52 protein-coding genes and 1 riboswitch (1 of these 53 running past the window's edge) are annotated in these 57,671 nt (G+C 34.6%); of the genes, 41 read left to right on the top strand and 11 right to left on the bottom strand.

Features of this window, described 5'->3' with window-relative positions; genetic code table 11:
- Positions 1-7: 7 nt before the first annotated feature.
- The 3 genes from BR43_RS02785 (at position 8) to BR43_RS02790 (ending at position 3,250) form a co-directional block, all read left to right on the top strand.
- Positions 8-1,774, top strand: a complete 1,767-nt coding sequence (locus BR43_RS02785; protein WP_034559999.1) for an ABC transporter ATP-binding protein — start codon at positions 8-10, stop codon at positions 1,772-1,774.
- A gap of 430 nt (positions 1,775-2,204) precedes the next feature.
- Positions 2,205-2,381: a hypothetical protein gene (locus BR43_RS20105; protein WP_169741009.1), complete on the top strand. Its 177-nt coding sequence runs from the start codon at positions 2,205-2,207 to the stop codon at positions 2,379-2,381.
- An 89-nt stretch (positions 2,382-2,470) separates the two neighbouring features.
- Entirely contained in the window at positions 2,471-3,250 is a 780-nt protein-coding gene (locus tag BR43_RS02790; RefSeq protein ID WP_034559260.1) for a Cof-type HAD-IIB family hydrolase, read from the top strand.
- A gap of 71 nt (positions 3,251-3,321) precedes the next feature.
- Here the strand turns inward: BR43_RS02790 and BR43_RS02795 are convergent, their stop codons facing one another.
- Both BR43_RS02795 and BR43_RS02800 read right to left on the bottom strand, forming a co-directional pair.
- Positions 3,322-4,431, bottom strand: a complete 1,110-nt coding sequence (locus BR43_RS02795; RefSeq protein WP_034559262.1) for a GDSL-type esterase/lipase family protein — start codon at positions 4,429-4,431, stop codon at positions 3,322-3,324.
- A gap of 16 nt (positions 4,432-4,447) precedes the next feature.
- Positions 4,448-5,857, bottom strand: a complete 1,410-nt coding sequence (locus tag BR43_RS02800; RefSeq protein WP_034559265.1) for a PTS transporter subunit EIIC — start codon at positions 5,855-5,857, stop codon at positions 4,448-4,450.
- Between the two features lie 188 nt (positions 5,858-6,045).
- Between BR43_RS02800 and BR43_RS02805 the strand changes: the two genes are divergently transcribed.
- Entirely contained in the window at positions 6,046-6,762 is a 717-nt protein-coding gene (locus BR43_RS02805; RefSeq protein WP_034559267.1) for a GntR family transcriptional regulator, read from the top strand.
- Positions 6,763-6,845: 83 nt separating this feature from the next.
- Positions 6,846-7,286, top strand: a complete 441-nt coding sequence (locus BR43_RS02810) for a universal stress protein (RefSeq protein WP_034559269.1) — start codon at positions 6,846-6,848, stop codon at positions 7,284-7,286.
- Between the two features lie 133 nt (positions 7,287-7,419).
- On the opposite strand, the gene BR43_RS20110 is transcribed toward BR43_RS02810, so the two are convergent.
- Both BR43_RS20110 and BR43_RS19810 read right to left on the bottom strand, forming a co-directional pair.
- Positions 7,420-7,572 carry a hypothetical protein gene (locus BR43_RS20110; protein WP_169741010.1) on the bottom strand — a complete coding sequence of 51 codons (153 nt, stop codon included), beginning with the start codon at positions 7,570-7,572 and terminating at the stop codon, positions 7,420-7,422.
- A 391-nt stretch (positions 7,573-7,963) separates the two neighbouring features.
- Positions 7,964-8,107 carry a hypothetical protein gene (locus tag BR43_RS19810; protein ID WP_157463925.1) on the bottom strand — a complete coding sequence of 48 codons (144 nt, stop codon included), beginning with the start codon at positions 8,105-8,107 and terminating at the stop codon, positions 7,964-7,966.
- 622 nt (positions 8,108-8,729) lie between these two features.
- On the opposite strand from BR43_RS19810, the gene BR43_RS20115 reads away from it, so the two are divergent.
- Together BR43_RS20115 and BR43_RS20560 are read left to right on the top strand one after the other, a co-directional pair.
- Positions 8,730-8,876 (top strand): hypothetical protein, encoded by a 147-nt coding sequence (locus tag BR43_RS20115; RefSeq protein ID WP_169741011.1) that lies wholly within the window; start codon positions 8,730-8,732, stop codon positions 8,874-8,876.
- A 101-nt stretch (positions 8,877-8,977) separates the two neighbouring features.
- The gene (locus BR43_RS20560; protein WP_281173948.1) at positions 8,978-9,106 is read left to right on the top strand and encodes a hypothetical protein; all 129 of its coding nucleotides are present in this window, start codon (positions 8,978-8,980) and stop codon (positions 9,104-9,106) included.
- A 688-nt stretch (positions 9,107-9,794) separates the two neighbouring features.
- Here BR43_RS20560 and BR43_RS02820 read toward each other — a convergent pair.
- Together BR43_RS02820 and BR43_RS02825 are read right to left on the bottom strand one after the other, a co-directional pair.
- Positions 9,795-10,274 (bottom strand): ImmA/IrrE family metallo-endopeptidase, encoded by a 480-nt coding sequence (locus BR43_RS02820; protein WP_034559280.1) that lies wholly within the window; start codon positions 10,272-10,274, stop codon positions 9,795-9,797.
- 11 nt (positions 10,275-10,285) lie between these two features.
- The gene (locus BR43_RS02825; protein ID WP_034559282.1) at positions 10,286-10,642 is read right to left on the bottom strand and encodes a helix-turn-helix domain-containing protein; all 357 of its coding nucleotides are present in this window, start codon (positions 10,640-10,642) and stop codon (positions 10,286-10,288) included.
- Positions 10,643-10,821: 179 nt separating this feature from the next.
- Here BR43_RS02825 and BR43_RS02830 point away from each other — a divergent pair, with 179 nt between their 5' ends.
- The 4 genes from BR43_RS02830 (at position 10,822) to BR43_RS02840 (ending at position 13,511) form a co-directional block, all read left to right on the top strand.
- Positions 10,822-11,232, top strand: a complete 411-nt coding sequence (locus BR43_RS02830) for an ArpU family phage packaging/lysis transcriptional regulator (RefSeq protein ID WP_034559284.1) — start codon at positions 10,822-10,824, stop codon at positions 11,230-11,232.
- 363 nt (positions 11,233-11,595) lie between these two features.
- On the top strand, positions 11,596-11,736 hold the full coding sequence (locus BR43_RS19815; RefSeq protein WP_157463927.1) for a hypothetical protein: 141 nt from the start codon (positions 11,596-11,598) through the stop codon (positions 11,734-11,736).
- A 385-nt stretch (positions 11,737-12,121) separates the two neighbouring features.
- The gene (locus BR43_RS02835) at positions 12,122-12,526 is read left to right on the top strand and encodes a phage holin family protein (RefSeq protein WP_034559287.1); all 405 of its coding nucleotides are present in this window, start codon (positions 12,122-12,124) and stop codon (positions 12,524-12,526) included.
- Entirely contained in the window at positions 12,519-13,511 is a 993-nt protein-coding gene (locus tag BR43_RS02840) for a GH25 family lysozyme (RefSeq protein WP_034559295.1), read from the top strand. The genes BR43_RS02835 and BR43_RS02840 overlap by 8 nt, the downstream gene beginning before the upstream one ends.
- Positions 13,512-13,601: 90 nt before the next feature.
- Here BR43_RS02840 and BR43_RS02845 read toward each other — a convergent pair whose 3' ends face one another.
- Together BR43_RS02845 and def are read right to left on the bottom strand one after the other, a co-directional pair.
- Positions 13,602-14,012 (bottom strand): VOC family protein, encoded by a 411-nt coding sequence (locus BR43_RS02845; protein ID WP_034559297.1) that lies wholly within the window; start codon positions 14,010-14,012, stop codon positions 13,602-13,604.
- Positions 14,013-14,153: 141 nt separating this feature from the next.
- Positions 14,154-14,714 (bottom strand): peptide deformylase, encoded by a 561-nt coding sequence (def, locus tag BR43_RS02850; protein ID WP_034559299.1) that lies wholly within the window; start codon positions 14,712-14,714, stop codon positions 14,154-14,156.
- 249 nt (positions 14,715-14,963) lie between these two features.
- Between def and gdhA the strand changes: the two genes are divergently transcribed.
- Positions 14,964-16,310 carry an NADP-specific glutamate dehydrogenase gene (gene gdhA / locus BR43_RS02855; RefSeq protein WP_034559301.1) on the top strand — a complete coding sequence of 449 codons (1,347 nt, stop codon included), beginning with the start codon at positions 14,964-14,966 and terminating at the stop codon, positions 16,308-16,310.
- A 224-nt stretch (positions 16,311-16,534) separates the two neighbouring features.
- Positions 16,535-16,704, top strand: a riboswitch (M-box (ykoK) riboswitch).
- 422 nt (positions 16,705-17,126) lie between these two features.
- Positions 17,127-19,745, top strand: coding sequence for a magnesium-translocating P-type ATPase (gene mgtA / locus BR43_RS02860; protein WP_034559303.1), 2,619 nt, complete (start codon positions 17,127-17,129; stop codon positions 19,743-19,745).
- A 586-nt stretch (positions 19,746-20,331) separates the two neighbouring features.
- On the opposite strand, the gene BR43_RS02865 is transcribed toward mgtA, so the two are convergent.
- Positions 20,332-21,717 carry an ISNCY family transposase gene (locus BR43_RS02865; RefSeq protein WP_034558391.1) on the bottom strand — a complete coding sequence of 462 codons (1,386 nt, stop codon included), beginning with the start codon at positions 21,715-21,717 and terminating at the stop codon, positions 20,332-20,334.
- A 253-nt stretch (positions 21,718-21,970) separates the two neighbouring features.
- Between BR43_RS02865 and pdhA the strand changes: the two genes are divergently transcribed.
- The 20 genes from pdhA to BR43_RS02965 all read left to right on the top strand — a co-directional run bounded on the left by pdhA (position 21,971) and on the right by BR43_RS02965 (position 47,574).
- Positions 21,971-23,083, top strand: a complete 1,113-nt coding sequence (gene pdhA / locus BR43_RS02870; protein WP_034559305.1) for a pyruvate dehydrogenase (acetyl-transferring) E1 component subunit alpha — start codon at positions 21,971-21,973, stop codon at positions 23,081-23,083.
- A gap of 2 nt (positions 23,084-23,085) precedes the next feature.
- Positions 23,086-24,063 (top strand): alpha-ketoacid dehydrogenase subunit beta, encoded by a 978-nt coding sequence (locus BR43_RS02875; protein WP_034559307.1) that lies wholly within the window; start codon positions 23,086-23,088, stop codon positions 24,061-24,063.
- Positions 24,064-24,209: 146 nt separating this feature from the next.
- Complete coding sequence (locus BR43_RS02880) at positions 24,210-25,826, top strand: dihydrolipoyllysine-residue acetyltransferase (RefSeq protein ID WP_034559309.1); 1,617 nt, start codon at positions 24,210-24,212, stop codon at positions 25,824-25,826.
- A gap of 7 nt (positions 25,827-25,833) precedes the next feature.
- On the top strand, positions 25,834-27,240 hold the full coding sequence (gene lpdA, locus BR43_RS02885; protein ID WP_034559311.1) for a dihydrolipoyl dehydrogenase: 1,407 nt from the start codon (positions 25,834-25,836) through the stop codon (positions 27,238-27,240).
- A 334-nt stretch (positions 27,241-27,574) separates the two neighbouring features.
- The gene (locus BR43_RS02890; RefSeq protein WP_034559313.1) at positions 27,575-28,522 is read left to right on the top strand and encodes a lactate/malate family dehydrogenase; all 948 of its coding nucleotides are present in this window, start codon (positions 27,575-27,577) and stop codon (positions 28,520-28,522) included.
- A 22-nt stretch (positions 28,523-28,544) separates the two neighbouring features.
- A complete protein-coding gene (locus BR43_RS02895) occupies positions 28,545-28,817 on the top strand; it encodes a UPF0223 family protein (protein WP_034559315.1) in 273 nt (90 codons plus the stop codon).
- Between the two features lie 125 nt (positions 28,818-28,942).
- Positions 28,943-29,728, top strand: coding sequence for an inositol monophosphatase family protein (locus BR43_RS02900; protein ID WP_051933791.1), 786 nt, complete (start codon positions 28,943-28,945; stop codon positions 29,726-29,728).
- 336 nt (positions 29,729-30,064) lie between these two features.
- Positions 30,065-32,776: an aconitate hydratase AcnA gene (gene acnA / locus BR43_RS02905; protein WP_034559317.1), complete on the top strand. Its 2,712-nt coding sequence runs from the start codon at positions 30,065-30,067 to the stop codon at positions 32,774-32,776.
- Positions 32,777-32,813: 37 nt separating this feature from the next.
- Positions 32,814-33,959: a citrate/2-methylcitrate synthase gene (locus tag BR43_RS02910; RefSeq protein ID WP_034559320.1), complete on the top strand. Its 1,146-nt coding sequence runs from the start codon at positions 32,814-32,816 to the stop codon at positions 33,957-33,959.
- Positions 33,956-35,233: an NADP-dependent isocitrate dehydrogenase gene (gene icd, locus BR43_RS02915; RefSeq protein WP_034559321.1), complete on the top strand. Its 1,278-nt coding sequence runs from the start codon at positions 33,956-33,958 to the stop codon at positions 35,231-35,233. The genes BR43_RS02910 and icd overlap by 4 nt, the downstream gene beginning before the upstream one ends.
- Before the next feature lie 359 nt (positions 35,234-35,592).
- Positions 35,593-37,434, top strand: a complete 1,842-nt coding sequence (typA, locus tag BR43_RS02920) for a translational GTPase TypA (RefSeq protein WP_034559323.1) — start codon at positions 35,593-35,595, stop codon at positions 37,432-37,434.
- 673 nt (positions 37,435-38,107) lie between these two features.
- Positions 38,108-38,395, top strand: a complete 288-nt coding sequence (locus BR43_RS02925; protein WP_034559325.1) for an Fpa/YlaN family protein — start codon at positions 38,108-38,110, stop codon at positions 38,393-38,395.
- Positions 38,396-38,449: 54 nt separating this feature from the next.
- Complete coding sequence (locus BR43_RS02930) at positions 38,450-39,631, top strand: FtsW/RodA/SpoVE family cell cycle protein (RefSeq protein WP_034559328.1); 1,182 nt, start codon at positions 38,450-38,452, stop codon at positions 39,629-39,631.
- Positions 39,632-39,843: 212 nt separating this feature from the next.
- Positions 39,844-43,275: a pyruvate carboxylase gene (locus BR43_RS02935; protein ID WP_034559329.1), complete on the top strand. Its 3,432-nt coding sequence runs from the start codon at positions 39,844-39,846 to the stop codon at positions 43,273-43,275.
- 45 nt (positions 43,276-43,320) lie between these two features.
- On the top strand, positions 43,321-44,373 hold the full coding sequence (locus tag BR43_RS02940; protein WP_034559330.1) for a CAP-associated domain-containing protein: 1,053 nt from the start codon (positions 43,321-43,323) through the stop codon (positions 44,371-44,373).
- A gap of 130 nt (positions 44,374-44,503) precedes the next feature.
- Positions 44,504-44,938 carry a YlbF/YmcA family competence regulator gene (locus tag BR43_RS02945; RefSeq protein ID WP_034559331.1) on the top strand — a complete coding sequence of 145 codons (435 nt, stop codon included), beginning with the start codon at positions 44,504-44,506 and terminating at the stop codon, positions 44,936-44,938.
- 16 nt (positions 44,939-44,954) lie between these two features.
- Positions 44,955-45,293 carry a YlbG family protein gene (locus tag BR43_RS02950; RefSeq protein ID WP_034559332.1) on the top strand — a complete coding sequence of 113 codons (339 nt, stop codon included), beginning with the start codon at positions 44,955-44,957 and terminating at the stop codon, positions 45,291-45,293.
- A gap of 148 nt (positions 45,294-45,441) precedes the next feature.
- The gene (gene rsmD, locus BR43_RS02955; RefSeq protein ID WP_034559334.1) at positions 45,442-45,999 is read left to right on the top strand and encodes a 16S rRNA (guanine(966)-N(2))-methyltransferase RsmD; all 558 of its coding nucleotides are present in this window, start codon (positions 45,442-45,444) and stop codon (positions 45,997-45,999) included.
- Between the two features lie 7 nt (positions 46,000-46,006).
- Positions 46,007-46,498, top strand: a complete 492-nt coding sequence (gene coaD, locus BR43_RS02960) for a pantetheine-phosphate adenylyltransferase (protein WP_034560002.1) — start codon at positions 46,007-46,009, stop codon at positions 46,496-46,498.
- Between the two features lie 32 nt (positions 46,499-46,530).
- On the top strand, positions 46,531-47,574 hold the full coding sequence (locus BR43_RS02965) for a SepM family pheromone-processing serine protease (RefSeq protein WP_034559336.1): 1,044 nt from the start codon (positions 46,531-46,533) through the stop codon (positions 47,572-47,574).
- 93 nt (positions 47,575-47,667) lie between these two features.
- Here BR43_RS02965 and BR43_RS02970 read toward each other — a convergent pair whose 3' ends face one another.
- Together BR43_RS02970 and BR43_RS02975 are read right to left on the bottom strand one after the other, a co-directional pair.
- Positions 47,668-48,231 (bottom strand): TetR/AcrR family transcriptional regulator, encoded by a 564-nt coding sequence (locus BR43_RS02970; RefSeq protein ID WP_034559344.1) that lies wholly within the window; start codon positions 48,229-48,231, stop codon positions 47,668-47,670.
- A complete protein-coding gene (locus BR43_RS02975) occupies positions 48,218-48,934 on the bottom strand; it encodes an MBL fold metallo-hydrolase (protein WP_034559346.1) in 717 nt (238 codons plus the stop codon). Before BR43_RS02975 ends, BR43_RS02970 begins: the two co-directional genes overlap by 14 nt.
- Positions 48,935-49,085: 151 nt before the next feature.
- Here BR43_RS02975 and BR43_RS02980 point away from each other — a divergent pair, with 151 nt between their 5' ends.
- The 8 genes from BR43_RS02980 to ulaG form a co-directional block, all read left to right on the top strand.
- Positions 49,086-49,766, top strand: coding sequence for a helix-hairpin-helix domain-containing protein (locus BR43_RS02980; RefSeq protein WP_034559348.1), 681 nt, complete (start codon positions 49,086-49,088; stop codon positions 49,764-49,766).
- A gap of 78 nt (positions 49,767-49,844) precedes the next feature.
- Positions 49,845-50,315 carry a ComE operon protein 2 gene (locus BR43_RS02985; RefSeq protein WP_034559350.1) on the top strand — a complete coding sequence of 157 codons (471 nt, stop codon included), beginning with the start codon at positions 49,845-49,847 and terminating at the stop codon, positions 50,313-50,315.
- A gap of 11 nt (positions 50,316-50,326) precedes the next feature.
- Positions 50,327-52,648 carry a DNA internalization-related competence protein ComEC/Rec2 gene (locus BR43_RS02990; protein WP_051933792.1) on the top strand — a complete coding sequence of 774 codons (2,322 nt, stop codon included), beginning with the start codon at positions 50,327-50,329 and terminating at the stop codon, positions 52,646-52,648.
- Between the two features lie 89 nt (positions 52,649-52,737).
- The gene (holA, locus tag BR43_RS02995) at positions 52,738-53,766 is read left to right on the top strand and encodes a DNA polymerase III subunit delta (protein WP_034559352.1); all 1,029 of its coding nucleotides are present in this window, start codon (positions 52,738-52,740) and stop codon (positions 53,764-53,766) included.
- A gap of 214 nt (positions 53,767-53,980) precedes the next feature.
- Positions 53,981-54,235 carry a 30S ribosomal protein S20 gene (gene rpsT, locus BR43_RS03000; RefSeq protein WP_034559354.1) on the top strand — a complete coding sequence of 85 codons (255 nt, stop codon included), beginning with the start codon at positions 53,981-53,983 and terminating at the stop codon, positions 54,233-54,235.
- 210 nt (positions 54,236-54,445) lie between these two features.
- Positions 54,446-55,234, top strand: a complete 789-nt coding sequence (gene proC, locus BR43_RS03005) for a pyrroline-5-carboxylate reductase (protein ID WP_034559356.1) — start codon at positions 54,446-54,448, stop codon at positions 55,232-55,234.
- A gap of 42 nt (positions 55,235-55,276) precedes the next feature.
- Entirely contained in the window at positions 55,277-57,262 is a 1,986-nt protein-coding gene (uvrB, locus tag BR43_RS03010; RefSeq protein ID WP_034559358.1) for an excinuclease ABC subunit UvrB, read from the top strand.
- Between the two features lie 301 nt (positions 57,263-57,563).
- Positions 57,564-57,671, top strand: the 5' end (the start) of a protein-coding gene (ulaG, locus tag BR43_RS03015; RefSeq protein ID WP_034559360.1) for an L-ascorbate 6-phosphate lactonase. The gene runs 957 nt beyond the window's last position; 108 of the gene's 1,065 nt are visible here — the first part of the coding sequence; the start codon lies at positions 57,564-57,566; its stop codon lies off the right edge, out of view.

Genomic DNA, 57,671 nt, shown 5'->3' on the forward strand with positions numbered 1-57,671 from the left:
AAATTCAATGGATTCAATTAAACGTTTAGGTTCTTATGTAAAGCCTTATAAAACGGGTTTTATTGTGGCGCTGTTACTAACAGTCGTTTGTATGTTTACAAATGCGTTACAGCCTTTTATCATGGGATTAGTGCTTACTGAAATTGGGCACAATGTTGCAGATATAGCCAATGGTGTGGCTGGTGCTGCGATTAATTTTCCATTTATCTTAAAAATTATTGTATTGATGTTAGTCATTGCATTGATTTATCAAATTACAATGTATTCTTCAGCATGGATTATGACCAATGTAGTTCAAAATACGATGCGGGATTTAAGAGCAGATATTGATAATAAAATTAATCGTTTACCTGTCTCTTATTTTGATAAGAACCAACAAGGCAATATTTTAAGTCGTGTGACAAATGATGTAGATGCAATTAGTAACGCGATGCAACAAAGTTTAATTCAAATTGTAAACTCGGTTTTAGGAATTACATTTGCTATCGGAATGATGCTGTATATCTCTATTCCATTAGCGATTATCTTGATTTTAACTATCCCAGCGTCTATTATTATTTCAAAAATCATTGTAAATCGTTCGCAACCTTATTTTAAAGGTCAACAAAAATCATTAGGTGAGCTAAATGGATATGTTCAAGAAAGTTTTAGCGGATTTTCTGTTATTAAACTGTATGGTAAAGAAGAAGATACGTTAAACGAATTTAAAGAAATTAATCATCGTTTAGCCGGATTTGGTTTTAAAGCGGCTTTTGTTTCAGGGATTATGATGCCGCTAGTTGGATTAGTATCTAATTTTGCTTACATTGGCGTGGCTGTTTTTGGTGGATATGCTGTTATTCAAGGTGCATTAACTTTAGGGAATTTACAGGCTTTCACGCAATACGTATGGCAGATTAATCAACCAATTTCACAAATTACTCAACTTTCAGGTGTCTTACAAAGTGCAGCAGCTGCAACAGGTCGTGTTTTTGAAATTTTAGATGAACCTGAAGAAAAACCCGATCAAATTCAACGTCCTTTACCTGAAAAGGTTGAAGGGAATGTATCGTTTGAACACGTTCGTTTTGGTTATACAAAAGATAAACCATTAATTAAGGACTTAAATGTAGAAGTTAAAAGTGGTCAAATGGTTGCGATTGTTGGACCAACTGGAGCAGGTAAAACAACGTTAATCAACTTATTAATGCGTTTCTATGACGTGGATCAAGGTGCAATTAAAATTGATGGCATTGATACGAAGGAAATGTCTCGTGGGGATGTTCGTTCACAATTTGGAATGGTGTTACAAGATGCGTGGTTATATAATGCAACCATTTCGGACAATATTCGTTTTGGGAAGTTGGATGCAACTGAATATGAAGTTGTTGATGCAGCCAAAACAGCCAATGTGGATCATTTTATTCGGACATTGCCAAATGGCTATGATATGGTTCTAAATCAAGAAGCTTCTAATATTTCATTAGGGCAAAAACAATTACTCACCATTGCACGAGCGATTATTTCTGATCCTAAAATTTTAATCTTAGATGAAGCAACTAGTTCAGTGGATACACGTTTAGAAGCGTTAATCCAAAAAGCCATGAAACGAGTGATGGAAGGGCGCACGAGCTTTGTAATTGCCCATCGTCTATCAACAATTCGGGATGCTGACTTGATTTTGGTAATGGATCAAGGAGAAATTATTGAACAAGGAACTCATGATGGCTTATTAGCTAAAGGCGGATTTTATGAAAAATTGTACAATAGTCAATTTAGCGAAGAAGCTGAATAAATAATAGAAATACAGTGAAATCAAGGAGTATCACTTGATTTCACTGTATTTTTTATGCTAAAAATAATGCGAAGCTTAGATGCGGTGAAACTATTCATCGACATCGTGAAGTAGGAAACTCAAGATTGCCATTGATTCGATCACTGAAACCTATTACCGATCATCAACTAGAAGCTAGAGATAGTGTTCTTTCTAAAGCTGGTGGCAAATAATTTCAAATTTCTACTATTCATCGTCATGTAAATGGTAGGTAACAAAAAATAGTATTTCTGACATTGTCACAGTTATTTTAGACTAGTGCTAGACACTGAAAGCATGCAACAGATCATTATTGAGTGTTTTTTTATTTTACACATAGCTAAACAAATAGTCAGCAGAATATCGTCACTTATAGTAAACTAAAGTTAGTTTATGATAAGGAGGTTTTAAAATGGATACAAAAGAATGGATTGAAACGGAATTAAAAAAATTAGCAACAGATGAAAATAGTCTGTTTATTATAGAAGAGACCCTTAAATACATTGATGAGATTACAACGGATAACAACAGCCTTCAAATTGCTCTTGAGGGTGAAATCTGGAGTCCTAAAAAATGGGGTAAAAACTAGTAGATTCTTCTTTAAGTTAGACTAGAGTTACTGGCGATTTAGTGGTACCCTTTATATGGAGACTAAAAAGCAGATTGGATGGAAGTTAGATGAAAAAAAAGATGATTTTCTTTGATATTGATGGAACGTTGCTAAATGAAGAGAAGCAAGTTTTACCCAGTACAAAAGCGGCTTTAAATCAATTAAAGGCGAATGGGCATGAAGTGGCAATTGCCACAGGGCGTAATTTATTTTTAGCTCGAGATGTGATTGAAGAATTAGATTTTATGAATTACATTGTCTGCAATGGAGCGGCGGGTTATTTTCATCACGAATTAGTTTTTGAAAACAGCCTAAATCCTACTGAGTTTAAACAGCTGCTCGCTACAGCTGATCAGAACGAACATCAACTCGTCTATCAATCACCTGAGTTGTTAAGAAGACGTGATCAACAAGCGGACTATCGTATGGAGGAAGCAATGCGAAGTATTGATTTTGGAGTTCCTGAATTTGACCGTGAATTTTACCAAACAAATACGTTGTATCAAAGCTTACTTTTCTATCCTGTTGAAGATCAAGCAATCTATGAAAATGGACAATTTCCTCAATTTCGTTTTGTTCGTTGGCATGATTTTGCTGTAGATGTACTGCCCCACAATGGCTCTAAGGCAAACACTGCATTAATCATGGCGAAAGAAAAAGGTTTTGCCGTTGAAGATACCCTTGCGTTTGGTGATGGATTGAATGATTTAGAATTATTAACAAGTGTTGGTACAGGTGTTGCGATGGGAAATGCATTAGAAGAAGTCAAATTACGGGCAAACAAAGTTACTGCTAACTGCAATGAAGATGGTATTGCTTTGGCCTTACAAGAGCTTAATTTAATTTAACATTCACAAAATCAAAGCTCTTCAGACTATATTTTCTACATAGTCTGAAGAGCTTTGGTTTTTATTTATCATTAAATCCAATTGGACCAATCAATAGATTCTGCAATCAATTGTCCCGCATATTGATTGAAGTGGAGATGGTCCCCACAATCTGCTTTTTGTGCTAAATGTGTTGGCTGTGTATGAGAAGCCACAAGCTTATCTACATCGATGACATTCTCTTGCTGTAAAATCCACTGATTAACTTCTTGGCGAGTGGTTTCAATTTTAGAATTCCAAACGAGATTTCCTTCGTTAGTATACCCCTTAAAGGGTGGAAGTGTACATATAATGAGTAGACAGTCTTGTTTTTCAGCAATTATTTGAACTTTTTTGATGCCGTCAATTAAGTCCTGACTTGTTGGCAATTCAGTCAGGGGTGATCCGTTACCGGGATGAACTAGGTCATTGGTTCCTTCCAAAAAGAAAATGATATCAGTAGAATGGTCATTAAAAAGATCATCTTGGAAACGATCCAACCCAGCTACTCCAAATGTGGTGGCATATCGGCTCGTAGAATTTGTAGTATGAAGCAACCGATTTCCAGAGATACCAGCATTGCATACACTAATTTTACCAGGATATTGTTTGTAAAGTTGAGTTGCGATAGCACTGGACATAAATCCTTGGTGAGTCAATGAATCTCCAAAGAAGCTGATGGTTTTAGAGTGATTTTCTGTAAGAATATCTACTTGGCAAATTCCTAGAAAAAATGCTGGAGTTGGTAGTGAAGAATCAAAAAAACTTGTGAAAAGGCTAGTATCAATAGTAGTGCCTAATGTATTTAGTGTTTGTTGTTCTTTAATTGAGAGTGAGAGTAGCAATGTTTCACCAACAGCTACTTCATAATCTAATTCATCGGTAAAGAATTCAGTTTGTGGTGGTACAATAATCTGTACTTCTTGATTTTTTGTGATAATTTTAGTGAAGTAGCGTTTTGAATTTTCTGTAGTTGAGAAATAAATTTTATCAATAACAAGGGGCGCGGTACCGAATTTATTTGAAAGTAACAGTCGGACTTTATTTCCAGCAAGATTGTTCTTGATTAATAAATGCTGTGTTGTGTTTTCAAAGGTTTGTTGTTGATTTTCATAATGAATCATTTCGCTAGCCCATGTAGCTTTCCATTTTAGTTGAGACAAAGTGAGTCAATCCTTTTTAGTTAGTTTTTATTGTTTTATTTTTCAATCGTCCAATTAAATAAGTGCTAGTAAATCCAATAACAAAGGCTACTAACATTGCAAAGGCATACTGTACCCACATAGTTTGTGGAATAATAATAAAGGATAGTGGACCAGCTGGACCAAATGAAAATGCATAAATATGGAAATACATTAGAATCATGCCTGCAAATCCAGAACCTATCAGTGAACAAATAAAAGGATATTTTAATTTGATTGTAACTCCAAACATGGAAGGTTCAGTGACACCTAGTAAAGCAGAAGTCATAGCTGTATAGGTTAAGGCACGTTCCTTCTTAGTTTTTGAATTTAAGCCAACAGCTAAGGCGGCAGCTGCTTCAGAAACACAGGTTAACGCAATGATTGACAATAAGAAGCTTTGATTGGTGCTAGCTAATAATTGGACATTGACAGCAATAAAGGCATGATGCATTCCAGTAACAACTAACAATTCCCAGCCAAATCCAAAGACAAAACCGGCGATGATCGGGAAGGTATCAAACAATGAAATAATACTTGATGTAATAAAGTTAGCAACACTTAACATAACAGGTCCGATTACCAAAAATGTTAAAAAGCTAGAAATAAAAATAACTACAGGTGCAACGATAATTAATTGCAGTGTATTGGGTATAATTTTTTTTAATTTGATTTCGAGGAAAGAGAGTAAATAGGAAGCTACAAAAACAGGTAAGACTTGACCTTGGTAGCCAATTTTTGCAATAGATAATCCAAAAATCGTCCATTTTTCAGGTGTTTCCTGACCGATTAAGTTGGCGTTCATTAAATCAGGGTTAATGAGAATCAACCCTAATACAATTCCTAGTACTGGATTTCCACCAAAGCGTTTCGTTGCAGACCAACCAACTAAAACAGGTAAGAAGGTAAAGGCTGTATTGGCAATTAGAGTAATCATATCGGCAATACCAGAGATATTTGGATAGGCTTCTACAATTGAGGAAGCAAAGAAAATGCCTTTATTCGTTAACAAACCGCTTAATCCTAAAAGTAAACCGGCACTGACAATTGCAGGCAAAATGGGAATAAATACATCAGAAAAAGTTTTAATTCCACGTTGCAAGAGATTGCTGTTTTGATTAGCGGTTTCATTTAATTCAGTACTAGTTGCATTAGTTAGTGGATAGTCCTTTAGAATTTCGTCATAGACTTGATCAACTAATCCAGGTCCAATAATTACTTGAAATTGACCATTTGCACTAAATGTTCCTTTTACCAATTCATTTTGAGTTAAACTTTCTATGTTTACAAGTGTTTCATCTTTTAAAATAAAGCGTAAGCGGGTAACGCAATGAGTTAATCCTTGGATATTTGTAGTTGTACCAACAGCTGCTACTATTGAACGAACTTGTTGTTTGGGAATAGCCATTTTATCAATCTCCTCTTTTTTATTTGGCAAGCTATGGATGTTTGCGATTTCATTATAAATTTGTTTAAACAAATTGTCAATGGGGAATTTGATATTTGTTTAAACAACTACTGATTCATTTCTTGTGTTTTATTTGAAAATAGCATACTATTAAAGAAAGAACTTGGTAAGGAGGCTAGTAGAAAAAGATGAATAAATTTTCAGTTATCTATGAGACATTAAAGAAAAAGATAGATCAAGGTGATTATCTCCAAACAATGATGCTGCCAACAGAAGCAGTTTTGGTAGAAGAATATGATTGTAGCCGTAATACCGTTCGGCGTGCCATTTCTCAATTAATTGATGAAGGGCTTGTTTATAGCGTCAAAGGACGTGGAGTTGTTATTCTTGAAAAACAGAATACAGATGAGTTGCTGTTAAATTTAAGCAATTTTAATGGAATTCAAGCTCTTAATTCAAATCAAAAAATTGATTATCAAACAAAAGTCATTAAATTTACTAAGCTAACTATCACAGATGAGTTACATCAATTAACCTCATTCCCAATTGGAACGGAAGTTAGTTATATAGAGCGTGTTAGAATTGTTAATGAAAAAAGAATGGTATTAGATATTAATTATTTTAGAACAGAAATTGTTTCAGGATTAACGGAAGAAATTGCAAAGAAATCAATTTATCATTATATTGAAAAAGATTTAGGTGTGAAAATATCAACCTCAAGAAGGCATTTAAAAGTTGAAGGTGCAACAGAGTTAGACACCTTGTCCTTAGATTTGCAAGAATATAACTGTGTAGGTATCATTAGCAATTGGGCATATACAGATATGGGGAAGTTGTTTGAATACACGGAATCACACTTTATTCCAGATACATTTGCATTCGTAGAACTTTCAACTAAGCGTTAATAGAAATTCTTTGAACTATTGGTTTAATTGTTTTATGATAGATCTATTAAGGTGTTATTTTTAGATGAAAAGGAGCGGAATTTATGACAAATTATAAACGTATTTTAGTAGCAGTTGATGGTTCTGTTGAATCAGATGTAGCCTTGAAGAAAGCCATTGAAACAGCAAAAAGAAACGAGTCTGTTTTAGAAATCTTGCAAGTTATTGATGACGATAAAAATGTTTATGGTCACTTTGGAGGGCAATACGGAGCTTTGATTGATCATGCGAAAGAAGTTGCAGAGCAAGAAATGGTAAAACGTTTGGAATTTGCTACATTTGAAAATGATTTGCATGTTGAAACAACTATTTTAGTTGGCAATCCGAAACGTTTAATTGTTGATTATCGTGAGGAAGAAAAAGATGTGGATTTATTATTAGTTGGTGCAACGGGTAAAGATGCCTTGGAAAAAGTACTGTTAGGCTCAGTCACAAGTTTTATCTTAACTCATGCATACTGTGATGTTTTAGTTGTTAGAAGTTAAAAAAATAAAACAATCAAATCGTTCTGATTTGATTGTTTTTTATGTAATTAAAGAAGATGTCTGAGTTTGGTTTCTCATCAGACATCTTCAAAGGGTACTGGAACTAGAATCGTTCATTAGAATTTGACACTCCTTAGTTTAGCTTGTTTTTTAATTCTACGATTGCTTGTTCAATTGTGATACCGTATGCTACATTTGATTCATCAGTGGCATCAATTGCCATAAAAATATTTTTTGCTGTATCAAAAGCAATACGATACTTTAAGTTGTTGTTATTAAATACCATAATTATGCTCCTTTCTATAAAAAGTTGAAATGAAAGGCAACTATAAACGATAGTTGATAACGAAATTCCAAAATAAATTTACCATATTTTTATTAGAAATGCAATTAAATAATGTCTTAGATTTTCTGAGTTATAAAGATTATTTAGTTTTGATAAATTGAAATAAAAAACCTCGTCTATTGGGGGTAGACGAGGAATTCTGATTCTGTTGGAGGCAGAATCAAGGATATTTTAAAAGGTGAGTTAATTATAACATATAAAACTGTTAATTTCATCTATAAGTTATATATTTTTTGTTTTTTTTTATTTAAATGAATAAAAGTACCGATACTACTAGAGTTGGTGGCGAAAATCTAGTTCTTAAATTAAAGTGAAATTTTTTTATAGGTCACTAAAGTTCTTTGAAGTTTACGTAAAACTCCCATAATTCAAAACCAATCTCGTAATGAATTTCAGCGGCTGTTAAGTTCCACAAATAGTTTTTTAGTTCATGCAAGTTAATTTCAGCATTTTCATACATATCAATATGTCCCATTAAGTATTCGATCTCCCTTCGTAATACGCTAATTGTTACTTTAATGATACGAACATTTGTTCTTTTTGTCAAGAGAATTAGGTGAATAAAAAATATTATTAATTAGTGAATAGATATTGTTCATTAATCGTATAATTGAATGAAATAAAGATACTGTGAAGTGAAGGCCCAATTCATTATAAAAATGTTATTTATATGATGTTCGGTCAATGTACTATTTTTTATGATTGATTCCAGCTTAAGCCAATAGTTCTTAATTATGTTACGATAGTAATGTTATCGTTCTTTTCTATCATGTAAAAAAGATAATAAGAGCAGTAAATCTTCCTAGAATGATTTTGTTATTGCTGTATTTTACAACTAAAAGAATAAAGAAAATCAATTTTGGCAAAGAGGAGTTGACTAAACATACAGATTACTTTAACTGGAGGTCGTTCACTATTAGCTTTTTAGCTAGTTAAAAAAATTTAAAAAATAGATCATAAAGTATTTATATTTGAGCATTTTAGCCCAGCATAGGCCACATATAGTTAGTTTGTTGAAGAAGTAAGAATATTGCCTGCCCCAGCAAACTCGTGACAAGAGTTTAAAGTGGAATTACTTACTTATCTAGAAATAAAAAATGATAGATGTATTAGTGACAATTAATGAAAAATTGTTATATTATGGTAAACTACAAGAGGAAATTCATCAATTAGGTGAGACTTTTCTAATTGGCTCGATATCATTATTAGAGACTGTGCATTTATTGAAGGGTGTGAATCCATAGGTTTAATGGTGCCTGTAACAGAAAGATATTGAGGGCAGGAAGTAGATTTTTAATGTAATTTAATTAAGCCGGAGTATTCACGCTTTGGTCAAAATGTTTTTATGACGAAGAAAGAATTTTTAGATGTGGGGACTGAACAAACCTATATGATTCAAGAAAAGATTCAAGGGCAACAAATTTGTGTGCTATTGATGCTTAAAGAAGGACTGTTAGTTTGTGATTGCGCATAGGATACGAATTTAGGAATTGTATGTTTTGCAAGTTTAACTTATATTCAATTTTCACATATCAAGCTATGTTCTATTTAAATTATTTGGCTAAAAATCTAGGTGAGAAGGGTATAGGCAGTTTTGATTTCTTTTTTGATGGTTCTAATTTTTACTCAATTGAATGCAATCTACGATTCACTTTTGGTGGAGTCTTACAACATGAAATAGGTACTATGAATTTACTAACACGGGAGGTTGTGCTAAAGAATGAAGCTTGGGAATAGGAGGATAATATAGGATTCAGCTGGTGTGGTTATGAAGAATTATAACTAGGAAAAAATGGCGACAATCGTGCTTTCACTATCAAAAAACAAAAGATGTTTTAACAGAATATTTTGATCTGACTACGTGGTTGAGGATACCTTGGGTGCCTCTTTCTTACTATATGAAAGGTCGGTGGAAAAAATGAAGTTTACTGATTTTATTGTCCATGGTACTATTCATCGGCTGAAGTACTAAAAGAGAAGGGGTGCGATGAATATGCTTAAATTGAAATGTTATCAGGAGGTTGTTTAATATATTCTCTCTTTTTTACTTAGATAGAGGTAGTTATGAGGTTCAATCTATTGTATGAATGGGAGGCTTGTGCTGCTTTAAAAACTAACGCTGATGCTAACTAAAAGTAAATAGTCTTTTTCTAGCATCAGTATTAGACAGTTGCTGAATTTTCTTTTAATAATGCAATTTCAATAAATGGTTCAAATGTAATTTTGTAGTCATCGACAATGACTTCTTCGCCATATTGTAATTTATATTGAGCTAAGGCCTCAGAAAGAAAATCTTCTGTAACTTCTAAATAATCAGCTAGTTCAAATAAATTACTGCAACCAAATATTTTGGCTTTAACTAAGTTCTTTAAAGGAATAAGCAGCTCATGGGCATATTTTCTAGCAAGTAGTTCTTGTTTCCGATTTACTGTAATTTGTTGATCTAAGATATTGCCACTATTTTTTTTACCATGACCATATTCTTCAGCTAAAATACACTTTTTTTCAATTTCACTTTGATTTTCTTCGATTAGAATTTTTCCATTAATAAAAAAACCATAGCTTCCAGTTTGCTCAATTAGAGGAACTTCGTATACTTGAAATTCTTCTGAAACATAATTTAGAAGTTGTTCATAATTCAACGAGATCCCCTTCAATCTTTAGAATTTTTTTGACTAATAATAAAATCAATATATTGGTTGATGTTTTCAATATCTTCTTTAGTTAGTTTTTTGTTTGCATTGGCCATATGGGCAGCAACGGTATTAATTTCTTCATGATTCAATGAATTATTTTTCACTGGTAAACCATACATAAGTGTTTCAATATCTACATCAAATAATTCACTCATAATGGCTAAATCTTTTGCTAGAGGAGTATTGGCACCGCTGACCCACTTAGAAACGGCACTTTCGCTTTTACCCAGAATTTCTCCTAAGGTTTTTCGAGTCATTTTTTGTTCTTTTAAATAGTAATCAATCATTTGTCCTACAATCAACTTTTTTTCCATTGGTTTGCCTCTTTTTAATTTAATAATTAAATTATAACAGGGTTGTGATTTAAAATCAAGTTTGTTTAGTTTTTTTAGGACTTTAAATCAAAAAAATGTTGACTATTGATTTAAAATCCGGTATATTGAGTTTGTAGAAAATAATCGGATTTAAAATCAAGTTTATTAGGAGTGGTAAAATGATTGCTTTATTTGATGGAATAAATATTGAAAAAACTAAGGCAGCAGCAGAAATGGTACTAATGGATTATCGTAAATTGAAGATGATTTCTAAGCGAGAGATTCAACAAAAAATGACGAGTAACTATGATTCACTTTCACCTAGTACAGCGGATGTCACGCCGGAATTAGAACGAAAAGTGGTAGCTAAAATTTATGCAGAACAAGAAACTGAACGAATTGAACGAGCAGTAGAATCGATTCCGAATGAAAAACAGCGTATGGTAATTGAAGAACGTTATTTAAAAGGGTATGAAAAATACGATACAGATTGTAGTTTAAACTTAGATATGCCAACAAGCTCTTATTCAAATTATAAATCTGCTGGTTTGATTGCAGTTGCTTGGGCCTTAGGTTGTGAAGAATATTAAATCAATAAAATAAAATTTCTGCGATAAAGTGAATGACTTTATCGTTTTTTTTTGCGTTCAAGTAAGAGTTTCAATTAATTTAGATAAATTTTGAGTGAAGTTTGGAAGGTATTTGTAAAGGGGTGGTAAGCCTTTTAAAGTACGTAGTTGATAGTATTGTAATATCGAAAGGTTAAGGGAATGAGCAAATATAAAACCAACTAATTCAAGTTATTCTATGTTCAAGTTTTTTTCTTTAATCAAATGACTAAATTAGTGGGGGATTTAGTTGTTGTTGGGAGGTGATAGAAATTTTAATAAAAAAGAAATGAGGGAGAAATCTGTTTAAATTGAGATTTAGAGTAGCTTGAACATTATGAAGGAATGATTAAGTTGTTTTATGGGGATGAGCATTTCCATCATATTAGTTTTTGGCTAAGTTTGCAATATCAAGAACTGCTAACAGATTTACCTTTGGTGAATTATGTGACTAGGGTGCAAATGGAATTAGAGATAGTGGGATAATTTTTAATAAGTAATAAAGAAATAATTTATAAGACTTGATACAAATACAGTTAAACTGCAATAGATTTTGGCAGTGATAGAGATTTTTATATGGTTTTAAATTCTGACACTTGATGTATTTGGAGTGAATTTGAAATGACAATAGGGGTGAAAAATAAAGTAAATGTACAGTACAGATAGCGCAAACGGTCATAGTGAGGATAGTGTAGAACAAATTCAAATAAACACAGATGGAGTAGTTTATATTATCTCTAATGACTTTGGTAGTTCTACTTTTTCTTTCTCAAGTGTTATGTATTTAGTTTAAGTAGTAGGTTGGTTTTGTTAAACCAAGAATTCATTTCTTGGTTTAACAGCTTTTTATAAAGAAAGGGATGGGAAGTAAATGGTAATAGAATTTTTTAAAAGTGTCGGTATATTTTTATTTGGAGGGAGTCTTCCAATAATGGGAGTTTATCTATTAGCTGTATTTATTGATTTAATGACAGGATATGTTGTGGCGCTGAAGTCACATAATTGGCATTCAGCAATTAATCTTTGGGGAATTTTAACTAAGTTAACAACGATTTTTGCCATTATCGCTGCAGCAATTTTAGACAATATCGGTCCTTTTTTTGGTATTGTGATTCCAATCAATATTGCACTATGGGCAACAGGTTTTCTAACCCTATACGAGATTAGTAGTATTTTAGAAAATTTTGCAGGATTAGGGATAAAATTAGGGTTTATCAAAAAATATTTAGGCATTTTTAATGAGCAAATGAATGGAAAGGATGATGAAAATGAGTAAAACAATTCTTGATATTTCAGAATGGCAAGTACCTTCATCAATCAACTACGACCAGCTGGCTTCGCAAGTAGAACTAGTTATTATTCGAGTGCAGTATGGTAGTAATTATGTAGATAAACATTATAAAACACATAGTCAAGAATTTAAAAAACGTGGTGTGCCGGTTGCTGTGTATGCTTGGATTCGCGGAGTTAATATAACTGATATGGAACAAGAAGCTACAGATTTTTACAATCGTGCAAAAGAATTCAATCCATCTTTTTGGTGGTTGGATGTAGAAGAGGAATCTATGGCAGACATGCGAACAGGCTGCAGTGCTTATTTGCGTAAATTAAAATCTTTAGGCGCTCAACGTGTAGGTGTTTATATTGCCCATCATTTGTATAAACGTTTTAATTTGAATTTAATGGAAGTGGATGGTGTTTGGATTCCACACTATGGCAGTAACGATGGGAAACCAAATAGTCAACCGGATTTTCTAACAGATCTACATCAATATACGTCTACAGGTCGATTGTCTGGATATGGAGGTGACTTAGATTTGAATCGGTTGCTTGGAGTCAAAAAATTAGCGTGGTTTACTGGTGCTCAACCATCAGCAAACAATAATCTTGAAAAACCAACTGGAAATATTCCAATTGGTTCAAAAGTCAAGATTGAATCTTTTGCAACGGCATATAGTACAGGTGAACGCATTCCTGATTGGGTTAAAGCACCAACATATAGTGTTATAGAAATTCAATATAAAAAACAGTCTAATTCAACTTATCGTTATTTGTTATCAGAGATAAATTCATGGGTTTTAGAACAAGATATTCGAGTTGTAAGTGAAACAAATAGAAAAGTATATCGTATTGAAAAAGGAGATAGTTTATGGGGAATCGCTGAAAAAGTATACGGAACTGGAAGTCGATATATAGAATTAAAACAGTTAAATAATTTAACGACGGATCTAATTCAGCCAGGGCAAACTTTAACCTATTAGAAAACAAAATTGCTTATCAGTAAGTTATTGCTGATGAGCTACATAAAAAAAATACCTTTGAAATGAATCAAAGATACTTTGTGTTTTAATTTATTGAACAGAAGTGGGGTCCATATAAACGACTTCCCAAAGATGATTATCTAAATCTTGAAAACTACGAGAGTACATAAATCCCATGTCTGTAGGATCGTTATAAAACAGAGCGCCAGCTGACATAGCTTGGTCAACGAGTTCGTCAACTTCGTTACGACTATCAACAGATAATGCTACAATCACTTCGGCTGTTTTTTCAGCATCAGCAATTTCTTTTTTGATAAATGATTTAAAGAACGGTTTAACAAGCAACATGACATAGATGGTTTCACTAATCACCATGCATGTTGCATTTTCATCAGTGAATTGTGGATTAAAGGTAAATCCGAGTTTAGTAAAAAAGGCAACAGAGCGATCTAAATCTTCTACGGGTAAGTTTACAAAAATACTAGTTGCTTTGGCTGTCATCAAAAAATCCTCCTCTATGATAAATCTAAGATTAAGGTACCATTCAGATTGAAATATTGTCAAATAGAAGGTCTTGCAAAAGTAGGTAACAAAAAAACTGTGGTCCAAAAAGCTAGATACCTTTTGAACCGCAGTTTTATTTTAAGAAATTAATGTTACGTCTTGAGAAATCTTGTAAGGATCCTCTTGGTTAATATGATCATAGAACATGACACCATTTGTATGATCGATTTCATGTTGAACCACAATAGCAGCATAATTTTTTAAACGAATTTTATGTTGTGTACCATTTGAATCAGCATATTGTACTGTAATTCGTGTGTGACGAACAACATAACCAGGAACTTCACGGTCGACAGATAAGCAACCTTCACCTTCTGCCAAACAAGAATCTTGAATGGAATGGCTGACAACTTTAGGATTAATCATAATTGTACTTAACGCGGGTTCTGGATTTTCTACAGTTCCTGGAATGTGGACAGCGATAATCCGTTTTGGAATATTTAGTTGTGAAGCCGCTAATCCAACACCACCACGCAAGTTATATTTTTCAGCTAATTCAGGATCTTGGCTGTTTTTTAAAAATTCCATCATATCTTTGCAAAGTTGTTCTTCGTCATTTGTTAAAGGAAAGGCAACATTTTTAGCAGTTTCTCTTAATGTTGGGTGACCTTCCCGGATGATATCTTCCATAGTAATCATTTTATTATTCACTCCAGTATTTAGTAATTAAATAAAGCTATTATTCCTATAATAGGATTCAATTTATTCTACCAGTATTTTTAAAAAATTGCACGACTTTAAAAAATATGTCACATTTTTTATAATTTTGACTTTTAATTATTAAAAATTTATGAGATAATAATGAAAATTCAGACTATTTAATTTATCTAGTCCTGTTTTTTTATAAAGGCAATAAAGCAATAAAAATAATTTTTTAGGGGTGGCATAATGGAAAATGCAACAGATTATATCGCAAAAGTGTACAAAAAGGTGGAACAACGTGATCCAAATCAGGTGGAATTTCTACAAGCAGTGAAAGAATTTTTTGACACTATTGAACCAGTTATAGCTCGTCATCCCAAGTTGATTGAAGAAAATATTTTAGAACGAATTGTTGAACCTGAACGTATTTTTCAGTTTAGAGTACCTTGGACAGATGATCAAGGGAATGTTCAAGTGAATCGCGCTTTCCGTGTGCAATTTAGTTCAGCAATTGGACCATATAAAGGTGGCTTGCGTTTCCACCCAAGTGTTAATCAAAGTATTGTGAAGTTCTTAGGTTTTGAACAAATTTTTAAAAACAGCTTAACAGGTCTCCCAATTGGTGGCGGTAAAGGTGGAAGTGATTTTAATCCAAAAGGAAAATCTGATTTTGAAGTGATGCGTTTTTGCCAAAGTTTTATGACAGAATTACAAAAATATATTGGTCCAGATGTTGATGTTCCTGCGGGAGATATTGGTGTTGGTGGACGCGAAATTGGTTATTTATTTGGCCAATATAAAAAGCTTAATGGATTTGGAGCAGGTGTCTTAACTGGAAAACCGATTCCGATGGGTGGTAGTTTAGCAAGGACAGAAGCAACTGGGTATGGTTTAGTGTATTTTACAGATGAAATGTTAAAAGATGCGGGTAAATCATTTGCCGGTGAAAAAGTAGTTGTTTCAGGTAGTGGGAATGTAGCTATCTATGCAATTGAAAAAGTACATCAATTAGGTGGAACAGTCATTGCATGTTCAGATTCAAATGGTTATATTTTAGATCTAGATGGAATTAAAGTGGACACAGTGAAACGTCTAAAAGAAGTTGAGCGTAAACGTATTTCTGAATATGTTACTGAACATCCAACAGCAACATATGTTGAAGGTAGTGTTTGGGAACTTGAAGAGGAATTTCAAATTGCATTACCATCAGCAACTCAAAATGAAATTTCAGGAGCAACAGCTGAAAAATTAGTTAAACAAGGAGTTTATGCAGTCGCTGAGGGGGCAAATATGCCAAGTGATTTAGACGCAATTAAAGTTTATCAAACGAACAAAGTCTTATATGGACCTGCAAAAGCAGCAAATGCAGGTGGTGTTGCGGTTTCAGCATTAGAAATGAGCCAAAACAGCATTCGTTTAAGTTGGACGTTTGAAGAAGTAGATAGTCGTTTGAAAGATATTATGACGGATATTTATGTACAATGTCGTGATGTTGCGAAAGAATATGGCGCAGAAGGTGACTTTGTTACTGGTGCCAATATTGCTGGTTTCTTAAAAGTTTCTGAAGCAATGCTATCTCAAGGTGTGTTATAAAATAGAAAATTGATGGAATAGAGCTGATTTCAGCTCTATTCTTTTTTTGTTATTGAAGATAAAAAGATGGTTTTTTTAGTTAAAGTTTCTGAAGCTTATAGATAATAAATTGAGTGTATTTGTTATTTTATCAATAAATAAAAGTTAGATTTTTTATTTATTTATTTTTTAGGGTTGACTTAAAATCTTGTTTGAGGTAAATTAGGGATGTAAAAGAATTGAATACACGCTTCTGTTAGGTGAGGCTCCTATATGGAAAAATGCTGCTGCCCAAAAATATCGAGAGATGCCAATGGGTCAACAAGTTTGGTCGGATTAAGGCCATTTTTAACGTAGCTGATTTGAACAAAATCTACGCCATATAGTGCTAAAGCTCGACGATGGAGAATAGCTTATTACCCTTATTTTGTTATAAGTTGGTAGTACAATGTGAACTAGTTTATTTATTCTGAACTTTTTAGCATACTTTCTGATCGTTGAATAGAGAGTATGCTTTTTTTGTATGCTAATTAACCGATGAATGATTTAAAGACGGATTCATCAACCAAATCAACCAATAAGAAGTGCTAAAACGAGGGAGTTTTTTTTAAGTTGTGTATTACTGGTCGTAAGTTGACCTGTTTATTAGATAGATAAATTTAGTATAAAAAAGAGAGGTGAGTGTTATGGAAAGAAAAGCAACGAAAGACAGTAGCGATCCTGGAAGTCAGATGCTGCAAGAAAAGTTAAGCCGACTTACCGATGCTCACTTGTCTAAAATAGAGTGATTATAGTAGTAACGTTTCTCTTTTCTTGCTAGAAAGTGAGGAAAAGAAAATGATGAATGTTAGAAGAAATCAAATTAAGACAGAAAAAAAATCAAAAGATGCAGAATTAAAAAAATTAGGCTATTTAAATGAAGAGGAAGTTTTAACTAGTTTAAAAACAAGTTTAGCAGGTATTAGTGAAGTTGAGGCAAAAGAGCGTTTGGAAACAGTGGGACCCAATATTGTGGCTTCGCAAAAGCCTACGCCTTGGTATATTTTATTAATAGACTCTTTTAAAGATCCCTTTGTGTATGTATTGATGCTCTTGTTGGTCGTTTCAGCAGCTACAAATGATATTGAAGCAAGTATTGTAATGGGAATGATGATCCTGTTTAGTGCTGGAATTCGTTTTGTACAAGAATTTCGCTCACAAAAAGCTAGTTTAGCATTAAAAGAATTAATTGAAACTACGTGTGCAGTAACTCGAGATGGATTAACTCGTGAAATTCCAATTGATGAAGTAGTTCCAGGAGATATCGTAGTTCTTTCAACTGGCGATATGATACCAGCAGATGCACGTTTGATTTGGACTAAAGATTTGTTTGTTAATCAATCTTCATTAACAGGTGAATCAATGCCTGTAGAAAAATTTGTTCGAGTTGAAAAACAGATTAATGATGAGAATGAAACAGCTTTGGATTTGTCAAATCTTGCATTTATGGGAACCGATGTGTTAAGTGGTCAAGGCCGGATTGTTATTTTGAAAACTGGGAAAGAAACGTTCTTTGGTGATGTTGCCTCAAATGTTTCAGAAAAACGGGGTGAGACAAGCTTCGATCGTGGTGTGAAAGATATTAGCAAGTTGTTGATTCGATTTATGCTAGTGATGGTACCAATTGTTTTCCTAATTAATGGATTGACAAAAGGTGATTGGAGTCAGGCTTTCTTTTTCTCAATTGCGGTTGCAGTAGGTTTGACACCAGAAATGTTGCCAATGATTATTACAAGCAATCTAGCTAAAGGTGCCATTACAATGTCTAAAAAGAAAGTAATTGTAAAGGAATTAAATGCGATTCAAAATTTAGGAGCAATGGATATTTTATGTACAGATAAAACGGGGACAATTACAGAAGACAAAGTTGTCCTAGTTCGACATGTCAATCCAATTGGAGATGAATGTCAACGTGTTTTAGAGTTGGCTTATCTAAATTCTAATTATCAAACAGGTTGGAAAAATTTAATGGACCATGCAGTCATTCAATATTTTGATGAAAATAAAGAACAAATCATCATTGGTGATGTTGAAAAAATTGACGAGATTCCTTTTGACTTTTCAAGACGTCGTTTAACTGTAGCGGTGAACAATCGTGGACATCAATTAATGGTGACCAAAGGTGCCGTTGAAGAAATGATGAAGATTTGTCAATTTGTTGAATTAGGTGATGAAGTTATTCCGCTAACACCAGAACTTGAACAAAAAATGCTAGATGTTAGTGTGAAAATGAATAAAGAGGGTATGCGTGTACTGGCAGTTGCTTATAAAAAGGATGTCCATACAACGGCAACTTATTCTGTTGAAGATGAAAAAGAGATGATTCTAGTTGGTTTCATGGGATTCTTAGATCCAGCCAAAGCTTCTTCAATTCCAGCAATTCAATCACTTCACAATCATGGTGTAACGGTTAAAGTTTTAACAGGTGACAATGAAGTTGTGTCAATGAAAGTTTGTCGTGACGTTGGGATTGATGTTGGTGAGGTTTTATTGGGAACTCAGGTGGAGCAAATGAGTGATACAGAATTAATGGCTGCTACAGAAAGATCTAATTTGTTTGCTAAATTAAACCCACTTCAAAAAGCTCGAATCATTTCTTTATTACAAGAAAAAGGACATACCGTTGGTTTTATGGGAGATGGAATTAATGATGCTCCAGCATTACGTAAAGCAGATGTAGGTATTTCAGTTGATACAGCAGCAGATATTACGAAAGAAGCAAGTTCCATTATTTTATTAGAAAAGAGTTTAACTGTCTTAGAAGATGGTATTTTGGAAGGCCGTACTGTATTTAGTAATATGATGAAATATATCAAAATGACGATTAGTTCTAACTTTGGGAATGTTTTTAGTGTACTAGTAGCAAGCGCCTTTCTACCATTTTTACCAATGCTTTCAATTCAATTACTTGTGCAAAATCTAATCTATGATGTTGCACAGTTGACGATTCCATGGGATAGAGTGGATGAAGAAGAATTGCGTTTGCCTTCTAAATGGACAACAAGTAATCTAATGAAATTTACTTTAAGTATTGGACCAATTAGTTTAATCTTTGATATTTTAACTTTCTTGTTAATGTGGTTTGTTTTTCAAGCAAATACGATTCAAAGTTCAGGATTGTTCCATTCTGGCTGGTTTGTCATTGGTTTGATTACACAAACTGTTGTCGTTCACATTATTCGGACACAAAAAATTCCGTTTATCCAAAGTCGTGCAAGCTTAGTGGTTACATTGTCAACAGTTGTTGTGATTGGAATTGCTGTTTTATTCCCAAGTAGTATTTTGGGAGGAATGGTTGATTTAGTGGCATTACCAAACACTTACTGGCCATGGATGATTGGAATAGTTCTAGTGTACATTTTAACAGTACAATTAGTTAAAACAATCTATATTAAAATCAATAAAGAATGGCTTTAATAAGAGAAACCCTTTGATTATTCTTGATTAATCAAAGGGTTATTTTTTTATGGATTTTTACTATATAATAGAAGGAATTTTCAAAAACAGAAGATAAATACAGTTAATTTAATTCAGTTAAGAAAAACAATCTTGTTTGAAAAGGAGCAATCAGAGTAAAAAAAGTGTTAAAAATTTTTAAAAAAATGAATTATGAGAAAAAATTAATTTAATTAAAAAACATTGTGAAAAAAATATAATGATTGTTCTGTGTTACTTATTACACAAAAAAATAATACAGTTTTTTAGTACGAGTATAACAGTTCGATGTTGAATCAACGCTTTTTTATAAAATTCTTGTTTTTTTTCCTTTGCTTTTTTTCATTATCATTCTATAAAATTAAACAAGTGAAAGTATTCACTATCCTGACAAGGTCTTTCTGTTTTTTAAGCTCTCAAAGGGTTTTTAATCTTTTTTGCCTAAAAAAAAGAAACTAGAAGACTGTCAAGCGAAAGGTAAAATGTCCTAAACCTTAAGCTCACATTAATGCAAGCTTTTCCTTCGTAAAAACTTGCATTAATGTGACCGTATTTGGTAAAATGAGTGTTAAGCTGCTCGTTCAGCTTCGTATTCTTCGAGTGTTTTTCCGATGCTGCGAAGATATCTTTTGAAAGACTCTAGTTTCCACGGGTGAGATTGTGGGGGAATATACTGGCGTCTTTCTTTTTTTTGCTCTGGAATCGGGTCAAACTCTGTTGAATAGTCGTCATGTTCTTTCAGTCTCCTTGTTGTGTATATTTTTTCAGCGATATTTACATAGATTTCGCCGTTAAAGGATTCGATAACGAGGGCTTTTGATCCGCGTGTAAAGTACTGATCTTCGCTACCCTCCGTCGGTAAATAGTAGTTATTTTGATACCGAATGTGATGCCCACTATCGATTTTTCTATTTGCGACTCGTGCTAATAATAAATTCATCTCTGATTTCGTAGGTGCCTTCTCATAGATTGATTCCTTCGTCTTATTACCAAACTTCCTGTTAAATGATTGAATCCATTTTGTTAAAAAATGATTGGCTTCCACAATAGATTGGATCCCTGCTAATTCTAAATCTACAGGAAGTCGTGATTGAACCGTGCCGTTTAATCGTTCTACACGGCCTTTCGCTTGTGGAATAGAGGAGGTACGAATGTCAATACCGAGTTGATGGCAGGCAAAACCAAATTGCGTGAAGGTATCTTCCTCAACGACTTTCTTGGTTTTGGATTGATAGTCAAAAACGGTTCGTTTATCGGTTAAAAAAGCTAAAGGAATCCCTCGGTTACGGAGGATCTGATGGAGCACATGATAATAGCCATTGAGCGTTTCTTGCGTGTCGAAATACCCACCAACGATATCCCCAGAAGCGTCATCAATCGCTAAGTGAAGATGGGTGACGTCGTTCCCGAACCAATTGTATGAACTGGCATCCATTTGAATCAGCTCTCCTTGGTATTTTTTCCTAGAGCGGCTAGGATGGATTTTTTCGGGTGAAGCCAGTTGATCTTCGGCTCTTGGAAGCAGTGGATTATCAAGCTTTGTCTTTGCTTTCATTGATTGTGCTTTGATTCGAGCTTTTATTTTTTTTCGTGTCTTTCTTTGTGTTTTAGGTGAGATAATATTCGCTAGGTATAAAATATTTCGAATCGTTGTATCGGTGTAACAGATCGCATAATCCTCCTTTAATATTTCAGTAAAGTGCTTCACATTCGGTTTTATATTAAACTGTTGATAAAGCCCAATGATTTGTTTTTTTACATCCTCCGGTACGGCATGCATCTGTTTTTTTCCTCTATTGCCGTGTGAAAAAACAGCCTTTCCTCCTTCTTGATATTTTTGGATTAATCGATTGACTTGTCTGATCGAGAGATCTAGTTCAACACAAGCTCTCTTCTTATCTTTTCTTTTTTCTGTGACAGCTTTTATTACGTTATATTTCTTATCTTCATTCATTGTTAGTATTATCCTTTTCATGGTTTGATTTTATCACGAAGGGACATTTTGTGCTTCGATTACATTAAGACATTATCATGTTCGAACGATATTGCCTAAAAAAAAGAAACTAGAAGACTTGCATCTAACATGAAAGCGTGTTAAATTAAAAGAGTAAAGAGAACACACTAATACAGTTTTAGTGCTCTGTATAAAACAGCATTTTACACAAAAACAAAAAATAGATGGTAAAAGAGAGAGGAATGGGTAAAAAATGGCGACAAAAAAGAATAAACCTATCGATTTCGATGCATTGCTGGACAGCGTAAACGCTGATTTTCCAACAATCCAAATTTTAGATGAGGACGGTAAAGTTGTAAATCCTGACTTAATGCCTGATTTATCTGATGAAGAGCTAGTAGAATTAATGTCTAAAATGGTTTGGTCACGCGTGTTGGATCAACGTTCAACAGCACTTAACCGTCAAGGACGTCTTGGTTTCTTCGCTCCAACAGCTGGACAAGAAGCAAGTCAATTAGCAAGTCACTTCGCAATGGAGAAAGAAGACTTTTTATTACCAGGATATCGTGATGTTCCTCAATTAGTACAACATGGTTTACCATTAAAAGAAGCTTTCTTATGGTCTCGTGGACATGCAGGCGGAAATAAATATGCTGACAACTTAAACGCTTTACCACCACAAATCATTATTGGTGCACAAATCGTTCAAGCTGCGGGTGTAGCATTAGGTATGAAAAAACGTGGTAAGAAAAATGTTGTTTTAACTTATACAGGTGATGGTGGTTCATCTCAAGGAGATTTCTATGAAGGTATGAACTTTGCTGGTTCTTATGATGCACCTGCAATCTTCATTATTCAAAATAATGGTTACGCGATTTCAACACCTCGTGAAGTACAAACTAAAGCGAAAACTTTAGCTCAAAAAGCAGTTGCAGCAGGAATCCCAGGAATCCAAGTTGATGGTATGGATCCATTAGCAGTATACGCAGTAACTAAAGAAGCTAGAGACCGTGCAATTGCTGGAAAAGGACCAACATTAATCGAAACATTAACGTATCGTTATGGTCCACATACACTTTCTGGTGATGATCCAACTCGTTACCGTACAAAAGAAACGGATGACATTTGGGAAAAACGTGATCCATTAACTCGTATGCGTAAATTCTTAGTTGAAAAAGGACTTTGGTCTGAAGAAAAAGAAAACGAAGTAATTGAAGCAACGAAAGAAGAAATTAAAGAAGCTATCAAAGAAGCTGACCAAGAACCAAAACAAAAAGTATCAGACTTCTTAAAAAATATGTTTGAAGAACCAAACCAAACACTTAAAGAGCAAATTGCGATTTTTGAAGCGAAGGAGACGAAATAATCATGGCACAAAAAACAATGATCCAAGCGATTACCGATGCGCTTGCACTTGAACTTGGTAAAGATGAAAACGTCTTGATTTTCGGTGAAGACGTTGGGAATAACGGTGGAGTATTCCGTGCAACTGAAGGCTTACAAGAAAAATATGGCGTAGACCGCGTATTTGATACACCTCTTGCTGAATCAGGAATTGGTGGGTTAGCAATTGGATTGGCATTAGAAGGTTTCCGTCCAGTTCCAGAAATCCAATTCTTTGGATTTGTATTTGAAGTAATGGATTCAATCGTAGGTCAAGCAGCGCGTACTCGTTACCGTATGAGTGGTACTCGTAACTTGCCGATTACATTCCGTGCGCCATTTGGTGGAGGAGTTCATACTCCAGAGCTTCACTCAGATAATTTAGAAGGGTTAATTGCTCAATCACCTGGTATTAAGATTGTCATTCCAAGTAACCCATATGATGCAAAAGGACTTTTAATTTCGTCAATTCGTGACAATGATCCAGTTGTGTTCTTAGAACATATGAAATTATATCGTTCTTTCCGTGACGAAGTTCCAGATGAAGCTTACACAGTTCCTCTAGGTAAAGCAGCTATTTCTAAAGAAGGTACTGACGTTTCAGTTATTACCTATGGTGCGATGGTTCGCGAAGCTCTTAAAACAGCTGAAAAACTTGAAAAAGAAGGCATTTCAGTTGAAGTTGTCGATCTTAGAACGGTTTCTCCATTAGATATTGAAACAATTATTGCTTCAGTTGAAAAAACTGGTCGTGTTGTAGTTGTTCAAGAAGCTCAACGTCAAGCTGGTGTTGGTGCAATGGTTATGTCTGAAATTTCAGAGCGTGCAATTCTTTCGTTAGAAGCGCCAATTGGTCGTGTTGCAGCACCGGATACTGTTTTCCCATTCGGTCAAGCAGAAAACATTTGGTTACCAAATGCAGCAGATATTGAAGCTAAAGTTAAAGAAGTATACAACTTCTAAACAAAATAAATGTTTAACAAATACAATCAATCCTTTCAAATTAGTTATTGATTGATTGTATTTGTTTATAAGTGCAAATTAAAATTGAGCGAAATGATGCTTGTAACTAAAAAATTAGTTAGTTAAAAGAAGGGAAGTTATCAAAAATGGCTTTTAAATTTAAATTACCAGATATTGGTGAAGGAATTCATGAAGGTGAAATCGTTAAGTGGTTCGTAAAAGTTGGCGATACAATTAATGAAGACGATACATTACTAGAAGTTCAAAATGACAAATCAGTAGAAGAAATACCATCTCCAGTAACAGGTACTGTTAAAAGTATCTTAGTTGAAGAAGGGGCAGTTGCTGTAGTCGGAGATGTACTAGTTGAAATTGATGCTCCAGGTCATGAAGATAATGATTCTGAACCAGCAACACCAGCAACAGCTTCTGAACCAGTTGCAGCAGCGCCTGCGGCTAGTGGGAATGTAGCGTTATTCCAATTCAAATTACCAGATATCGGTGAAGGAATTGCAGAAGGCGAAATCGTTAAATGGTTTGTTGCTCCTGGTGACACAATTAATGAAGATGATACATTACTAGAAGTTCAAAATGATAAATCAGTGGAAGAAATTCCTTCTCCTGTAACAGGTACTGTTAAAAATATTCTTGTTTCAGAAGGTACAGTTGCCAATGTTGGTGATGTATTAGTTGAAATTGATGCACCAGATTTTGTAGATCATAGCGCGCCTGCTGTTGAACAAACTCCAGCACAACCAGCTGCAATCCCAACAAGTTCTGCACCAGTAGCAGCAACAAGTACAGATGTAGTAGCCGTTTCTGATCCATCTAAAAATATTTTAGCAATGCCATCTGTTCGTCAATTAGCTCGTGAAAAAGGAATTGATATTAGTGCAGTTGCTCCAACTGGTAAACATGGTCGCATTACAAAAGAAGATATCTTAAACTTCAATGGTTCTGCAGCGCCAGTTGCTCAAGCTACTACAACAGCACCAACTCAAACAGCCGTGGAAAAAGCACCTGCAGCTCCAGCTAAACCATTTGTATCTACACAAGGCGAAGCTGAAACAAGAGAAAAATTAACACCAACTCGTAAAGCAATTGCTAAAGCAATGGTTAATAGCAAACACACAGCACCGCATGTAACTTTGCATGACGAAGTTGAAGTATCTAAATTATGGGATCACCGTAAGAAATTTAAAGACGTTGCTGCAGCAAATGGTACAAAATTAACATTCTTACCATATGTTGTAAAAGCATTAACTGCAACAGTTCAAAAATTCCCAGTAATGAATGCATCTATTGATGATGCAACACAAGAAATTGTTTACAAACATTACTTTAATATCGGTATTGCAACAGATACAGACCACGGTCTATATGTACCAAACATTAAAGCTGCAAATACAAAAGGCATGTTCACAATTGCGGATGAAATTACTGAAAAAGCTGGTTTAGCAATTGAAGGTAAATTAACTGCTCCAGACATGCGTGATGGTACAATCACAATTAGTAACATTGGTTCAGTTGGTGGCGGTTGGTTCACACCAGTTATCAATTACCCTGAAGTAGCTATTTTAGGTGTTGGTACTATTTCACAACAACCAGTTGTTAATGCTGATGGTGAACTTGCAGTGGGACGCGTAATGAAATTATCATTAAGCTTTGACCACCGTATTGTTGATGGCGCAACTGCTCAAAAAGCAATGAACAATATTAAACGTTTGTTAGCTGATCCAGAATTATTATTAATGGAAGGATGATCTTAAAATGGTAGTAGGAGATTTCGCAATAGAATTAGACACAGTTGTAATTGGTTCAGGTCCTGGGGGATATGTAGCAGCAATTCGTGCTGCTCAAATGGGACAAAAAGTTGCTATTGTTGAAAAAGAAAATATCGGTGGAGTTTGTTTAAACGTTGGATGTATTCCTTCAAAAGCTTTAATTAGCGCTGGACATCACTATCAAGAAGCAATGCATTCAGAAGTTTTTGGTGTAACAGCTGAAAACGTGGTTTTAGACTTTGCTAAAACTCAAGAATGGAAAGACAACAAAGTTGTTAAATCGTTAACTTCTGGTGTTGAAATGCTTTTGAAAAAGCATAAAGTTGAAATCTTACGTGGTGAAGCATTCTTCGTTGACGAACATGATTTACGTGTTATGACTGAAACGAACGCACAAAGTTATAGCTTTAATAATGCGATTGTGGCTACTGGTAGTCGTCCGATTGAAATTAAAGGCTTTAAATTTGGTAAACGTATTATTGATTCAACTGGTGGATTGGCACTTAAAGAAGTTCCTAAAAAATTAGTTGTTATCGGTGGCGGTTATATCGGTAGTGAGTTAGCTGGAGCTTATGCTAACTTAGGTGCTGAAGTAACGATTTTAGAAGGTTCACCTTCAATCTTGCCAAATTTTGAAAAAGATATGGTTAAATATGTAACAGATAACTTCAAAAAGAAAAATGTTGCAATTGAAACAGGAGCAATGGCTAAAGAAGCAGTTGAAACTGATAATGGCGTAACAGTTAAGTATGAAGTAAATGGTACAGAAAAATCAATTGATGCTGATTATGTAATGGTAACAGTTGGCCGTCGTCCAAATACAGATGAGCTTGGTTTAGAGCAAGCTGGTGTTGAAGTTGGCGAACGTGGTTTAATCACTGTTGATGCACAAGGTCGCACAAACAAACCAAATATTTATGCTATTGGGGATATTGTTCCTGGTTTAGCGTTAGCTCACAAAGCTAGTTATGAAGCTAAAATTGCTGCTGAAGCAATTTCAGGTAAAAAAGTAGCAGTTGACTATAAAGCAATGCCAGCTGTATGTTTCACAGATCCTGAATTAGCATCTGTTGGATATACAGTAGCAGAAGCAAAAGAAAAAGGATTAGACGTTAAAGCATCTAAATTCCCATTACAAGCAAATGGTCGTGCATTGTCATTAAATGCTACTGAAGGATTCGTTCGTTTAGTAACAACAAAAGAAGATAATCTTCTTGTTGGCGCGCAAGTTGCTGGTGTTGGTGCAAGTGATATTATTGCTGAATTAGGTTTAGCAATTGAATCAGGCATGAATGCTGAAGATATCGCTTTAACAATCCATGCACATCCATCATTAGCAGAAACTGTTATGGATGCTGCTGAATTAGCTTTAGGTTTACCAATCCACATTTAAATAAATTAAAATCTAATTGCATAGACAATTAGTGCTGGAAAAGTGTTCTTTTTTAGTTGCTTATCTGAAAAAAACTTCTTGTTCTTTGGACAAGAAGTTTTTTTATAGTTATTAAACATATGTTTCGTTAAAAAACAATAGATAATTTAAATTTTATTTCTCTTTTTTATAAAATTTATGTATAAAACAACCGCTTTCTTTACGATGAAATGACAAATATATTACTTTGTTACAAAAGTTACTTTATTGTGTTTTTTTAGATATAATATAAGTGGAGTTAAAAGAAACTTAATTATTTCTTTTTTGATTTGGATGAAATACAGGAGGTTGTTAGATGGGTAGAGGTCATCTGAGTAAAGTGATGATTGCAGGTTCCAATGAATCAGCCTATGATTTCGCATTCTTAAGCATGATTAAGATGCAAGTTAAAGAGTTGGTCTTGTTGAATTTGCCAGGATTGGAGAAGGAGGTTTTTGAAGATTTAAGCTATACAGAATCTATTTTTTCCAATGGCGCTTTGAAGATTGGCAACGAGAAAGACTTTCAAGATACGGATCTTTTAGTGATTACCGCCACTGAAGAACCAATTGAAGGAGAAACAGACCATGATTATTTAAAACGAAATATCAAGCTAGTTCGTAAGATCATTAACCAAGCAATGGCTAATAGTTTTGATGGTATGGTGATTGTAGCTAGTGAACCTACAGATATTTTTACGTATTTAATCTGGAAGTTTTCAGGACTACCAAAAGAACGTATTTTTGGAATTGGCACGTATTTTGATACAATCTATTTTCAAAATATGTTAAGTAAGTTTTTCAAAATTTCTGTTCGTGATGTAAAAGGGTATATTGTTGGCGGTAGTGAGAAGAATCAAAAGGTTGCTATTTGGAGCCGAGCGTATGTTGGAGGTACACCGGTGCTTGGTTTAACGGTAAATCCTGATAATGATTTTGATCAAGATGTGATGTTTGATATGGAAGAAAAGATTTTGAAGCGAAGTGAAGCTTTGAAAGAAATGGACTCCGGTTATACGATTGCTGCGATTTTGTCTAAGATCCTTCAGTTGATTAGCAACAATGAAGAAGCCATTGTTCCGTTGGTTCATTTAGTAGATATTGATGATTATAAAGGGATTCCGTTATCATTGCCAATATTATTAGGTGAAAATGGTCTTAGTGCTAGCTACGAGTTGGGTTTTTCAGATAGTGAAAAACAAGAAATTCTACTGGTTGCTAAGGAAGTTCGAGAAAAATTAGATTTTATTGAACAAGGGAAGTAAAAGAAAGCGTTAGGTGTATCGAATGGATAAGAGTTATAGTTACCCAATTGATTTAGATTGGTCACAAGAAGAAATGGTTCAAGTCATTGACCTCTGGCGAATGGTTGAGTTAGCCTATGAAAAAGGGATTAATCGTGAAGAATTTTTGAAAAAGTATCAGACTTTTAAAAAAGTAATTCCAGCTATCGGCGAAGAAAAAAAATGGGGCAGGGAGTTTGAATCAATTTCAGGCTATTCTTTGTATAAAGTTGTAAAGGAAGCTAAAGAAAGCAATTATAAGACGATTAAATTATAAAAAGTTACTCTAGGTATGCACTGGGATTAATTAGTCCATGCATTTCTAGAGTTTTTTCAATTCGCTTCTCTTATTTTTATTTGATACAATGGAATAGAGCGAAACAGATTTGAAGGAGGTATTCTATGATAACGCAACAAGATATGGATAAAATGATAAGGGGTTGGATTCAGGAAGCGGCAGAAGCAATTAAGCAGTCATTTTCAACAGAGTTAATTATTGCTGAAAAATCAGATCGTAATGATTTAGTTACGAATATGGATAAAGCTACTGAGATTTTTTTTATTGAGAAAATTCGTCATTATTTTCCGGAAGATCGCATTTTAGGGGAAGAAGGCAATGGCGACTCTATTGAGGATTTAGCCGGGCGTGTTTGGATTATCGATCCAATTGATGGTACTTTGAATTTCGTGAAGCAACAAGCTGATTTTGCAATTATGATTGGGTTTTATCAAGATGGTGTTGGAAAAATGGGGTACATTTATGATGTCATGGCGGATGAGTTTTATTGGGGAATCAAAGGAGAAGGAGCTTTTCTCAATGGCGAACGGTTACCTAAAGTGAAAGATATTTCTCTAAGAGAGGGATTGATTGCTCTTAGTAGTGGTATGATTGGTTCTTCAAAATATTCTTCGAGAGAAATGGTGATAGCAAGTTCTGGTGTTCGGATGCTAGGTTCTGCTGGGGTAGAAACGGCACGTGTTGTAATGGGACGAATGGCTGCATATATAACCCATCGCTTACAACCTTGGGATATTGCTGCCGGCAAAGTCATCGCAGAGGAAGTTGGGTTAATGTACACTCAACTGAATGGAGAACCGATTGATTTGCTGACTAAAAGTGCAACTTTGGTAGCGACTCCAAGTGCACATCAAGAAATTGTTACTATCTATTTAAAGAATCAAAAGTAAGTAGATTGAAAAGCGCTTTGTCTGAATGGTTGTATTCAGACAAAGCGCTTTTTATTTATAAGTTGAAATTTAGTAACAAATTACAGTGAAATGTTAGAATCGGTATAGAAATGGCTGAAGTAATCTGAAAAGATGAAATAAAATGGCGTTAAAATGTGTGTTTGATGATAAAAAACTCATTTTAAACACTTTTCAAATGAAATTATGTTACATGAACATTACATTGTTTTGTAAGGATGATAGAAGGGTTTTGTGAGTTTAAAGCGAATAATAATTTTACATTTAAGGTCATTGTATGTATAATTACGGAAATCGGTCTTTTGGGGAGGTATAGATGTGAGCATTTATAACAAGGAATCAGAAGCTTTTTTCAAATTAAAGGGAAATAAGTATCATTATTATCAACTAGCATTTTTAGAAGGGGAATTAGGGGTTTCAATTCAAAAGTTACCATTTTCAATTCGTGTTTTACTTGAATCATTGCTTAGACAGGCTGGAGAAAATGGTATTACGCAACAACATATACAAAAATTGGCAACATGGTCGAATAAAGATAAGAATGATGGAGAAGTTCCTTTTAAACCGGCAAGAGTCATTTTACAGGATTTTACAGGAGTTCCGGCGATTGTTGATTTAGCTTCATTACGAAAAACAATTGCTGATTTAGGTGGCGATCCAACAACAATTAATCCTGAAATACCAGTGGATTTAGTCGTGGATCATTCTGTTCAAGTAGATGCAGCAGGTACAAGTAATGCTTTGCAATTAAATATGAAAATGGAATTTCAGAGAAATGAAGAACGTTATCGCTTTTTAAGTTGGGCACAAAAAGCTTTTGATAATTATCGAGTGGTTCCTCCTGCGACTGGAATTGTTCACCAAGTGAATATAGAATATTTGGCGACAGTTGTTACTGCTAAGCAATTAGATGCTGAAAATTATTTGGTTTATCCGGATAGTTTGGTTGGTACAGATTCCCATACAACGATGGTAAACGCTTTAGGTGTTTTAGGTTGGGGCGTAGGCGGAATTGAGGCAGAAGCAAGTATGCTAGGTGAGCCTTCTTACTTTCCAATTCCAGATGTAGTTGGTGTACGATTTATGAATGAATTATCAGATGGAGCAACGGCAACTGATTTAGCGTTGAAAGTAACCCAAGTATTACGAGAGCAAAAGGTAGTTGGAAAATTTGTTGAATTTTTCGGTCCGGGTTTACGTTCATTGACACTGGCTGATCGTGGAACAGTAGCAAATATGGCTCCTGAATATGGTGCAACTTGTGGCTTTTTCCCAGTAGATGAAGAGACATTAAACTACTTACGTTTAACTGGACGGGACCCAGAGCATATTGAAATGACACAGCAGTATTTAAAATTAAATCAATTATTTTATGTTCCCAATGAAACTGAAAATCCAGATTATACATCAGTGATTGAACTAGATTTAAGTCAGATTGAAGCTAATTTAGCTGGTCCTAAACGTCCGCAAGATTTGGTTCCACTTTCTAATATGAAAACTGATTTTAAACGGGCAGTCTTAGTTGAGGAAGGTACTAGTGGTTTTGGTTTAAAAGCTAGTGAATTTGAGAAAGCAATTCCAGTTGAACTGAAAAATGAAATTTTTACTATGAAAACAGGTGCTTTAGGAATTGCAGCAATTACATCTTGTACAAATACATCGAATCCTTTTGTTATGTTAAGCGCTGGTTTAGTGGCGAAGAAAGCGGTTGAATTAGGATTGGAAGTTCCAGCTTATGTGAAAACATCTCTAGCTCCAGGTTCAAAAGTTGTTACTGGCTATTTAGAAAAATCCGGCTTACTGCCTTATTTGGATCAATTAGGTTTTAATCTTGTTGGATATGGATGTACAACATGTATTGGGAATTCTGGACCTTTGCAGGAAGAAGTGGAGGAAGCCATTAAAGATAATGACCTTTTAGTGTCGGCAGTTTTAAGTGGTAATCGAAATTTTGAAGGGCGGATTCATCCGTTAGTTAAAGCTAATTATTTAGCTTCACCACCATTAGTTGTATTGTATGCTTTAGCAGGAACTGTAGATGTGGATTTGGTAAATGAACCTATCGGAACAGCTAAAGATGGGAGTTCGGTATATTTCAGTGACATTTGGCCAAAACGGGTAGAGATTGAGTCGCTTATTCAAAACTATGTGACTCCTGAATTGTTTAAGAAAGAATATCAACATGTTTTTAGTGATAACCCAGATTGGAATGCAATTGAAACTAGTGATGAGGCTCTTTATCCGTGGGATGTAGATTCAACGTATATTGCCAATCCGCCTTATTTTGATGGAATGTCAATGGAACCTAAAGCGATTCAACCATTAAAGGATTTAGCTGTTCTAGCTAAATTTGGTGAGTCAGTTACTACTGATCATATCTCGCCAGCTGGTAGTATTGGACCGAATAGTCCTGCTGGAAAATATTTACAAGAAAAAGGCATCACGATTCGGAATTTCAATTCCTATGGTTCTCGACGAGGTCACCATGAAGTTATGATGCGTGGAACGTTAGCGAATATCCGAATTCGTAATCAACTTGTCCCGAACACAGAAGGTGGAGTGACTATTTATGCTCCGACTAATGAAGAAATGTCAATTTATGACGCGGCGATGCGTTATCAAAAAATCGGGAAAGGTTTGCTGATTTTAGCAGGTTCTGATTATGGAATGGGCTCTTCTCGAGATTGGGCAGCAAAAGGAGTTCAACTGTTAGGTGTTAAAGCGGTTATTGCTAAAAGTTATGAACGAATTCATCGGTCTAATTTAGTTATGATGGGTGTTTTGCCTTTGCAATATCAAGCTAGTGAAGATGCTGAAAGTTTAGGGCTAACGGGTAAAGAAGCCTTTACGATTGAGATTCAAGATGATATTGGACTTTTAGGAAGCGTTCAAGTGACCGCGGTTAAAGAAGATGGTTCCAAAATTCGATTTGATACAATTGTACGATTTGATTCAGAAGTGGATTTAACATACTATCGCCATGGTGGAATTTTACCGATGGTAGTTCGTAAAAAACTGAAAATGAGCTAATTCTGTTTTGTGAGTGGATAAAAAAGGGGGGGATAAAATGAAGATTTATAAAGGGTTAGCAGGAGTTGTTGTTTCAGAAACACAAATTAGTTCGATTGTTGATAACCAGCTTCTTTTTGCAGGTTATAACATTGATGAATTAGTTACAAAAGGTGTTTCCTTTGAAGAAGTTGTTTATTTGTTATGGCATTTGAAGATGCCTATGGAAGAAGAATTTCAGATTTTTACAACGCAGTTAAAAGAAAACTGTGAATTATCTGACACAATCATTACATGTTTAAAAATACAAACGCGCCAAAATCTTCATCCAATGAGTGTCCTTCGATCAACGATTTCATTATTAGGTGTATTTGATCCAAAGGCAGAAGAGATAGATTCTGAGACTATTTATGAACAGAGTCTTTCTTTACAAGCAAAAATACCGACAATTATTGCCGCTTATTCGCGCTTGAGAGTTGGGCTAGATCCGATTTCACCACGAATGGATATATCTTTTTCTGCTAATTTTCTTTATATGTTGACAGGAGAGGAAGCAAGTCCGATGATGGTAGCGGCTATGAATGAATCTCTGGTGTTACATGCGGATCATGATTTAAATGCAAGTACCTTTACTGCTCGTGTATGCGCTTCTACATTGTCAGATATTTATTCGTGTATTACTGCAGCGATTGGTTCTCTTAAAGGACCACTTCATGGTGGAGCAAATGAGCGCGTTTTTGATATGTTAGTTGAAATTGAAAATGGAGAGTTAAGTGTTGCTGAATATTTGGATCAAAAGTTAGATCGACGCGAAAAAGTTATGGGATTTGGTCATCGAGTGTATAAAACGGAGGATCCACGTAAAAAACATTTAAAAGCATTAGCGAAAAAATTGGCGACGATTACTGGAAAAGAGCAGTGGTATATTCTATCATGTGAAGTTGAGGAATATTTAAAAACAACGAAAGGACTAATTCCTAATGTCGATTTTTATTCAGCGACAGTTTATCACTGCTTAGGAATTAATCGTGATTTATTTACTTTAATCTTTGCTATGAGTCGAGTTTCAGGCTGGTTAGGTCATATTTCTGAACAGAAAAATGAGGATTGTTTGATCCGTCCTCGTTCTCAATATGTAGGACCGAAAAATCAAGTTTATCAACCAATAAACAACCAAGTAGTGGTAGGGGGAGTGGACATATGAGTCAAGGTGTAAAAATTGAAGCACATAATGGTCAATTGATGGTGCCTGTTAATCCGATTATTCCTTTTATTGAAGGAGATGGAATTGGTCCGGAGATATGGCAAGTGGCTAAAAAGGTTTTTGATGTGGCTATTCTAAAAGCGTACCACGGGCAACGTCAAGTAGTTTGGCAAGAAGTGCTTGCTGGTGAAAAAGCCTTTAAACAAACTGGGAATTGGTTGCCAGAAGAAACACTATCTGTTATTAAAGAACATTTTGTTGCAATTAAAGGACCGTTAACTACTCCAATTGGTGGTGGTTTTCGTTCGTTAAATGTTACGTTAAGACAAACACTAGATTTGTATATTTGTTATAGACCTGTTCGTTATTTTAATGGTGTGCCGTCGCCTTTGCGTCATCCTGAATTAACGGATATGATGATATTTAGAGAAAATACAGAGGATATTTACGCTGGGATTGAATTTGCGGCAGGAAGTAGTGAAGTTGAACAGTTAATTAGTTATTTAAAAACAGAGCTGAGCGTGGATAAAATTCGTTTTCCGTCGACTTCAGCACTCGGGATTAAACCGGTTTCTAAAGAAGGCTCTGAGCGTTTGATTCGTAGTGCCATTGAACATGCGCTAAAGCATCAGCGGAAATCTGTGACACTAGTTCATAAAGGAAATATTATGAAATTTACTGAGGGTGGTTTTAAACAATGGGGATACGAGTTAGCAGAACGGGAATTTGCGAATCAAGTATTTACTTGGAATACCTATGATCAACTTAGGAAGCAACATGGGAAAGAGCTTGCTGATCAAGCATACCAAAAAGCTCAAGTAGAAAATAAACTAATTATTAAGGATCGAATTGCGGATATCTTTTTGCAAGAAATATTGATTCATCCAGCTGAATATGATGTAATTGCTACCTTGAATTTAAATGGTGATTATATTTCAGATGCTTTGGCTGCTCAAGTTGGTGGCATTGGAATTGCACCTGGAGCTAATTTGAATGGGGTTACGGGTCATGGGATTTTTGAAGCAACTCATGGAACAGCACCAGAATTTGCTGGGTTGAATAAATTGAATCCGTCTTCGTTGTTATTATCAGGGGCGTTATTATTTGATTATATAGGTTGGCATGAAGTTGCCAATCTTATTACGAAAAGCATTGAACATTTAATAGAAAGTAAGCGTGTGACGGTGGATTTTTCCAGTCAGATGGAAGGCGCAACGGAACTAAGTTGCTCGGATTTTGGTGAAGAATTAGTTAAGTGGATTCAACTAAGTTGATTGTATCAAATTAAGAACTGATTTATTTCAGTTCTTTTTGTTATTTTTCGTCCTTTTTTATTAGATAGATAATAAAAAAATGAGTGAATTATTATTTATGAAACGTTTTCTAAAAAAAAACCATTAAAAGTAAGATTTTTTCCTTTTCAAAGCGTTAATTTAGTGTTAGACTAGACAAGTTGATAGTTGTCTTCATAAGTTTTCAGTGCGTTTTCAATTGAGATTTTGCAGAAACTTATGAAAGTTCCCAAGTAGCTTACCTTATTATGTAGCTTGAAGCGAACTGTTTTACACGTAGAAGTGGATAGCGAATCAGTAGCATTGAAATAACTCTTAAAGAGTCTTGGAGGAAAATATTTATGAAAAGAAGAACTGACATTAGAAACGTTGCAATTATTGCCCACGTCGATCACGGTAAAACGACTTTAGTGGATGAATTGTTAAAACAATCTGAAACATTAGATTCACACAATGAACTAGCAGAACGCGCAATGGATTCTAACGATATTGAAAAAGAACGTGGAATTACCATTTTAGCGAAAAACACTGCTGTAGATTATAAAGGTACTCGTATTAATATCATGGATACCCCTGGTCACGCGGATTTCGGTGGCGAAGTAGAACGTATCATGAAAATGGTTGATGGGGTAGTTTTAGTTGTTGATGCATACGAAGGTACAATGCCGCAAACGCGTTTTGTATTGAAAAAAGCATTAGAACAAAAATTAGTTCCTATCGTAGTAGTAAACAAAATTGACCGTGATGCAGCTCGTCCGGCTGAAGTTGTTGATGAAGTTTTAGAATTATTTATTGAATTAGGTGCAGATGACGATCAATTAGAATTCCCAGTAATTTACGCTTCAGCAATGAACGGAACTTCTAGTATGTCTGATGATAAAACAGATCAAGAAGCAACAATGGATAATGTTTTTGACACAATTGTTAAAACAATTCCAGCGCCAATTGATAATAGCGACGAACCATTACAATTCCAAGTATCATTATTAGATTATAATGACTATGTTGGACGTATCGGTATCGGACGTGTTTTCCGTGGAACAATTAAAGTTGGGGACAATGTTACCTTAACTAAATTAGACGGATCAACTAAAAACTTCCGTGTGACTAAATTATTTGGTTTCTTCGGTTTACAACGTTTAGAAATCCAAGAAGCAAAAGCAGGCGATTTAATTGCTGTATCTGGTATGGAAGATATCTTCGTTGGGGAAACAGTTACACCAACAGATCACTTAGAACCATTACCAATTCTGCATATTGATGAACCAACTCTACAAATGACTTTCTTAGTAAATAATTCACCATTCGCAGGTCGCGAAGGTAAATGGGTAACATCTCGTAAAATTGAAGAACGTTTAATGTCTCAATTACACACAGATGTTTCATTACGTGTTGAAAGTACTGGTTCTCCAGATGCTTGGATCGTTTCAGGTCGTGGAGAATTGCATTTGTCAATCTTAATTGAAAATATGCGTCGTGAAGGTTATGAATTACAAGTATCACGTCCATCTGTTATCTTGAAACAATTTGATGGAAAAGTTTGTGAGCCGTTTGAATTAGTTCAAATTGATACTCCAGAAGAATACATGGGATCAATCATTGAATCATTAAGCCAACGTAAAGGTGAAATGCAAGATATGGTCAACAACGGTAACGGACAAGTTCGTTTAACTTTCTTAGCTCCAGCTCGTGGACTAATTGGTTACTCAACTGAATTCTTATCAATGACTCGTGGATATGGAATTATGAACCATACATTTGACCAATACCTACCAATGGTAACTGGAAAAATCGGTGGACGTCGTAATGGTGCATTAGTTTCAACTGAAACTGGTAAAACCACAACTTACGGAATCATGGGTATCGAAGACCGTGGAACAATCTTTATTGAACCAGGTGTTGAAATTTATGAAGGAATGATCGTTGGAGAAAATACTCGTGAAAATGATATTACTGTAAATATCACAAAAGCGAAACAAATGACTAACGTTCGTTCAGCAAACAAAGACCAAACAAATGTAATCAAACGTCCGCGTTCATTATCTCTTGAAGAATCATTAGAATTCTTAGGTGACGATGAGTACTGTGAGATTACTCCAGAAAATATTCGTTTACGTAAACAAGTTTTAAACAAAAATGAACGTGAAAAATCAGCTAAGAAAAAACGTTTAGCATCTGAATAAGACAATTTTGGAATCCCTACAATCTTATGATTGTGGGGATTTTTTTAATTAAATGAAATAATGTTGAAAGATATAAAAAACAGAGTAGAGCGTCTACTCTGTAAAAATTTCTTTTTTTAAAGTTGTTAGGAGAAAGTATAGCGTGCTGTATAATAGATTTAGTCTAAGGCAATTTGCAGTTAATAGAAACCTAAGTTGATTTTGGTTGTTATCGTTTGCAATATGGTATTCATCGCCACCCATAGTTAGCTTTCTTTTATCAATATCACAGGGAACCGTTTCTTCGTTTAAAGTGAATGGATGACTACCAGAGAGGCTGTAATCGAGGTTAATCTAATGGGCGAATTAATCTTAGATTTATAAGAAAAGAGGTTGAAAGATTGAACCATTAAATCAGTGATATCAAAAATTTTACATCTAAAAAAGCTCTCATTGACTTTATAAATTGGTTGAGCATTCTCAGTAAGGATTTCATAAATTGGTTTTAGAACAATAATATTTTGTTGAATTTGTATAAAGAAAAAGTGGCCTCTTGCTATAAAACCAACTTAAATTCATCCAAAGTATGGGTATCTAATAAAAATTTAATGAAATTAATTTTTTGAATGAAGAGCTATATGAATTGAAATTATGCTATAATACAAGAGATAAACTAAAGGAGGGAAACCTGATTATGAAGGAATTTGTTCAAAAACAAGAAGCCTTTGATTTCTTAATGGCTGATGCAGACAAAATTTATAATTTAATTAATAGTCAAAAGCAACACCTTTGTTTGGCACAATGTCCAGCATTTGAAGAAGTTGTTGATACTCAGATGTATGGTTTTTCTAAAGAAGTTGAGTACGCGGTTAAAATTGGTGTGCTAGAAATTTCAGATGGTCACCGTATTTTAAGCGATTTAGAAAAGAACTTAAATGACGTCTATACAGAAATGTACGATGAAAAGAAAGAACAAGTTTAACAAATAAGGGAGGTTAAGGGGCTAACTTATTTCTATATATGAGCCTTTGAATCAATGAAAAAATTAAAATATATTGATTATTATATCTTTATCCCTTACATTATTTTGTCAGTTATTGGTATTTTGATGGTATACAGTGCAAGCAGTTTTGTTGCAGTAGAACTTCAAGGGAAATCAGCGACTAGATATTTAATTTTGCAAAGTGCTTTTGTGTTTGTCGGCTTTTTTATTACAATGTTTGTGTTGATGTTTAAATACAAGATGCTGAAAAATAAACAATTGATGATGGCAGCGGTTGTTGTGATTATCGTCATGCTAATCTATCTATTTCTTTTTGGTGAAAAAGTTAATGGTGCAGCAGGTTGGTTGCAAGTGGGTTCTTTCGGTATTCAGCCAGCAGAGTTTGCTAAAATTGTAATTATTTGGTATTTTGCTTTTATTTTTTCAAAAAAACAAAAAGGAATTGTCCATGAATTTCGTCAAACGATTACGCCTCCATCGATTATCTTTTTAGTCTTTTTACTTTTAATCGTGATTCAACCAGATGTTGGTGGTGCAGGAATTCTTTTAGTGATTGGTGTTGTAATGATTTTTGCTAGTGGAATCTCTGCTACTTTAGGAATTGGCTTAGGAGTTACTGGAGTTGGTTTGATTTTAGGGGTTGTAGAGTTAGTAAAAATTTATGGAACAAAGATTCCATTTTTAGAACAGTACCAATATAACCGTTTTTTGGCTTTTTGGAATCCATTTGCGTTATCTAACAACGAAGGGAATCAATTAGTAAACTCCTATTTTGCTTTAAGACGTGGTGGGATTTTTGGAGTTGGAATCGGTAAAAGTGTGCAAAAAACTGGGTATTTACCTGAACCGTATACAGATTTTATTATGTCTATTTTAGGTGAAGAAACGGGATTGATTGGGATATTAGTTGTTGTTTCGTTATTCTTCTTTTTAATTTTACGTATTTATTTGATTGGTATTCGTGCAAAAGATGCATTTGGTTCGTTGTTATGTATTGGAATTGCAACGATGCTCCTTGTTCAAGGATTTATTAATTTAGGCGGAGTCCTTGGGCTTTTACCTATTTCCGGGGTAACATTCCCTTTTATTAGTTATGGTGGTTCTAGTACGCTTATATTGACGATTTCGATAGGTTTAGTCTTGAACGTTAGTGCAACTGAGAGGATACGAGCAGAGGAACAACTGCTTGAAAGTAGAAAATTAGAAAACAATTAGAAAAAAATAGCAAATTTGATGTTAACTAGTGACATAATTGTGTATAATAAAAAATAAGCATGAAAAAGACTTTGCTTTATGAAGTCTTTTTTTGCCATCATGGGTAGAATCCGTTTACTTAGTTGGTAGCAAAGAAAGCTTATTACTTTTGTCTTTATTTAAAAGCAAGTATAGTTATAGTTGTAAAAAATAGGTTTAAGAGGAGTGGGGTCATGAAAAAAGTATTAGTAGCCAACCGTGGTGAGATTGCAATTCGTATTTTCAGAGCGTGTACGGAGTTACACATTGATACAGTTGCTGTATATGCACAAGAAGATGCAAGTTCTGTTCATCGTTTTAAAGCTGATGAAGCTTATTTAGTAGGTAAAGGCAAGAAACCTATTGAAGCGTACTTGGATATTGAAGACATGATCCGTATTGCAAAATATGCTGGAGCAGATGCGATTCATCCTGGATATGGATTTTTATCTGAAAATCTGGCGTTTGCTCGTCGTTGTCAAGAAGAGGGGATTATTTTTATTGGTCCTAATTTACATCACTTAGATATTTTTGGAGATAAAATTAAAGCTAAAGAAGCTGCTATTGCTGCGGGGATTCAATCAATTCCTGGGACAGATGGTCCAGTTGAAAGTTTAGCAGAAGTCTTAGAATTTGGAAAAACTCATGGGTATCCGATTATGATTAAAGCGGCTCTTGGCGGCGGTGGTCGTGGGATGCGTGTAGCAGGTTCTGAAACGGAAGCAAAAGATAGTTATGAACGTGCTAAAAGTGAGGCTAAAGCGGCTTTTGGTAGTGATGAAGTTTATGTGGAGCGTTATATTTCTAGTCCTAAACATATTGAAGTTCAGATTTTAGGGGATAGTCATGGAAATGTTGTGCATTTATTTGAACGTGATTGTTCTGTCCAACGTCGTCACCAAAAAGTTGTTGAAGTTGCACCATGTGTTTCAATTTCAGAAGATTTGCGGGAAGAAATGTGTGATGCGGCAGTCCAATTGATGAAACATGTGGGTTATATAAATGCTGGAACTGTTGAATTTTTATTGGAAGGTGATCGTTTTTATTTTATTGAGGTGAATCCTCGTGTTCAAGTAGAGCATACGATTACTGAAATGATTACAGGGGTTGATATTGTTCAATCACAAATCAAAATTGCAATGGGAATGGATTTGTTCACAGATATTCATTTGCCACAACAAAAAGATATTAAAATGATTGGTTCAGCTATTCAATGTCGAATTACAACAGAAGATCCCATGAATAATTTCTTACCGGATACTGGGAAAATCGATACGTATCGTTCACCAGGTGGTTTTGGTATTCGTTTAGATGCTGGTAATGGCTTCCAAGGAAGTGTTGTTTCACCTTTCTTTGACTCATTATTAGTTAAAGTCTGTGTGCAAGGAATGACTTTTGGAGATGCCGTCCAAAAAATGGAGCGTTCGTTAAAAGAATTCCGTATTCGTGGGGTTAAAACGAATATTCCATTTATGCAAAACGTGATTTCTCATCCGATTTTCTTATCGGGAGATGCAAAAACAACATTTATTGATACGTCACCAGAACTATTTAAATTCTCGAAAACACGAGATCGTGGCAATAAAACGATGAAATATATTGGCAATATTACAGTAAATGGTTTTCCTGGGATTGAAAAAGGTGAAAAAGTGTTCTTAGAAGCTGCTCGTAAACCAAGCAAGCTAATTTTACCAAATGAGCCTTATGTAAGTGCGAAAACTATTTTAGATACAAAGGGTGCAGATGCCGTCGTAGATTGGGTACGTAATCAAAATCAAGTTCTTTTAACAGATACAACTTTCCGTGATGCCCATCAAAGTTTATTGGCAACGCGAGTTCGGACACAAGATTTTGTTAATATTGCGGAAGAAACGCAAAAAGGAATCCCTCAATTATTCTCAGAAGAAATGTGGGGCGGTGCAACATTTGATGTGGCTTATCGTTTCTTAAATGAAGATCCTTGGGAACGTTTAAGAAAATTACGTCGTCGGATGCCGGATACATTATTCCAGATGTTGTTTAGAGGTTCTAATGCAGTGGGATATCAAAATTACCCAGACAATGTAATTGTAGAATTTATCCAACAAGCAGCAACTAACGGGATTGATGTTTTTCGTATTTTTGATAGTTTAAACTGGATTCCACAAATGGAAAAAAGTATTCAAGCGGTTCGTGATGTTGGCAAAATTGCAGAAGCAGCAATTTGTTATACAGGTGATATTAATGATCCTACACGAGCAAAATATTCCGTAGATTATTATAAAGACATGGCAAAAGAGCTGGAACGTCAAGGTGCACATATTATTGCGGTGAAAGATATGGCAGGATTGTTAATGCCACAAGCAGCGTATCGTTTAATTAGTGAATTAAAAGCAACGATTGATGTTCCAATTCATTTACACACCCATGATACAAGTGGAAATGGAATCTTTACCTATGCTTCAGCTGTAAAAGCCGGTGTAGATATTGTGGACGTAGCTATGAGTGCAATTAGTGGAGCTACTAGTCAACCAAGTATGAGTAGTTTGTATTATGCTTTAGTCAATGGGGATCGTACACCAGATATTCAAATCGAGAATGTTCAACAATTAAATCATTATTGGGAAGATGTTCGTGGATTCTATACTGATTTTGAGAATGGGATTAGCGCTCCTCAAACAGAAGTTTATCAACATGAAATGCCCGGTGGACAGTATTCTAACTTACAACAACAAGCCAAAGCAGTCGGTTTAGCTGATAAATGGGAAGATGTTAAACAAATGTATTCCATTGTAAATGAAATGTTTGGTGATGTTGTGAAGGTAACTCCATCGTCTAAAGTTGTTGGAGATATGGCTCTGTTTATGGTACAAAATAATTTAAGTGAAGCAGATGTTTATGAAAAAGGAGAATCTATTGATTTCCCTGATTCAGTAATTGGGTTCTTCCGCGGCGACTTAGGTCAACCTGTTGGAGGCTTCCCAGAAAAATTACAAAAAATTATTTTGAAAGACAAAAAGGCAATTACTGTACGACCAGGTTCGTTAGCTGAGCCAGTTGATTTTGCTGCTAAAAAAGTGGAGTTAGCTGAAAAAATGGGAGCAGAGCCAAGTCATCAAGACGTATTGAGCTATATTATGTATCCACAAGTGTTCCTAGATTACTGTAAAATGCATGATCAATATGGTGATGTAACGTTATTGGATACACCAACTTTCTTCCATGGTATGCGTAATGGCGAATCGGTTGAAGTTCGGATTGAAAAAGGAAAAACGCTAATTGTGAAACTCATCCAAATCGGCGAACCAGATTCTGAAGGCAATCGTATTCTGTACTTTGAGCTAAATGGTCAAGGTCGCGAAGTGGTTGTCAAAGATATTAGTGTAAAAGGGACAACTGCGTTACGTAGAAAAGCCGAGCCTACGAATAAAGAACATGTTGGTGCAACTATGCCAGGTTCTGTGTTAGAAGTTCTTGTAGAAAAAGGCGAACGTGTGAAAGCAGGGCAACCAATTTTAATTACTGAAGCAATGAAAATGGAAACAACGATTCAAGCGAATTTTGATGGTGTTATTGATCAAATTTATGTTCAAAATGAAGATATTATTGAAACTGGTGATTTATTGATTGAAATTCAAGCTCGATAAATGCGATAATAGGGATAAGCTTTAGAAAAGAGGACTGAAAAGAGCATGAAAACTTTTTTAAGAGCCATTCCGATATTTGTTATTTTAATGCTTGTATTTTATTTGGAGCCTGTCTTAAATTCAAAAGAAAATTCAAAACCTAAAAAAGTAACAACTACTGCAATAAGTAAACCTAAAACTGAAATGGTACAAGCAACAATGCCTGTTACTGGATTAGCAAGTTATCTTCATCAGCCTGCTAGTCAAGTAACGGCTAAGTTTGGGGAACCAGTTCGTAAAGATCTTACCGCGTATGGATTTGAATGGTGGATTTATAATCAAAAAGATAGTCAGTATTTGCAAGTTGGTGTAAAGGATGGACAAGTAGTAACTTTATTTGCATTAGGTCAAGATATGGATGTAGCTCCGTTTAAAATTGGAATGGATATTTCTAAGATTTATCAAGTTTCGACATTATATCCAACATTTGAGATTGAATTTAATGAGGATACTTATTCAATTGAACTTTCGGAAGATGATATGAACTATCATCCTTTAGTGGCTTTTAATAATGGGACATTTGCTATCTTATTATTAGATCAAGTTTCTAATAAAATTATTGGTGTACGTTATTTAGATGCGGATGTTTTGCTTCATTTAAATATTTACGAAGTCGCTTCAATGACGCCTATTCCTAGTGTTGACAATCAAAATTTAGATTGGGCTAAAGTAAATCAAGGAAATGAAACTCAAACATTGGATATTTTAAACGTACTTCGACATCGCAATCAATTGGGATTGTTAGAGTCAAATAAAACACTAACAGATTTTTCTGCTGGAATATTTAATGCATATAGCAATCGAACGCCAGAGGAGATTCAAGAAAAGGAATTAAGCACTAAAAATATTGAAACAGCTTTAAGTAAAGTAACTAATTTAACCAATGATTTAGATATTTTTTATTTAAATCGTTGTTCAGATGCAACGTGGACAACTAGTTATTGGTTCAGCTTTGAAAATAAACGAAATTTATTAATGAATCGTAAACTAAAAAATATTGGAATTCGTTACCAAAAACAAGAAGTTATTCTGTTGTTAGACTCGCTAAATAAAATCTAGCTTGTATCTGGTGGCGTTAGCTTATATACTAAATAGTGTAAACGTAACGCCAACTTATTTTTGATAAAAGATAGAATCAAAACAAGATTCATGAAAGAACGAGTCGATTCTTGTAGAAAGAAGGGTTTTCATGATTGTGACAGAGGATTATATTGATATGGAAACTGAAGCTTTAGCTTTAGTCCAGGCTATTATGCAAAGTGAAATTGGTGAAAATTATTGTCTAGCTAAGATTGCTTTGGAACAAAATCAAGTAGCCCAAAATAAAATTCATAAGTTTAATCTGGCTAAAAAAGAGTTTGAAACAATCGAAAAATATGGTAAATTTGCTCCTGATTATAAAGAAAAAAATCGTGAAGTTCGCCGATTGAAACGCGAGATGGATATGGACGAATGTGTGTATCAGTATCGTTTATTAGAAACGGACTTGCAAACTATTTTAGATGAAATCAGTCTTAAATTAGCACGCACAGTTTCAAATACAATTAAAGTTCCAGCAGGAAATCCATTCTTTTCAACTGGAGCTAGTGGTTGCGGAAGTGGTGGTAGCTGTGGTTGTGGGTAATAAGGATGGTGAAAATATGGAACATGCTTTAAATGAACGTCAGGGAATTATTGTTTGGGTCTATAGTTTGCGACATTTAAAAACATTAAAGCGTTTTGGCTTAATTCACTATGTCTCAAAACGAATGAAATATGTTGTCATTTATGTAGATCGTACAGAAGCAGAGGCAGTTGAAAAGAAATTAAATGGGTTGCATTTTGTCCGGATGGTTGAGCTATCTCATCGTCCCGAAATCAATATGGATTTTGGTGATCGTATCGGTTCTAAGCATCGTAAAGAAGTTGAACCTTTGTCACCAGAAGAGCCTGTGCTTATTGAAGTAGATGCACAGTTGCATTTAGAAGTAAGCGAATAATCACATTGACTGAATGAAAGTGACACGGAGTTGTGTCACTTTTTTGTTTAGTTGAATAATTAAAATAAAAATTACTAAATAGTTCATTAGAGTTCTGTTAAAATAAAGAACAGGAAGCTTTAAATTTTTTAAAACGAAGGAGTTTATTATGCGCGTAATTTCAGGTGAATATGGTGGAAGAAAGTTAAAGGCAGTTCCAGGAACGAATACTCGTCCAACAACAGATAAAATTAAAGAGTCAATTTTTAATATTATTGGACCTTATTTCGACGGTGGAACCTGCTTAGATTTATTTGCAGGAAGTGGCAGTTTATCGATTGAGGCTGTTTCTCGAGGATTTAATCAAGCGATTTTAATTGATAAAGAACCAATTGCTTTAAAAACAATTAAAGAAAATATAGCGATGACGAAAGAGGAAGATAAATTTAAAGTTTACCGGAATGATGCGGATCGTGCTTTAGATGTGCTAAGTCGTCAAACTCAAAAATTTGATTTAATCTTTATGGATCCGCCATATTTAAAGCAGGAAATCGAAAAACAGTTACTCAAAATGGCTGATTTAGGTCTTGTAGCAGAGAATGGTAAAATTATTTGCGAAGTGGACAAGAAGTCTGATTTGTCTGACGAAGTTGGACCTTTTTATGCAGTTCGTCGTGAAAATTACGGGATTACACAAATTGTGATTTATCAGTTTAAGGAAGGGTAGGTAGATGATGAAAAAAATAGCCTTATTTCCAGGAAGTTTTGATCCTTTGACGAATGGTCATGTAGATACAATTCGACGAGCTGCTAAGTTATTTGATGAAGTAGTTATTGCCGTTTTAACGAATACATCAAAAGTTTCACTGTTTACAGCGGAAGAGAAAAAGACATTGATTGAAACCTCTTTAGAATCCATAGAAAATACACGCGTAATTGCGCATACAGGAGGATTAACCGTTGAACTAGCAAAAGAATTAGGTGCTGTTGCTATGATTCGTGGGATGCGAAATACGTCAGATTTTGATTATGAATATTCAATTGCTTCCATGAATAAATTGCAAACGAACGATATTGAAACAGTTATTTTATTGGCAGATGAGCATTATCGCTTTTTGAGTTCGAGTCTGATTAAGGAAGTTGCAAAATTCGGTGGAGATGTATCTTCGTTGGTTCCTATGGTAGTCAATAAAGCAATTATAGAGAAATACAAACATCAAAAATAATGAAGTAAATTTTATAGAGAAGAGTGAAGTTAATGGGAAATAAGTCAAAAAAAATTCAAATTATTTTGCCAATAGTTGTTTTATTATTAATACTTGGTGTTGTGATTCCAATTCCATATTATATTGAGGCACCAGGTGCTGCAGTTCATTTAAATGAATTAGTAACAGTAAATAATAAATTGGATGATGAAAAGGGGAGTTTTATGTTAACGACCGTTTCTATCCGACAAGCAACTCCTTTAACTTATTTTATGCGCTTCTTGCCCTTTCATGAAGGGCTATCAAAAAATGATTTATATGGAGATACTACCTCAACCCGAGAATTCAATAATTTACAGGATTATTATATGACTAGTTCTGTTAATTCAGCTATTGAGTTAGCCTATAAAACAGCAGGAGCAGAATATCAACAGAACTATAAAGGTGTTTATGTGATGTCCGTCATTGAAAACTCAAAGTTTAAAGGAAAGCTAGAACCAGGTGATACAATTGTTTCTTTAGATGGCAATTCTTTTAAGAGCTCTCAAGAATTTATTGATTATGTGAAAGAGAAAAAAGTTGGTACAACCATTCAAGTTGTTTATCGTCGTGATGGAAAAGAAAATACGGTGTCTGCTCCCTTAATCAAACTAGAAACTGATAAGAAAGCTGGCTTAGGTATCAGTCTAGTGGACGATACTGAAATTACTACGACAATTCCTGTCAAGGTTAACACGGATGAAATTGGTGGCCCTTCGGCTGGTTTGATGTTTAGTCTAGAAATTTATAGTCAACTAAAAGGAGTTAATTTACGTAATGGGCGCCAAATCGCTGGAACTGGAACGATTACATCAGACGGAGAAGTTGGGCGTATTGGTGGTATTGATAAAAAAGTAGTTGCTGCAGATAAAGAAGGCGCAACCGTTTTCTTTGCTCCAAATGATACAATTGATCCAAAAATTAAAAAGAAATATCCTGAGTTAAAAACAAATTACCAAGAAGCACAGGAAGCAGCGAAAAAGATTAAGACGGATATGAAAATCATTCCAGTCAAAACCTTTCAAGATGCAATTGATTATTTAGAAAAAAATAAATAAACTTTCAAAAAAGCTAATTATCACTAATTTCCTAAAAGTGATGGTTAGCTTTTTTTGTCGTAAGAACTACTTTACTAAGGTATTCAAGCTATGTTAATCATTGTTATCTAAACTATTAAGGATTGTTGATAACCCAAATTGAAAGCTTTTATCAATGTTTAGTGGCATTCCAAAAGATTGTTGCATTTCTAAAAGGGAGAAGCCGTGTAGATAGCTTCTTAGCATTCGGATAATAGAAATCTTTTTTTCATTTGAGAAATGATAACTTTCTAAAAAAATCGACATTAACTCAACAATCGACTCAGCCAACTGTTGAGTTTCTTTATTTTTCCAAAGATGGACTAGCTGGGTGGCTTCGTAAAGGCTAGGAGATTCTTTAGCGAAATTACGGTAAGCCATTCCCATTGAAAATAAAGCTTCTTTGCCTGATAAACCAAGCACAGCATTAATTAATTGGTTTTTTAATTTCGTTAATCCATCATAAGCAAGCAAGTTAACTAAATCATCTAACCCAGCAATATGATTATAGAGGGAAGGTGTTTTAATATCGAGAATAGCAGCGACGTCCTTAAGTGTAATCTGCTGTAGTCCTTTTTGATCTGCTACTGAAATGGCGCTTGCAATAATTCGTTCTTTAGTAACTTTATTTTTTTTCATAGGTTATTTCCTTAAAATTTTTTTCAGCTCGTTCGATGGCTGATTTTAGTTGATTTTTAGGTTTTTCAAGAATAGGACCATGACCAGTTGCTAATAAATTTAGGTCTAATTGATAAAGTTTTTTTGCGCTTTTAAGGGCTTCTAATTTGCTCCAAGTACCATAGGCTGGGAATGGAAAGAAGAAACGTTTGTCACCTGACACAGCAACGCCTGTTTTTGTTTGAAGTGCATCGCCAGCAATTAAAATTCCAGATTTACCATTATAGAAAGAAAAGGAGCCAGGTGTGTGACCACTACTAGCAATAGCGGTTAGAGAGCCGATGGATTTTCCATCTTGTAGTAAATAATTTGGAAGAATATCAATTTTGGGAAAACCACCTTTAATTTTTGTTGCATCTTCTCCATCTCTAAGAGAGAAATCTCCTTGAAGTAAAGCGGAATCTCGCTCTGATAAATAAATTTTTGCCTCAGGGAATTCTTTTATTAATGCAGGTAACCCGGCAATATGATCTCCATGTGGATGAGTTAGCAAAATATGGGTAACTGGCTTATTTAATTTTTTTGATAAAGCCACAATTGATTTTACAAATGAAGCAACGCCAATATCAATTAAAGTCAAGCTCGCTTGTTCTTCATACAGATAACAATTCACAAAACCAAGATAATTGATTTGGTAGAGATTTTTGTAGGATGTGATTTTCATGTTTTTCAACTCCTTATCATGTTATGAAACTAATTTAGTTAATATTTTAACTAATCGTATTAGTTTTGTCAATTATTTAATAATTAAAAAAGAATTTAATGGAAAATGCATATAGTTTATTTGGAAGGAGCAAAATGAGAGGGAGGATCAGATGGATCATTTAAAACAGTGGATGAAGGAACATCAAGTAGTAGTAAAAGTTGTGATTGGAGGCATTAGTGCTATGTGCTTAATCGGTGGAGTTTTATTTTGGCAGATGGCCGGAATAAAGTCATCTTCTCAACCAGTCGAGTTGGAAGCATTATTAGCGAGTGAAATAAGTACTTCTGAAAAGAAAGAGGAAATCAGTAAGAGCAGCGTAGATAATCACAAAGAAATCATTATGATTGATTTGAAAGGTGCTATAAAAAAACCAGGAGTCTATCAAGGTACAAGTGAGATGCGCTTGATTGATATGATTGCATTAGCAGGTGGATTTTTAGAAAATGCCAATCAAACACCGATTAATTTAGCTTTGCGTTTAGAAGATCAAATGGTTATTTATATTCCAATTATTGGTGAAGAATTATCGATTGAAGCGATCTCGCCGGTTCAACCTAAGGAAGCCAACCATTCAGAAAATCAAAAAACGAACGAACAAGTAAATATTAATACAGCAGATGTAAGTGAATTGCAAAAATTAAATGGAATTGGGCAAAAGAAAGCAGAGACTATTCTCCAACATAGGGAAGAGAATGGTTCGTTTCAAACGATTGAAGAGTTGAAAAATATTTCTGGAATTGGTGTCAAGATATTTGAAGGGTTAAAAGAACAAATTACTGTGGGTCAGTAAGTAGGAATTTGAAAAAGGATTGCAAGTTAATTCTAGCTTTTGTATACTTAAATAAATTACAAGTAGGAGGAACAACTAATGGTAAAAAGAATTCCTTGGGATCAATACTTTATGGCACAGAGCCTATTATTGTCTTTAAGAAGTACTTGTACGAGATTAACTGTAGGAGCAACGATTGTTAGAGATAAACGAATTATTGCAGGTGGTTATAATGGCTCTGTTACAGGAGATGTTCACTGTGTGGATGAAGGATGTTACGTTGTGGATGGACATTGCTTACGAACGATTCATGCAGAAATGAATGCTATTTTACAATGTGCCAAATTTGGTGTAGCAACTGAAAATGCTGAAATCTATGTTACGCATTTTCCGTGTTTGCAGTGTACAAAGATGATTCTACAAGCAGGAATTAAAAAAATTCATTATCTTGAAGATTATCATAATGATCCATATGCGCTAAAATTAATTGAGCAGGCCCACGTTCAATGTCAAAAAGTAACTCTTTCAAATGAATATTTTTCACAATTACGTTTTGGTACAGAGGAATAAGTTTAGCGTAGATGAAGAATTTCTGGATATTTCCAGCATTATTTTCCCTGACTTTAGTCGTGTTTTGTTTAACCAAGTTTCATTGGCTAGCTTTTTTAGTCGCCTTATTTTGTTTCGTACGTCTCCTTTTCGCAGGCAGTCGTACGATTTTTTTATGGTCGTTTTTAATTGGAAGTATCACAATTTGTTTTAGTTTATCTATTAGTTGGCAAAATCAAACCACAATCAATGATAAGAAAACAAATTTTTTGCTTGATATTAACCCCAATACTATCAAGGTCGATGGGGAACAGCTTCAGTTCTATGGGAAAATAGTTGGTAAAGATGAAATGATTGTTGGCTTTTACCGATTAAAAAGTGAAGAAGAACAACGTTTTTGGAAAAAACAACAAAGCTATTTAATTGTGAAGGTGGATGGAGAATTAACTCAACCTGAAAATAATCGGAATTTTGCTCAATTTAATTATCGACAATTTTTAGAACAAAAAAAATGCCATTGGTTGTTAACGGTAACTGATTTTAAACAAGTCAAACCTTATTCTACTTCTTTTTGGCAGCCTTTGAAAAAAGTGGTAGAGCTACGTCAGATGTTGTTGAAGTATATTGCTAAAGTACCCAGTGAGAAAGTCAGCAGTTATATAGTGGCTCTTTTATTTGGTGGTGGCAATGAGTTACAAGAAGAAACACGTAATCACTTTGCTAAACTTGGTTTAGTTCATTTATTAAGTATTTCAGGTTTTCATATTCATTATTTAATCTCAATGTTTCGTTGGATATTGTTAAGGTTATCCCTTTCTCAAGAGCTTGTAAGTGAGCTGTTGTTAGTTGTTTTACCTATTTATGGTGGATTAGCTGGTTGGCAAACAGGGGTTTTTCGGGCGGTTTTAATGAGTTGGCTACTCCTTTTTGCTAGACGTTACCAATTGCCATTAAGTGGGCTGGATGCCTTAAGTTTTACATTGATTATAGGTTTGTGGATAAATCCATATCAAATTTTTTCGGTAGGATTTCAGTTGAGCTATCTATTGACAGCAGTTTTATTATTGACTACTAAGCGGATACAAGAAAGATTTAAACGACCGATAACGAAAGAATTAGTGATTTCATTTATTATGTTAATTGCCTCAATGCCAATCTTAAGTTATTCTTTTTATGAATTTTCATGGATTGTGATTGTTACAACCTTTTTGTTTACTCCAGTGTTTAGTTATTTTTTATTACCAAGTTTGTCAATAATCACAATTTGTTCACTGTTTATTGTAAACAGTCAGTTTTTTTATTGGGTAGTAAAGTTTGTTGAGATTGGAATTGATTGGTTAGAATTTGTTATTTATAAGTTGAATTCAGTCGGTTCATTTATGATAATTGTTGGACGACCAAAATTAGTTTTTAGCAGTGGACTTGTAATTAGTAGCATTTTGTTTATCTGTACACTGGAACGGAGAAAACTACAAAAAATTGGTGTGATTAGTTTAATTATTTCGTTCCTTTTATTTAGTTATGGTAGAAGAGTTGAGGCTTCTGGAGAAGTTATTATTCTAGACGTGGGGCAGGGAGATGCAATTCTGATTAAAGAAGCATTTGGGCGTGGCGCTTATTTGATTGATACTGGTGGAGATTTATCCTTTAAAAAAGCTGATTGGCAGGTTCGACAAAAAAAGACTACCGTTGCAGTAATGAAACTAATTCCAACATTAAAAGCAGAAGGAATTTCAACTCTTAAAGCAGTTTTTATCAGTCATGGTGATGCGGATCATATGGGAGCCTTGCTTGAACTAGCTCAAGAAATAAAAATAGAAAAATTGATTTTTCCTCAAGGAACAGAAAAAAAGCAGTTATTTAAAAACTCTTTGAAGCAGCTTGCTCTAAAAGGAATTGAATTTCAGCCAGTACTTGCTGGCGAAGTGTGGCAACCGTCTAACTATTTATATTTAAAAGCTTTATATCCAAGTAAACGAGGCAAAGGTGAAAATAATGATTCACTGGTTTTATATGGGGAAATTGGCGGGTTACGTTGGCTATTTACGGGTGATATTGAAGCTGAGGGAGAAGCAGAGTTAGTGAAAAATTATCCGAATTTACAGATAGATTGCTTAAAAGTTGCGCATCACGGCAGTAAAAGTTCTACAAGTGAGTTATTCATACAACAGCTAAAGCCAAAAATTGCTTTAATTTCATGTGGTTTAAATAATCGGTTTAATCACCCAAATCCAGAAATTCTTCACCGTTTAAAAAAACAAGAGGTAAAGTTGTATCGAACAGATTTAGAAGGAGCCATTCATTATCGCTATTATGGAAATCATATAGGAACTTTTACAACGATTCTAAATTGATTTTGTTTGATGAGTTAGCGAAGTTTTACTTGTTTTTTCCATCCGCTCTCATGTATGATGAAAGGGAGAAAATGAAAGTGGTGGGATAGATGAATTATGCTACTGAAATGGCAAAGATAAATAAAGGTCAGCTAGCTCCCGTTTATTTATTTTTAGGAACAGAGTCCTACTTAGCTGAATCGGCAAGGCACGATTTGATTAAAGCCGTCTTATCTGAAGATGAAATGGATTTAAATTTTGGTGCATACGATATGGAAGAAGTACCTGTTGGTGTGGCATTAGATGATGCAGAGTCGGTTCCGTTTTTTGGTGATAAACGTTTAGTAATTATGGATCGTCCAACATTTTTTACAGCTGAAAAAAATAAGCAAAAGTTTGAACATGATTTAGTTTGGTTAGAAAATTATTTGACCAATCCGCCTGATTTTACAGTACTTGCTTTTTTTGCTCCATACGAAAAATTAGATGAACGTAAGAAAATTACAAAGTTAGTTAAAAAAGTAGCTACAGTTATTGAAGTGAACACTTTATCAGAAAAGGAAGTTCGTCATTTTTTAAAGGATTTAATTGCTAATGAAGGCTATCAGATTACACCTGAGGCTTTTGAATTGCTGATTCAATTAACAGATGCAAAATTATCAACAGCAATGTCTGAATTGCCTAAGTTATTTTTATTTGGTTCAGATACAAAACAAATTACAAAACCTGCAGTGAATGAGTTAGTTGCTAAGTCTTTAGAACAAAATATTTTTGCTTTAGTCGAATATGTTTTGAAAAAAAGAGTAGCTGAAGCATTAACGTTATATCAAGATTTATTGTTACAAAAAGAAGACCCAATTAAAATTAATGCAATTTTAATGACTCAGTTTAGATTGCTTGTTCAAGTAAAGTTTCTGGAAAAAAAAGGATATCAACAAGGGGATATTGCTGGAATGTTGAAAGTCCATCCTTACCGTGTGAAGTTAGCTATTCAGCAGGCAAGGAAATTTAGTGAACAAACTTTAATAACAGCTTTTGATGGTTTAGTTGAGGCAGAATATCGATTAAAAACTGGTCAAGGAAATAAAGAAATGCAATTTGAATTATTTGTATTGCAATTTTCTGGAGTGAAGTCTTAAGTGTTATTTTTTCTGAAAAATATAGCAATGGTGTTTGAAATAGTTTCAATAGGATTAAATAAATCGTTGAATTGTCTGAATTTACCTATCAAGTAAAAAAACTTTACACTTTATATTGCAATGAAGGCTGTCATTATGTATAATAGTTGATGTTGGAAACAACTGGAATGTACCACATTTTATGTTGAAAATAATTGAAAGTGGGGTGAATCATATGCCAAATATCGAATCTGCAATCAAACGTGTACGCACAAACGAAAAAGCAGCTATACAAAACAACTCTCAAAAGAGTGCTATGCGTACTGCTATTAAAAAATTCGAACAAGCTGTAGAAGCTGGTTCTGAAAATGTTGCATCATTACACAAAGAAGCAATCAAAGCTGTTGACATGGCAGCAACAAAAGGATTGATTCATAAAAATAAAGCTAACCGTGACAAATCTCGTTTAACTGCTAAATTAGCTAAATAATTAGAGTTGGAACGCTCATTCTGCAAAGATGGGCGCTTTATTTTTTCTAAGATGTACGCCTGGTGAATTTATTCGCTAAGTGTACATTTTTTTGTTATTTCTAATAGTGAACTTTGATTTACGGAACGTTTGTTCTGTGGTAGAATAGATAAGTATGGATAGTGGAGTAACTAGATAATGAACTAAACTAAATGAAAAGATGTGTAAACTATGAGAAAAATTGGTGTAATTGGTGCGGGTCAAATGGGTGGAGCATTAATTAAAGGGTTGATTGAATCGGGTTCTATTGATGCAACAGAGATTTATGTAAGTGGCGGAAATGGTCAAACAGCTAAAAATTTACAAAAGCAATTAAAATTTACTTTGTGTTTATCTAATGTAGAACTTGTTGAAAAGGCAGAAATTCTTATTTTGGCAGTGACACCAACTATTATACCAACTATTTTAACTGAAATTAAAGAAGTTATTCAGCCAGATACATTGATTATCTCGCTAGCAGCTTCAATGCTCATTCAAGATTATATAACTATTTTAGGATCAAAAGTGAAATTGGTGCGAGCAATTCCTAATACTCCTGTTTCAGTTTTAGCAGGAATGACTGCTGTTAGTTACAGCGAAAGCATTACAGAGCAAGATAGAGATGAAGTGGAAGAACTTTTTCAAGCGGTAGGGGAAATTGTGGAAGTGGCAGAAGTGCAGTTAGCTAGCGCAAGTACGCTATCTGGATGTTCACCTGCTTTTATTGCTTTATTTATTGAAGCACTAGCTGATGGCGGTGTGTTAAACGGCTTATCAAGAAAACAGGCGTATCTTTTAGCAGAACAGGCTTTGTTAGGAACTGCGAAGTTAGCCTTGATTACTGGACAACATCCGGGGGAGTTAAAGGACGATGTATGCTCACCAGGTGGTTCAACGATTAAAGGTGTTGTTGCTTTAGAAAAGCATGGTTTTCGCAATGCTGTGATTCAAGCAATTGATGCAGCGACTAAAAATGAATAAATATGAGTTGAGATAAGTTTCATTAAGAAAGTGGGGAAAAAGATGGTAAAAGACACCTTTGAGTTAGTATCAAAATATCAGCCGAATGGGGATCAGCCAGAGGCGATTCGTCAATTGGTACAAGGTATCAATGAAGGGAAAAAGGAACAAACTCTTTTGGGCGCAACGGGAACAGGAAAAACGTTTACTGTTTCTAATGTAATTAAAGAAGTCAATAAGCCAACTTTAGTAATTGCGCATAATAAAACCTTAGCGGGTCAATTATATGGCGAATTCAAAGAATTTTTCCCGAATAATGCTGTTGAATATTTTGTTAGTTATTATGATTATTATCAACCGGAAGCATATGTTCCATCTAGTGATACGTATATTGAAAAAGAATCAAGCGTTAACGATGAGATTGATAAATTACGCCATTCAGCAACAAGTTCGTTAATTGAACGACGTGATGTCATTGTTGTGGCTTCAGTTTCGTGTATCTATGGTTTAGTAAATCCAGTAGATTATAAAGAGCATGTCCTTTCGATTCGCCAAGGTGCTGAGATGGAACGCAATGAGTTATTGCGCCGTTTAGTTGAGATGCAATTTGAGCGAAATGATATTGATTTTCAACGGGGACGTTTCCGAGTTCGAGGAGATGTAGTAGAGATTTTTCTAGCTTCTCGCGATAGTGAAGCGATTCGTGTAGAATTTTTTGGTGATGAGATTGAACGAATTCGTGAAATTGATGTTCTAACTGGAGAAATCAAGGCAGATATTGAACATGTACCTATTTTTCCGGCAACTCACTTTATTGCAAATGCTGATCAAACCCGTGAAGCGGTGGATAAGATTAAAGCGGAACTTGAAGAACGCTTAAAAGTACTGCGGGCAGAAGATCAGCTTGTTGAAGCTCAACGTTTAGAACAACGAACAAACTATGATATGGAAATGTTATTAGAGATGGGTTATTGTTCAGGAATTGAGAATTATTCAAGACATATGGATAGGCGGAAATCTGGTGAACCGCCATATACATTGTTGGATTTCTTTCCAGATGATTCTTTAATTGTTATTGATGAATCTCATATTACAATGTCGCAAATTCGTGGGATGTATAATGGGGACCAAGCGCGTAAACAACGATTAATTGATTATGGTTTCAGATTGCCAAGTGCTTTAGATAATCGTCCTTTGCGTTTAGAAGAATTTGAAGAACATGTGAACCAAATTATGTATATTTCAGCAACTCCTGGTCCGTACGAATTAGAACGAGCACCAGATTATGTGGAACAAATTATTCGTCCAACAGGTCTATTAGATCCAATTATTGAAGTCCGTCCAATCCATGGTCAAATTGATGATTTAATTGGGGAAATTAATGCTCGTAGTGAACGAAATGAACGGGTCTTTATTACAACATTAACGAAGAAAATGTCAGAAGACTTAACGAATTATCTAAAAGAAGTTGGAATTAAAGTTAAATATTTGCATAGTGATATAAAAACGTTAGAACGAACTGAAATTATCCGTGATTTACGAATGGGTGAATTTGATGTTCTAATTGGGATTAACTTGCTTCGTGAAGGAATCGATGTTCCAGAAGTTTCTCTTGTTGCAATTTTAGATGCAGATAAGGAAGGCTTCTTACGTAGTGAACGTTCATTAGTACAGACTATTGGACGGGCAGCACGGAATTCAAATGGGAAAGTTATCATGTATGCAGATCGGATGACTGAATCAATGAAAGCAGCAATTGGTGAAACGAGTCGTCGTCGTGCTACTCAAGAAGCCTATAATGCTGAACATGGCATTACGCCAACAACAATTATTAAAGAAATTCGTGATTTAATTTCGATTACAAAAGCAGTGGATGATTCAGAAGATTACGACTCTGCTGCAGAAATGATTAATGATTTAACTCAGGCAGAGCGTAAAGAATTGATTGTGAAGATGGAAATGGAAATGCGCGCAGCTGCGAAAGAGCTAGACTTTGAAAAAGCAGCAAATCTCCGAGATATTGTTTTAGAATTAAAAGCTAAAAATTAATGATGATAGAGCATGAAATAAAACTAATCTTTTAGTTTTATTTCATGCTCTAATTTTGTATTAAGGTTGAGGCAATACTAACTCTTGCGGAAGTAAGCCCGAATTTATGAGGAATTGAAACGTACCGACTGGGTTCTCGAACTGAATGCTTTTGTCATAGCTTTTTTATTAGTAAAAAACCAGTCCACCTCTGTACAACTTGGTTGTATCAAAGTTGGACTATTTTTGTTTTTCATGACGAAGTATAGTTGAATTAAGAAATAAATAAAGCGCTTACGAAAAAGAGAGGGAGTTTGACTAAATGGCAAAAATTAATGAAGTAACTCGAGAGTCTTGGATTTTAAATACATTTCCAGAATGGGGAACGTATCTAAATGAGGAAATTGATACAACTGAAGTGAAATCAGGA

Source organism: Carnobacterium gallinarum DSM 4847 (assembly GCF_000744375.1).
Classification (GTDB): domain Bacteria; phylum Bacillota; class Bacilli; order Lactobacillales; family Carnobacteriaceae; genus Carnobacterium; species Carnobacterium gallinarum.

Excerpts from the sequence above, each read along its gene's own strand:
- BR43_RS02785 (WP_034559999.1), top strand. The coding sequence starts at position 8 with ATGGATTCAATTAAACGTTTAGGTTCTTATGTAAAGCCTTATAAAACG.
- BR43_RS20105 (WP_169741009.1), top strand. The coding sequence starts at position 2,205 with ATGGATACAAAAGAATGGATTGAAACGGAATTAAAAAAATTAGCAACA.
- BR43_RS02790 (WP_034559260.1), top strand. The coding sequence starts at position 2,471 with ATGAAAAAAAAGATGATTTTCTTTGATATTGATGGAACGTTGCTAAAT.
- BR43_RS02800 (WP_034559265.1), bottom strand. The coding sequence starts at position 5,857 with ATGGCTATTCCCAAACAACAAGTTCGTTCAATAGTAGCAGCTGTTGGT.
- BR43_RS02805 (WP_034559267.1), top strand. The coding sequence starts at position 6,046 with ATGAATAAATTTTCAGTTATCTATGAGACATTAAAGAAAAAGATAGAT.
- BR43_RS02810 (WP_034559269.1), top strand. The coding sequence starts at position 6,846 with ATGACAAATTATAAACGTATTTTAGTAGCAGTTGATGGTTCTGTTGAA.
- BR43_RS20110 (WP_169741010.1), bottom strand. The coding sequence starts at position 7,572 with ATGGTATTTAATAACAACAACTTAAAGTATCGTATTGCTTTTGATACA.
- BR43_RS19810 (WP_157463925.1), bottom strand. The coding sequence starts at position 8,107 with ATGGGACATATTGATATGTATGAAAATGCTGAAATTAACTTGCATGAA.
- BR43_RS20115 (WP_169741011.1), top strand. The coding sequence starts at position 8,730 with ATGATAGATGTATTAGTGACAATTAATGAAAAATTGTTATATTATGGT.
- BR43_RS20560 (WP_281173948.1), top strand. The coding sequence starts at position 8,978 with ATGACGAAGAAAGAATTTTTAGATGTGGGGACTGAACAAACCTATATG.
- BR43_RS02825 (WP_034559282.1), bottom strand. The coding sequence starts at position 10,642 with ATGGAAAAAAAGTTGATTGTAGGACAAATGATTGATTACTATTTAAAA.
- BR43_RS02830 (WP_034559284.1), top strand. The coding sequence starts at position 10,822 with ATGATTGCTTTATTTGATGGAATAAATATTGAAAAAACTAAGGCAGCA.
- BR43_RS19815 (WP_157463927.1), top strand. The coding sequence starts at position 11,596 with ATGATTAAGTTGTTTTATGGGGATGAGCATTTCCATCATATTAGTTTT.
- BR43_RS02835 (WP_034559287.1), top strand. The coding sequence starts at position 12,122 with ATGGTAATAGAATTTTTTAAAAGTGTCGGTATATTTTTATTTGGAGGG.
- BR43_RS02840 (WP_034559295.1), top strand. The coding sequence starts at position 12,519 with ATGAGTAAAACAATTCTTGATATTTCAGAATGGCAAGTACCTTCATCA.
- BR43_RS02845 (WP_034559297.1), bottom strand. The coding sequence starts at position 14,012 with ATGACAGCCAAAGCAACTAGTATTTTTGTAAACTTACCCGTAGAAGAT.
- def (WP_034559299.1), bottom strand. The coding sequence starts at position 14,714 with ATGATTACTATGGAAGATATCATCCGGGAAGGTCACCCAACATTAAGA.
- gdhA (WP_034559301.1), top strand. The coding sequence starts at position 14,964 with ATGGAAAATGCAACAGATTATATCGCAAAAGTGTACAAAAAGGTGGAA.
- mgtA (WP_034559303.1), top strand. The coding sequence starts at position 17,127 with ATGATGAATGTTAGAAGAAATCAAATTAAGACAGAAAAAAAATCAAAA.
- BR43_RS02865 (WP_034558391.1), bottom strand. The coding sequence starts at position 21,717 with ATGAATGAAGATAAGAAATATAACGTAATAAAAGCTGTCACAGAAAAA.
- pdhA (WP_034559305.1), top strand. The coding sequence starts at position 21,971 with ATGGCGACAAAAAAGAATAAACCTATCGATTTCGATGCATTGCTGGAC.
- BR43_RS02875 (WP_034559307.1), top strand. The coding sequence starts at position 23,086 with ATGGCACAAAAAACAATGATCCAAGCGATTACCGATGCGCTTGCACTT.
- BR43_RS02880 (WP_034559309.1), top strand. The coding sequence starts at position 24,210 with ATGGCTTTTAAATTTAAATTACCAGATATTGGTGAAGGAATTCATGAA.
- lpdA (WP_034559311.1), top strand. The coding sequence starts at position 25,834 with ATGGTAGTAGGAGATTTCGCAATAGAATTAGACACAGTTGTAATTGGT.
- BR43_RS02890 (WP_034559313.1), top strand. The coding sequence starts at position 27,575 with ATGGGTAGAGGTCATCTGAGTAAAGTGATGATTGCAGGTTCCAATGAA.
- BR43_RS02895 (WP_034559315.1), top strand. The coding sequence starts at position 28,545 with ATGGATAAGAGTTATAGTTACCCAATTGATTTAGATTGGTCACAAGAA.
- BR43_RS02900 (WP_051933791.1), top strand. The coding sequence starts at position 28,943 with ATGATAACGCAACAAGATATGGATAAAATGATAAGGGGTTGGATTCAG.
- BR43_RS02910 (WP_034559320.1), top strand. The coding sequence starts at position 32,814 with ATGAAGATTTATAAAGGGTTAGCAGGAGTTGTTGTTTCAGAAACACAA.
- icd (WP_034559321.1), top strand. The coding sequence starts at position 33,956 with ATGAGTCAAGGTGTAAAAATTGAAGCACATAATGGTCAATTGATGGTG.
- typA (WP_034559323.1), top strand. The coding sequence starts at position 35,593 with ATGAAAAGAAGAACTGACATTAGAAACGTTGCAATTATTGCCCACGTC.
- BR43_RS02925 (WP_034559325.1), top strand. The coding sequence starts at position 38,108 with ATGAAGGAATTTGTTCAAAAACAAGAAGCCTTTGATTTCTTAATGGCT.
- BR43_RS02930 (WP_034559328.1), top strand. The coding sequence starts at position 38,450 with ATGAAAAAATTAAAATATATTGATTATTATATCTTTATCCCTTACATT.
- BR43_RS02935 (WP_034559329.1), top strand. The coding sequence starts at position 39,844 with ATGAAAAAAGTATTAGTAGCCAACCGTGGTGAGATTGCAATTCGTATT.
- BR43_RS02940 (WP_034559330.1), top strand. The coding sequence starts at position 43,321 with ATGAAAACTTTTTTAAGAGCCATTCCGATATTTGTTATTTTAATGCTT.
- BR43_RS02945 (WP_034559331.1), top strand. The coding sequence starts at position 44,504 with ATGATTGTGACAGAGGATTATATTGATATGGAAACTGAAGCTTTAGCT.
- BR43_RS02950 (WP_034559332.1), top strand. The coding sequence starts at position 44,955 with ATGGAACATGCTTTAAATGAACGTCAGGGAATTATTGTTTGGGTCTAT.
- rsmD (WP_034559334.1), top strand. The coding sequence starts at position 45,442 with ATGCGCGTAATTTCAGGTGAATATGGTGGAAGAAAGTTAAAGGCAGTT.
- coaD (WP_034560002.1), top strand. The coding sequence starts at position 46,007 with ATGAAAAAAATAGCCTTATTTCCAGGAAGTTTTGATCCTTTGACGAAT.
- BR43_RS02965 (WP_034559336.1), top strand. The coding sequence starts at position 46,531 with ATGGGAAATAAGTCAAAAAAAATTCAAATTATTTTGCCAATAGTTGTT.
- BR43_RS02970 (WP_034559344.1), bottom strand. The coding sequence starts at position 48,231 with ATGAAAAAAAATAAAGTTACTAAAGAACGAATTATTGCAAGCGCCATT.
- BR43_RS02975 (WP_034559346.1), bottom strand. The coding sequence starts at position 48,934 with ATGAAAATCACATCCTACAAAAATCTCTACCAAATCAATTATCTTGGT.
- BR43_RS02980 (WP_034559348.1), top strand. The coding sequence starts at position 49,086 with ATGGATCATTTAAAACAGTGGATGAAGGAACATCAAGTAGTAGTAAAA.
- BR43_RS02985 (WP_034559350.1), top strand. The coding sequence starts at position 49,845 with ATGGTAAAAAGAATTCCTTGGGATCAATACTTTATGGCACAGAGCCTA.
- BR43_RS02990 (WP_051933792.1), top strand. The coding sequence starts at position 50,327 with ATGAAGAATTTCTGGATATTTCCAGCATTATTTTCCCTGACTTTAGTC.
- holA (WP_034559352.1), top strand. The coding sequence starts at position 52,738 with ATGAATTATGCTACTGAAATGGCAAAGATAAATAAAGGTCAGCTAGCT.
- rpsT (WP_034559354.1), top strand. The coding sequence starts at position 53,981 with ATGCCAAATATCGAATCTGCAATCAAACGTGTACGCACAAACGAAAAA.
- proC (WP_034559356.1), top strand. The coding sequence starts at position 54,446 with ATGAGAAAAATTGGTGTAATTGGTGCGGGTCAAATGGGTGGAGCATTA.
- uvrB (WP_034559358.1), top strand. The coding sequence starts at position 55,277 with ATGGTAAAAGACACCTTTGAGTTAGTATCAAAATATCAGCCGAATGGG.